Origin of the sequence: Curtobacterium sp. MCLR17_045 (assembly GCF_003234405.1) — a bacterium.
Classification (GTDB): domain Bacteria; phylum Actinomycetota; class Actinomycetes; order Actinomycetales; family Microbacteriaceae; genus Curtobacterium; species Curtobacterium flaccumfaciens.
This window is the reverse complement of record NZ_QKTB01000004.1, coordinates 115,344-172,146: the sequence shown is the minus strand read 5'-3', so window position 1 is coordinate 172,146 and position 56,803 is coordinate 115,344. Positions and strand designations below refer to the sequence as shown.

At 71.0% G+C, this 56,803-nt stretch carries 53 protein-coding genes and 1 tRNA gene (2 of these 54 only partly in view); 23 read left to right on the top strand and 31 right to left on the bottom strand.

What is annotated here, in order from left to right:
• Both DEJ05_RS05150 and DEJ05_RS05145 read right to left on the bottom strand, forming a co-directional pair.
• A protein-coding gene (locus tag DEJ05_RS05150; protein WP_111030121.1) for an undecaprenyl-diphosphate phosphatase crosses the window boundary here: on the bottom strand, nt 1-117 show its start. Its footprint begins 714 nt before the window's first position; only the first 117 of its 831 coding nucleotides appear in the window; it begins with the start codon at nt 115-117; its stop codon lies off the left edge, out of view.
• A gap of 62 nt (nt 118-179) precedes the next feature.
• Nucleotides 180-1,508: a M20/M25/M40 family metallo-hydrolase gene (locus DEJ05_RS05145; protein WP_110862779.1), complete on the bottom strand. Its 1,329-nt coding sequence runs from the start codon at nt 1,506-1,508 to the stop codon at nt 180-182.
• 161 nt (nt 1,509-1,669) lie between these two features.
• On the opposite strand from DEJ05_RS05145, the gene DEJ05_RS05140 reads away from it, so the two are divergent.
• Nucleotides 1,670-1,755 (top strand) — tRNA-Leu (locus tag DEJ05_RS05140).
• Between the two features lie 354 nt (nt 1,756-2,109).
• Here the strand turns inward: DEJ05_RS05140 and DEJ05_RS05135 are convergent.
• From DEJ05_RS05135 to DEJ05_RS05100, 8 genes are all read right to left on the bottom strand, one after another.
• Entirely contained in the window at nt 2,110-2,694 is a 585-nt protein-coding gene (locus DEJ05_RS05135; protein WP_111109912.1) for a hypothetical protein, read from the bottom strand.
• Nucleotides 2,695-2,705: 11 nt separating this feature from the next.
• On the bottom strand, nt 2,706-3,845 hold the full coding sequence (locus DEJ05_RS05130; RefSeq protein WP_111109911.1) for a zinc-dependent alcohol dehydrogenase: 1,140 nt from the start codon (nt 3,843-3,845) through the stop codon (nt 2,706-2,708).
• A 105-nt stretch (nt 3,846-3,950) separates the two neighbouring features.
• Nucleotides 3,951-5,294, bottom strand: coding sequence for an HD domain-containing protein (locus DEJ05_RS05125; protein WP_146245023.1), 1,344 nt, complete (start codon nt 5,292-5,294; stop codon nt 3,951-3,953).
• 285 nt (nt 5,295-5,579) lie between these two features.
• Complete coding sequence (locus tag DEJ05_RS05120; RefSeq protein WP_027465651.1) at nt 5,580-6,908, bottom strand: NAD(P)/FAD-dependent oxidoreductase; 1,329 nt, start codon at nt 6,906-6,908, stop codon at nt 5,580-5,582.
• Between the two features lie 32 nt (nt 6,909-6,940).
• The gene (locus DEJ05_RS05115; protein ID WP_017887301.1) at nt 6,941-7,150 is read right to left on the bottom strand and encodes a hypothetical protein; all 210 of its coding nucleotides are present in this window, start codon (nt 7,148-7,150) and stop codon (nt 6,941-6,943) included.
• A gap of 7 nt (nt 7,151-7,157) precedes the next feature.
• A complete protein-coding gene (locus DEJ05_RS05110) occupies nt 7,158-8,948 on the bottom strand; it encodes a DEAD/DEAH box helicase (protein WP_111109918.1) in 1,791 nt (596 codons plus the stop codon).
• A gap of 188 nt (nt 8,949-9,136) precedes the next feature.
• A complete protein-coding gene (gene dinB, locus DEJ05_RS05105) occupies nt 9,137-10,381 on the bottom strand; it encodes a DNA polymerase IV (RefSeq protein ID WP_111109909.1) in 1,245 nt (414 codons plus the stop codon).
• Between the two features lie 386 nt (nt 10,382-10,767).
• Nucleotides 10,768-11,931, bottom strand: a complete 1,164-nt coding sequence (locus DEJ05_RS05100) for an acyl-CoA dehydrogenase family protein (RefSeq protein WP_111109908.1) — start codon at nt 11,929-11,931, stop codon at nt 10,768-10,770.
• Nucleotides 11,932-11,954: 23 nt separating this feature from the next.
• On the opposite strand from DEJ05_RS05100, the gene DEJ05_RS05095 reads away from it, so the two are divergent.
• A complete protein-coding gene (locus DEJ05_RS05095; protein WP_071244716.1) occupies nt 11,955-12,749 on the top strand; it encodes an SGNH/GDSL hydrolase family protein in 795 nt (264 codons plus the stop codon).
• A 46-nt stretch (nt 12,750-12,795) separates the two neighbouring features.
• Here the strand turns inward: DEJ05_RS05095 and DEJ05_RS05090 are convergent, their stop codons facing one another.
• Genes DEJ05_RS05090 through DEJ05_RS05075 form a run of 4 tightly spaced genes read right to left on the bottom strand, consistent with a single transcriptional unit; the run spans nt 12,796 to nt 17,369 of the window.
• The gene (locus DEJ05_RS05090) at nt 12,796-14,130 is read right to left on the bottom strand and encodes a serine hydrolase (RefSeq protein ID WP_181440660.1); all 1,335 of its coding nucleotides are present in this window, start codon (nt 14,128-14,130) and stop codon (nt 12,796-12,798) included.
• Between the two features lie 42 nt (nt 14,131-14,172).
• Nucleotides 14,173-15,405: a D-alanyl-D-alanine carboxypeptidase family protein gene (locus tag DEJ05_RS05085; RefSeq protein ID WP_163343605.1), complete on the bottom strand. Its 1,233-nt coding sequence runs from the start codon at nt 15,403-15,405 to the stop codon at nt 14,173-14,175.
• A 25-nt stretch (nt 15,406-15,430) separates the two neighbouring features.
• On the bottom strand, nt 15,431-16,081 hold the full coding sequence (locus tag DEJ05_RS05080) for a DUF1097 domain-containing protein (RefSeq protein ID WP_111109906.1): 651 nt from the start codon (nt 16,079-16,081) through the stop codon (nt 15,431-15,433).
• Nucleotides 16,074-17,369 carry an amidohydrolase family protein gene (locus DEJ05_RS05075; protein WP_111109905.1) on the bottom strand — a complete coding sequence of 432 codons (1,296 nt, stop codon included), beginning with the start codon at nt 17,367-17,369 and terminating at the stop codon, nt 16,074-16,076. Before DEJ05_RS05075 ends, DEJ05_RS05080 begins: the two co-directional genes overlap by 8 nt.
• A gap of 147 nt (nt 17,370-17,516) precedes the next feature.
• On the opposite strand from DEJ05_RS05075, the gene DEJ05_RS05070 reads away from it, so the two are divergent.
• Genes DEJ05_RS05070 through DEJ05_RS05060 form a run of 3 tightly spaced genes read left to right on the top strand, consistent with a single transcriptional unit; the run spans nt 17,517 to nt 20,913 of the window.
• Complete coding sequence (locus DEJ05_RS05070) at nt 17,517-18,194, top strand: FadR/GntR family transcriptional regulator (RefSeq protein ID WP_111109904.1); 678 nt, start codon at nt 17,517-17,519, stop codon at nt 18,192-18,194.
• Entirely contained in the window at nt 18,191-19,318 is a 1,128-nt protein-coding gene (locus DEJ05_RS05065) for an acetamidase/formamidase family protein (protein ID WP_111109903.1), read from the top strand. Before DEJ05_RS05070 ends, DEJ05_RS05065 begins: the two co-directional genes overlap by 4 nt.
• Nucleotides 19,315-20,913, top strand: coding sequence for an AtzH-like domain-containing protein (locus tag DEJ05_RS05060; protein ID WP_111109902.1), 1,599 nt, complete (start codon nt 19,315-19,317; stop codon nt 20,911-20,913). The genes DEJ05_RS05065 and DEJ05_RS05060 overlap by 4 nt, the downstream gene beginning before the upstream one ends.
• On the opposite strand, the gene DEJ05_RS05055 is transcribed toward DEJ05_RS05060, so the two are convergent.
• Complete coding sequence (locus tag DEJ05_RS05055) at nt 20,910-21,728, bottom strand: RNA methyltransferase (protein ID WP_111024981.1); 819 nt, start codon at nt 21,726-21,728, stop codon at nt 20,910-20,912. The two genes, DEJ05_RS05060 and DEJ05_RS05055, sit on opposite strands and share 4 nt — an antisense overlap.
• A gap of 264 nt (nt 21,729-21,992) precedes the next feature.
• On the opposite strand from DEJ05_RS05055, the gene DEJ05_RS05050 reads away from it, so the two are divergent.
• The 3 genes from DEJ05_RS05050 to DEJ05_RS05040 all read left to right on the top strand — a co-directional run bounded on the left by DEJ05_RS05050 (nt 21,993) and on the right by DEJ05_RS05040 (nt 24,378).
• Entirely contained in the window at nt 21,993-22,826 is an 834-nt protein-coding gene (locus DEJ05_RS05050) for a Sir2 family NAD-dependent protein deacetylase (protein ID WP_111109917.1), read from the top strand.
• A 132-nt stretch (nt 22,827-22,958) separates the two neighbouring features.
• Nucleotides 22,959-23,597 carry a histidine phosphatase family protein gene (locus tag DEJ05_RS05045; RefSeq protein ID WP_111024980.1) on the top strand — a complete coding sequence of 213 codons (639 nt, stop codon included), beginning with the start codon at nt 22,959-22,961 and terminating at the stop codon, nt 23,595-23,597.
• 49 nt (nt 23,598-23,646) lie between these two features.
• On the top strand, nt 23,647-24,378 hold the full coding sequence (locus tag DEJ05_RS05040; protein WP_111109901.1) for a hypothetical protein: 732 nt from the start codon (nt 23,647-23,649) through the stop codon (nt 24,376-24,378).
• A 128-nt stretch (nt 24,379-24,506) separates the two neighbouring features.
• Here DEJ05_RS05040 and DEJ05_RS05035 read toward each other — a convergent pair whose 3' ends face one another.
• Both DEJ05_RS05035 and DEJ05_RS05030 read right to left on the bottom strand, forming a co-directional pair.
• Complete coding sequence (locus DEJ05_RS05035) at nt 24,507-25,577, bottom strand: glycosyltransferase family 1 protein (protein ID WP_111109916.1); 1,071 nt, start codon at nt 25,575-25,577, stop codon at nt 24,507-24,509.
• Nucleotides 25,578-25,582: 5 nt separating this feature from the next.
• Nucleotides 25,583-26,575, bottom strand: coding sequence for an alpha/beta fold hydrolase (locus DEJ05_RS05030; RefSeq protein WP_258376087.1), 993 nt, complete (start codon nt 26,573-26,575; stop codon nt 25,583-25,585).
• A gap of 113 nt (nt 26,576-26,688) precedes the next feature.
• Between DEJ05_RS05030 and treS the strand changes: the two genes are divergently transcribed.
• Both treS and DEJ05_RS05020 read left to right on the top strand, forming a co-directional pair.
• Nucleotides 26,689-28,398 carry a maltose alpha-D-glucosyltransferase gene (gene treS, locus DEJ05_RS05025; RefSeq protein WP_017887282.1) on the top strand — a complete coding sequence of 570 codons (1,710 nt, stop codon included), beginning with the start codon at nt 26,689-26,691 and terminating at the stop codon, nt 28,396-28,398.
• A gap of 35 nt (nt 28,399-28,433) precedes the next feature.
• Nucleotides 28,434-29,180 carry a 3'-5' exonuclease gene (locus DEJ05_RS05020; RefSeq protein ID WP_111223637.1) on the top strand — a complete coding sequence of 249 codons (747 nt, stop codon included), beginning with the start codon at nt 28,434-28,436 and terminating at the stop codon, nt 29,178-29,180.
• A gap of 179 nt (nt 29,181-29,359) precedes the next feature.
• On the opposite strand, the gene DEJ05_RS05015 is transcribed toward DEJ05_RS05020, so the two are convergent.
• From DEJ05_RS05015 to glgA, 3 genes are all read right to left on the bottom strand, one after another.
• Nucleotides 29,360-29,608, bottom strand: a complete 249-nt coding sequence (locus tag DEJ05_RS05015) for a type B 50S ribosomal protein L31 (protein WP_017887280.1) — start codon at nt 29,606-29,608, stop codon at nt 29,360-29,362.
• Between the two features lie 102 nt (nt 29,609-29,710).
• Nucleotides 29,711-30,493, bottom strand: a complete 783-nt coding sequence (locus DEJ05_RS05010; protein WP_111109900.1) for an ABC transporter ATP-binding protein — start codon at nt 30,491-30,493, stop codon at nt 29,711-29,713.
• A 9-nt stretch (nt 30,494-30,502) separates the two neighbouring features.
• Nucleotides 30,503-31,702, bottom strand: a complete 1,200-nt coding sequence (gene glgA, locus DEJ05_RS05005) for a glycogen synthase (protein ID WP_111109899.1) — start codon at nt 31,700-31,702, stop codon at nt 30,503-30,505.
• Nucleotides 31,703-31,749: 47 nt separating this feature from the next.
• Here glgA and DEJ05_RS05000 point away from each other — a divergent pair, with 47 nt between their 5' ends.
• Both DEJ05_RS05000 and serB read left to right on the top strand, forming a co-directional pair.
• Nucleotides 31,750-32,991 carry a glucose-1-phosphate adenylyltransferase gene (locus DEJ05_RS05000; protein WP_071403983.1) on the top strand — a complete coding sequence of 414 codons (1,242 nt, stop codon included), beginning with the start codon at nt 31,750-31,752 and terminating at the stop codon, nt 32,989-32,991.
• Between the two features lie 108 nt (nt 32,992-33,099).
• Entirely contained in the window at nt 33,100-33,738 is a 639-nt protein-coding gene (gene serB / locus DEJ05_RS04995) for a phosphoserine phosphatase SerB (protein ID WP_111103014.1), read from the top strand.
• 12 nt (nt 33,739-33,750) lie between these two features.
• On the opposite strand, the gene fabG is transcribed toward serB, so the two are convergent.
• The gene (gene fabG / locus DEJ05_RS04990; protein ID WP_027465673.1) at nt 33,751-34,464 is read right to left on the bottom strand and encodes a 3-oxoacyl-ACP reductase FabG; all 714 of its coding nucleotides are present in this window, start codon (nt 34,462-34,464) and stop codon (nt 33,751-33,753) included.
• 165 nt (nt 34,465-34,629) lie between these two features.
• On the opposite strand from fabG, the gene DEJ05_RS04985 reads away from it, so the two are divergent.
• Genes DEJ05_RS04985 through DEJ05_RS04975 form a run of 3 tightly spaced genes read left to right on the top strand, consistent with a single transcriptional unit; the run spans nt 34,630 to nt 36,340 of the window.
• Nucleotides 34,630-35,052: a DUF3099 domain-containing protein gene (locus DEJ05_RS04985; RefSeq protein ID WP_051596733.1), complete on the top strand. Its 423-nt coding sequence runs from the start codon at nt 34,630-34,632 to the stop codon at nt 35,050-35,052.
• Nucleotides 35,052-35,360, top strand: coding sequence for a hypothetical protein (locus DEJ05_RS04980; protein ID WP_372439414.1), 309 nt, complete (start codon nt 35,052-35,054; stop codon nt 35,358-35,360). The genes DEJ05_RS04985 and DEJ05_RS04980 overlap by 1 nt, the downstream gene beginning before the upstream one ends.
• Nucleotides 35,357-36,340 carry an SURF1 family protein gene (locus DEJ05_RS04975; protein WP_111109898.1) on the top strand — a complete coding sequence of 328 codons (984 nt, stop codon included), beginning with the start codon at nt 35,357-35,359 and terminating at the stop codon, nt 36,338-36,340. Before DEJ05_RS04980 ends, DEJ05_RS04975 begins: the two co-directional genes overlap by 4 nt.
• Nucleotides 36,341-37,125: 785 nt before the next feature.
• On the opposite strand, the gene DEJ05_RS04970 is transcribed toward DEJ05_RS04975, so the two are convergent.
• Nucleotides 37,126-38,724, bottom strand: coding sequence for an ABC-F family ATP-binding cassette domain-containing protein (locus DEJ05_RS04970; protein ID WP_111109897.1), 1,599 nt, complete (start codon nt 38,722-38,724; stop codon nt 37,126-37,128).
• Nucleotides 38,725-38,839: 115 nt separating this feature from the next.
• Here DEJ05_RS04970 and DEJ05_RS04965 point away from each other — a divergent pair, with 115 nt between their 5' ends.
• On the top strand, nt 38,840-39,439 hold the full coding sequence (locus tag DEJ05_RS04965) for a biotin transporter BioY (protein ID WP_111109896.1): 600 nt from the start codon (nt 38,840-38,842) through the stop codon (nt 39,437-39,439).
• A gap of 283 nt (nt 39,440-39,722) precedes the next feature.
• On the opposite strand, the gene DEJ05_RS04960 is transcribed toward DEJ05_RS04965, so the two are convergent.
• From DEJ05_RS04960 to sufB, 5 genes are read right to left on the bottom strand one after another with little or no spacing between them, the layout of a single operon-like run.
• The gene (locus DEJ05_RS04960) at nt 39,723-40,052 is read right to left on the bottom strand and encodes a metal-sulfur cluster assembly factor (protein ID WP_017887270.1); all 330 of its coding nucleotides are present in this window, start codon (nt 40,050-40,052) and stop codon (nt 39,723-39,725) included.
• Entirely contained in the window at nt 40,052-40,825 is a 774-nt protein-coding gene (gene sufC, locus DEJ05_RS04955; RefSeq protein ID WP_071403760.1) for a Fe-S cluster assembly ATPase SufC, read from the bottom strand. The genes DEJ05_RS04960 and sufC overlap by 1 nt, the downstream gene beginning before the upstream one ends.
• Nucleotides 40,826-40,882: 57 nt before the next feature.
• Nucleotides 40,883-41,209, bottom strand: a complete 327-nt coding sequence (locus DEJ05_RS04950) for a non-heme iron oxygenase ferredoxin subunit (RefSeq protein ID WP_084740352.1) — start codon at nt 41,207-41,209, stop codon at nt 40,883-40,885.
• Complete coding sequence (gene sufD / locus DEJ05_RS04945; RefSeq protein WP_111109895.1) at nt 41,209-42,534, bottom strand: Fe-S cluster assembly protein SufD; 1,326 nt, start codon at nt 42,532-42,534, stop codon at nt 41,209-41,211. The genes DEJ05_RS04950 and sufD overlap by 1 nt, the downstream gene beginning before the upstream one ends.
• On the bottom strand, nt 42,535-43,953 hold the full coding sequence (gene sufB, locus DEJ05_RS04940) for a Fe-S cluster assembly protein SufB (RefSeq protein WP_111109894.1): 1,419 nt from the start codon (nt 43,951-43,953) through the stop codon (nt 42,535-42,537).
• A 251-nt stretch (nt 43,954-44,204) separates the two neighbouring features.
• On the opposite strand from sufB, the gene DEJ05_RS04935 reads away from it, so the two are divergent.
• Nucleotides 44,205-45,179, top strand: a complete 975-nt coding sequence (locus tag DEJ05_RS04935) for a heme A synthase (RefSeq protein ID WP_111109893.1) — start codon at nt 44,205-44,207, stop codon at nt 45,177-45,179.
• A gap of 468 nt (nt 45,180-45,647) precedes the next feature.
• Here DEJ05_RS04935 and DEJ05_RS04930 read toward each other — a convergent pair whose 3' ends face one another.
• On the bottom strand, nt 45,648-46,574 hold the full coding sequence (locus DEJ05_RS04930; protein ID WP_071403755.1) for a heme o synthase: 927 nt from the start codon (nt 46,572-46,574) through the stop codon (nt 45,648-45,650).
• A 424-nt stretch (nt 46,575-46,998) separates the two neighbouring features.
• Here DEJ05_RS04930 and tkt point away from each other — a divergent pair, with 424 nt between their 5' ends.
• The 6 genes from tkt to pgl all read left to right on the top strand — a co-directional run bounded on the left by tkt (nt 46,999) and on the right by pgl (nt 55,314).
• Nucleotides 46,999-49,092 carry a transketolase gene (tkt, locus tag DEJ05_RS04925; RefSeq protein WP_111109892.1) on the top strand — a complete coding sequence of 698 codons (2,094 nt, stop codon included), beginning with the start codon at nt 46,999-47,001 and terminating at the stop codon, nt 49,090-49,092.
• 138 nt (nt 49,093-49,230) lie between these two features.
• Nucleotides 49,231-50,343 carry a transaldolase gene (gene tal, locus DEJ05_RS04920; protein WP_111109891.1) on the top strand — a complete coding sequence of 371 codons (1,113 nt, stop codon included), beginning with the start codon at nt 49,231-49,233 and terminating at the stop codon, nt 50,341-50,343.
• Nucleotides 50,343-51,941: a glucose-6-phosphate isomerase gene (locus DEJ05_RS04915; protein WP_111109890.1), complete on the top strand. Its 1,599-nt coding sequence runs from the start codon at nt 50,343-50,345 to the stop codon at nt 51,939-51,941. The genes tal and DEJ05_RS04915 overlap by 1 nt, the downstream gene beginning before the upstream one ends.
• A 22-nt stretch (nt 51,942-51,963) precedes the next feature.
• Nucleotides 51,964-53,502 carry a glucose-6-phosphate dehydrogenase gene (gene zwf / locus DEJ05_RS04910; protein ID WP_111029280.1) on the top strand — a complete coding sequence of 513 codons (1,539 nt, stop codon included), beginning with the start codon at nt 51,964-51,966 and terminating at the stop codon, nt 53,500-53,502.
• Entirely contained in the window at nt 53,499-54,443 is a 945-nt protein-coding gene (locus DEJ05_RS04905; protein WP_027465684.1) for a glucose-6-phosphate dehydrogenase assembly protein OpcA, read from the top strand. Before zwf ends, DEJ05_RS04905 begins: the two co-directional genes overlap by 4 nt.
• Nucleotides 54,444-54,543: 100 nt before the next feature.
• Complete coding sequence (gene pgl, locus DEJ05_RS04900) at nt 54,544-55,314, top strand: 6-phosphogluconolactonase (RefSeq protein ID WP_111109889.1); 771 nt, start codon at nt 54,544-54,546, stop codon at nt 55,312-55,314.
• 596 nt (nt 55,315-55,910) lie between these two features.
• Here the strand turns inward: pgl and DEJ05_RS04895 are convergent.
• The 3 genes from DEJ05_RS04895 to tpiA all read right to left on the bottom strand — a co-directional run.
• Complete coding sequence (locus DEJ05_RS04895) at nt 55,911-56,279, bottom strand: RNA polymerase-binding protein RbpA (RefSeq protein WP_110862753.1); 369 nt, start codon at nt 56,277-56,279, stop codon at nt 55,911-55,913.
• A gap of 3 nt (nt 56,280-56,282) precedes the next feature.
• A complete protein-coding gene (secG, locus tag DEJ05_RS04890) occupies nt 56,283-56,534 on the bottom strand; it encodes a preprotein translocase subunit SecG (protein ID WP_017887256.1) in 252 nt (83 codons plus the stop codon).
• Nucleotides 56,535-56,642: 108 nt separating this feature from the next.
• On the bottom strand, nt 56,643-56,803 hold the 3' end of the coding sequence (gene tpiA, locus DEJ05_RS04885; protein ID WP_111031855.1) for a triose-phosphate isomerase. Its footprint extends 619 nt past the window's final position; the window shows 161 of its 780 coding nt (coding positions 620-780); the start codon falls outside the window, past its right edge — the gene reads right to left on this strand; its stop codon occupies nt 56,643-56,645.

The window sequence follows — 56,803 nt, the reverse complement described above, 5'->3', positions numbered from 1 at the left end:
GTCCTTCGCGTCGGGCAGGAAGAGCCCCACGATGCGCAGGTGCGCGCTGGAGGACACGGGCAGGAACTCGGTGAGCCCCTGGACGAAGCCGAGGAAGATCGCCTCGAGGATGTGCATCGCACGGGCCTTTCAGGGGGAGGTCGGTCAGGGCACCGCCACGACGGCGACCATGAACAATATCAGTACGTGGCGAGCAGGTCGCCCAGCACCCGCCGACCGAACGCCAGCGAGTCGAGCGGCACCCGCTCGTCCACGCCGTGGAACATCGCGGGGAAGTCGACACCGGCCGGCAGCTGCAGCGGCACGAACCCGTACCCCGCGATGCCGAGCGTCGAGAGCGCCTTGTTGTCGGTGCCGCCGGACAGCAGGTACGGCAGGACCGGTGCGCCCGGGTCGTGCCGGCCGAGGACGTCGCGGACGGCATCGACCAGCGGGCCGCCGAAGTCCTGCTCGAGGCCGATGTCGCGGAATGACATGACCACCTCGACGTCGGGTCCGGCGAGCTCCCGCACCCGTTCGAGCACGGTCTCCTCGTCACCCGGCAGGCAGCGGATGTCGACCAGGGCCTCGGCGGTGTCCGGGATCACGTTGTGCTTGTAGCCGGCGGTCAGCACCGTCGGGTTCGACGTGGTGTGCAGCGCGGCGTGGATGAACCGCGACGCCGAGCCGGTGGCCAGGGCGACCTCGTCCGGGCCGGTGACCGTCGGGTCGACCCCGAGGAACCGCGCCACCTCGGCGACCATCGCGTCCGTCGTGGCCGAGAGCCGGACGGGCCACTCCTCGCTGCCGATCCGGGCGACCGCCGCCGCGAGCTTCGTGACGGCGTTGTCACGGATCACGTGCGAGCCGTGGGCGGCGGTGCCGCGCGCGATCAGCTTCACCCACATGAGCGCCTTCTCGCCGGTCTGCAGCAGGTAGGCGCGACGGTCACCGAGCGTGATCGAGTACCCGCCGACCTCGCTGATCGCCGCCGACGCCCCCGCGAAGACCTCGGGGTGCTGGTCGACCACGTGGTGGGACCCCAGGACTCCCCCGGCCTCTTCGTCGGCGAAGTACGCGATCACCAGGTCACGCTCCGGCGCACCGTGCTGCTCGATGACGTCAGCCAGCGACGTGAGCATCATCGCGTCCATGTTCTTCATGTCGACGGCGCCCCGACCCCACAGCGATCCGTCCTTGACCACGCCACCGAACGGGTCGACCGACCAGTTCGCCGGGTCGGCCGGCACGACGTCGAGGTGCCCGTGCACCACGAGCGCCGGCTTGTCACGGTTCCGACCGGGCACCCGCGCCACGACGCTCACCCGGTCCGGCTCCGACTCGAACAACTGCGGCTCGAGACCCAGCGCGCGGAGCTTGTCCTCGACGTAGTGGGCTGCCTCCGTCTCACCACGGGACTTCCCCTCACCCCAGTTCGTCGTGTCGATGCGGATGAGGTCGCGGGCGATCGCCGCGGTGGCCTCGAGCTCGGGCACGGACTGCGGCTCGGAGGGCTCCGGGTTCGTCATGGCTCCACGGTATCGGTCGGCACCGACCCCGTCGCCGGGACAGCGCGCGCAGGACTCGCCCGGGATGCGCGACCGTGTTCATCGCGCGTTCAGACCCGTGCTAGTGTCTTCTCTCGGCAGGAACGCCGGGTTCAACCCGGGAAACAGACACCAGACACCCTGTCCGGGTGGCGGAATTGGTAGACGCGCTAGCTTGAGGTGCTAGTGCCCGTATTAGGGCGTAGGGGTTCAAGTCCCCTCTCGGACACAGGAAATGCGTGCCCCCTGACCTTTCGGTCGGGGGGCATTTTCTGTTGCGTCTTCCCGGCGAGTGCCGCCATCGCTGCGCTCAGGGCGTCACCGCCTCTGGGGCGCCACCTCGCTGCGCTCAGGGCGACCACGTGCCACTTCGCTTCGCTCAGGACGTTCTCCGCGCAGCGTCGGTGCGCGCGGGTGGACGCGGGTGGACGCGGGACGTGCGGACTGGAGGCGCGGGGCGGGGCCGCTGCGCGCCTCCAGTCCAGGGTGTGCGCACGTCGCGGGCCGGTGCGACGTTGCGCACTCCGTGTGACGGAACAAGGTCGCACCGAGTGGGCAACGCCGCACGGGACGTCGCGCGCGGTCAGCGCGAGCGGCGCGCCCGCCGCACCACCAGCACGACGGCGCCGAGCGCCGCCAGCCATCCCCAGTTCGCGACCACCGGGTCGAGCACCTGGTGCCGCCAGTCCGACCGACTCGACCCCAGGCGCGACGCAACGGGGTGGTTCCCACGCTCCGCCGCGACACCGGTCTCGCTGATCACCCGGTCCGGCCGACCCCGGAGCGCATCGGTCACCCGGTGCGTCGCGACGTCCACGCGGTCCCCGACGACGAGCAGCATCCAGTGCGCCAGGCGCCCCTCGCTGAACCGCCGGTAGGCGTACCGCCGGACGATTCCGGCGACACCCTGCAGGGGCTGCGCGGTGCCGAACACCGGCGTCACGTGGGCGTGCTCGATCGAGCGCTCCCGGCCGCGCGCACCGTCCTGCTGCGGCGGGCGGTCCCAGTGGGCTCCGGTGGCCGAACCGGCCTCGCGCGAGAGCTTCGGAACGGACGGCCGGTCCGCCGGGTCGAGGCCGCTCCCCCACCCCGGGATGCGGGCACGGAGTTCCTCGGCCGACGGCACCCGTCGGGGTGGATCGGCGATGTACGGGGTGTGGTCGGACATGTCGGGCCTCCTCACGGCACGACGACGGTCTTGATGCAACCGTCGAGCTTGGACGAGAACAGGTGGTACCCCTCGGCGATGTGCTCGAGGGGGATGCGGTGCGTGATGATGTCGCTCGGCTTGAAGTGCCCGGCCTGGATGTGCTCGAGCAACCGCGGCCACTGGCGCTTCACGTGCGCCTGGTTCGTGTGGATGGTGACGCCCTTGTTCATCGCGTCCCCGAACTTCACCGCGCTCGGGATCGGCCCGTACGCGCCGACCGCCGAGACCGTGCCGCCCTTGCGGACACCGTCGATCGCCCAGTTGAGCGCCGTCGGGGACCCGCCCTGCAGCTTCAGCTTCGAGGCGGTGACCTGCTGGGTGAAGTTGCCGTCCGCCTCGGCTCCGACGGCGTCGATCACGCTGTCCGCACCCAGGAAGTCGGTCTGCTTCTTCATCTCGAGCACGACGTCGTCGACCTCGGCGAAGTTGATCGTCTCGGCGTGCGCGAAGCTCCGGGCCTTCTCGAGCCGGTACTCGAGCTGGTCGACGACGATCACCCGGCCGGCTCCCATGAACCACGCCGACGCCGCGGAGAACAGTCCGACCGGCCCGGCACCGAGCACCACGACGGTGTCGCCCTCGCGGATCGACGCCAGCTGCGCCCCGAAGTACCCGGTGCTCAGCGCGTCCGTCATGAGGAGGGCGTCGTCGTCGTCGAGCCAGTCCGGGATCACCTGCGGTCCGACGTCGGCGAACGGCACCCGCACGCGCTCCGCCTGCCCGCCGTCGTACCCGCCGGTGGTGTGCGAGTACCCGTAGATCCCGCCGACCGCGGTCGCGTTCGGGTTCACGTTGTGGCAGTTCGCGAAGAGTCCGCGGGTGCAGAACCAGCACGTGCCGCAGAAGATGTTGAACGGGACCATCACGCGGTCGCCGACCGACAGGGTCTCGACGGACGAGCCGATCTGCTCGACCACCCCGATGAACTCGTGGCCGAACGTGTGCCCGACCCGGGTGTCGGGCATCATGCCGTGGTACAGGTGCAGGTCTGACCCGCAGATCGCGGCCCGTTCCACCCGGACGATCGCGTCGTTCGGGTGCTCGATCCGGGGATCCGGTTTCTCCTCGACGCGGATCCGGTAGGGGCCGCGGTACGTCATGGCGCGCATGGACGCTCCTCTCGTTCGTCGCGTCAACGCTGGCGCGCGCCACGTTGGAACGGACCCAGGACCGCAGATGGCGGACAAGCGGTGGGCGTCCGCACCTCCCGTCCGTCACCGGCGTGCGTCGACCGCTCGGCGCAGCCACGCGCGGGCTCCGGCGACGTCATCGAAGACGCCGTCGTCCTGCGCCGCCGCGGACGCCACGAGGAGTTCGCGGAACACCGGCCCCGGGGTGAGTCCCGCGTCGACGAGGTCGCGGCCGGACAGCAGCCGCACGGGCCGACGCGCGACCTGGTCCCGGAGCGCGACGTCGAACCACGACCACGCCGAGGACCGGCTCGCCCCCAGACCACGCCCCTGCGAGTCGGCTTCGCACACCCGGGCCCACGACTCCATCGCGGGCAGGGAGGATCCGAGCCGTCGGAACAGCCGCCGAGCAGCGGGAACGGACGGTGGCGCGCCGTTGGACGAGTGCGGGACCATGTGCTCGCGAACGAGCGGGACGACCCGCTCGACGATGTGGCGTGGCGCGCCGAGGCGACCGAGCAGCGCTGCTGCTGCCGCAGCGCCGGACACCTCGTGGCCCAGGCTGCGGATGCGGACCGCACCTGCGTCGTCGGCGAGGACCTGCGTGCCGGAGCCGGCCTTCCCCAGGTCGTGCAGCACGGCGGCGAGCACGACGACGACCCGGTCGTCACCCCGGATCCCGTCCGCGGTGCAGGCGCGGGCGGCAGCGTCCCCCGCCGCTCCGAGGTGGACGTGCACGGGACCCTCCGGGTGCCACCGGGGGTCCTGCGGCACGTCTCGGACCGCGGCGAGCTCGGGCAGGTGTCGCTCCCAGCCGCTGTCGTGCAGCGTTCGGAGGGCAGCCGACACGTGGTCGCCGAGTGCCAGCTTGCGGATCTCGGGCCAGATCCGCCCGGTGGCGATCGACTCGAACCGCGCCGCGAGCGACCGCGCCAGACGCAGCGTCGCGGGGTGCACGGCGAAGTCGAACCGGGCGACGAGCTGTACGGCACGCAAGACCCGGAGCGGGTCCTCGCTGCAGCGTTCGGAAGCGTGCCGCAGCACGCCGATGACGGCATCGTCGATCCCACCGACCGCGTCGAGGAACACGTTCGTGCGGGGGTCCCAGGCGACGGCGTTCACCGTGAAGTCCCGACCGAGGGCGGACACCGTGACCGGATCGGGCGCCCCGGACTCCGCGGTCACTGCGACGTCGACGCGGGATCCGTCGAGCACCACCTTGAGGACCGGAAACCCCGCACCGGCCTCGACGACGATCGCGCCGGCCGCACGCAACGCTCCGACGACCACATCGGTCCTGGTGCCGTGCACCTCGACGTCGACGTCACCGGTGGTGGTCGGTCCGCGCCCGGCTTCCCGGAGCAGCACGTCGCGGACTGCTCCGCCGACCAGGGAGGGCTGCCCGATCCCGCCCAGGACCTCGAGCACCGTTCGGGCTCCGGCGTCGAGGCCGAAGGCGCGGAGCGGGTCGGCCGGTCCGGGGCACCGGTGGACGGTGCTGTCGTGACGCTCGGCGCCGCATCGCAGGCACGATCGGACGGAGGAGGAGGTGGTGGGGCGCACGTGTCGGTCGACTTCCGGGACCTCGTCGCCGTGGGCGCCGAGGGAGTCAGTATGCCGGAGAGCGGCAGGTGGGTGCGAATGCACGTGACGGACGGACGGGAGGCGCGGTGCCAGCTGGCACCGCGCCTCCCGTCCGATCTTTGGGGGCGTCTAGCTCTTCGACGCCTCGACGAAGTTGCGTCGCGGGTCAGTCTCCTTGATCAGGGAGGTCGCGTCGCGACCGGACACCGCGCCGGTGATCCAGCCGATGATGATGCGGGCCTTCCGGTTCAGGGTCGGCATCGCGTACACGTGGTACGCGCGGTGCGCGAGCCACGCGAGCAGGTTGGTCATCTTGATGCCCTTGATGTTCGCGGCACCCTTGCCGACACCGTACGACGCGACGGTGCCGATGGAGGGGTGGCGGTACTCCTCGAGCGGCTTGCCGGTGATGGTCGCGACGATGTTGTCGGCGGCGACCACGGCCTGGCGCACGGCGTTCTGCGCGTTCGGCGGGTAGAACGCCGGCTGCTTGTCGGCGGTCAGGTCGGGCACCTGCGCGACGTCACCCAGGCCCCAGACGCCCTCGACGACCTGGTGGGTGTCCTCGGCCTCGACCTGGAGCTTCGCGTTCGCGGCGAGGTGGCCCTTCGGCCCGCGCGGCAGGTCGGAGGCGTCGAGGAGCGGGTTCGGCTTGACGCCGGCGGTCCAGACGAGCAGGCCGGTGGCGAACTCGTCGCCGTCGGAGAACTTGACGACACCGCCCTCGGCGCTCGGCATGGTGGTCTTCAGGCGGACGTCGATGCCACGGGCACGGAGCGACTCGAGCGTCCACTTGGACAGCTCCGGGCCGACCTCGGGCGCGACGCGGTCGAGGGCGTCGATGAGCACCCAGCGGGGCTGCTCGCCCGCGAGCGACGGGTAGGTCTTGATGGCGGCCTGCGACACGTCGAAGAGCTCGCCGATCGCCTCGACGCCGGTGTAGCCACCGCCGACGAAGACGCTGGTCAGCAGACGGCGACGCTCGTCCTCGTCACGGGTGGCAGCGGCCTTCGCGATGTTGTCGAGGAGCTTGGCGCGCACGTAGGCGGCCTCTTCGACGCTCTTGAAGCCGACGCCGTACTCCTCGAGCCCGGGGGTCGGGAAGGTGCGGGTGACGGAACCGAGGGCGACGACGAGGTGGTCGTAGCCGAGGGTGCGGTCGTCGCCGCCGGCGGTCGCGATCGAGACGGTCTTGTCCGCCGAGGAGATCGCGGTGACCTTGCCCTGGATCACCCGGGTCTTGCGCAGTGCACGGCGCAGCTCGACGGTGACGTCCTTCGGCGCGATGTGGCCACCGGCGACCTCGGGCAGGAACGGCAGGTACGTGTAGTAGGTGTTCTGGTCCACGAGCGTGATGCGCATGGGCACCGTGGCCGCGTGCTTCTGGAGCTGCTTGACCGTGGTGTAGCCAGCGGAGCCGCCGCCGAGGACGAGGACGTGAGGGATCGAGTCTGCCATTCCTCCGGTCTACCGGACTTTGGCTTGGCGCGTCATGAGTTCCGCGGCCTGTCGCGGAGCCGCCACCACGCTGTCTCGGCCAGTTCGGGCCCCGTGAACACCCCGTGCGGGGTGCGGCGGGACTCGGTGAGCGAGAAGCGGCGCAGTCGGTAGCCGCCGCCGAAGCGGTCGATGATCGCCTCGGGTGACGCCTCGGGGTCGCGCTTGACGTACCAGGTGCGGTCGTCGACCGGCTCGATCACGCCGCGGTCACCGTCGTCCGCCGATGCGGGAGCGCAGGATGTCGATGCGCTTCTGGATCTGCTCGATGCTCGCCTGCGCCACGGCCGGGCCACCACTGATCCGTCGGAGTTCGGCGTGGATCGATCCGTGCGGCTCGTTCGAGTGCCGGGACCAGATCGACACGAGCCGGGCGAGCTCGGTGCGCTGCTCCTTGATCGTCATGTACATCGGTCGGTCGGGCTCGGGCGGCTTCGGCATGCCGTCCTTGGCCGTGCGGCCCTTGGAACGCTTCGCCTGCGTCGCCTGTCGCGCGCGCAGGAGGTCGCGCACCTGGTCGGGTTCGAGGAGCCCGGGGATGCCGATGAAGTCGAGCTCCTCGAGGGAACCGACCTCGCCGCCGGTGCCGAACTCACCGCCGTCGTAGAGGACGCGGTCGAAGGACGCCTGCGAGTCGAGTGCCTCGAACGGCTGGACCTCGAGCAGGCTCTCGGACGCGCGGTCTTCCTTGTTGGCCTCGGCGACCATCGCGTCTTCGGGGTTGTACATGCCGTCGTCGGCGTCCTTCGGGCGGTCGAGGGCGTGGTCGCGCTCGAGCTCGAGGGTGGCGGCGAGGGCCATCAGGCCGGGGACGCTCGGCAGGAAGACGCTCGCGGTCTCACCGCGGCGACGGGCACGCACGAAGCGGCCGATCACCTGGGCGAAGAACAGCGGCGTGCTCGCGCTCGTGGCGTAGACGCCGACGCAGAGCCGTGGGACGTCGACACCTTCGGACACCATGCGGACGGCGACCATCCAGCGCGAGGTGTCCTCGGCGAACGCGCTGATGCGGCTCGACCCGGCGGCTTCGTCGGACAGCACCACGGTGGGGCGCTCCCCCGTGATCTGCTGCAGGATCCGGGCGTAGGCGCGTGCCGTGGTGGTGTCGGTGGCGATGACCAGACCGCCGGCATCGGGCACACCACGACGGACCTCGGTCAGGCGCTTGTCGGCCGCGGAGAGCACGGCCGGCATCCACTCGCCCTCGGGTGACAGCGCGGTGCGCCAGGCCTGGGCCGTGATGTCCTTCGTGACCTGCTCGCCCAGGGACGCCGACACCTCGTCGCCCATCCGGGTCTTCCAGCGCATCTGTCCGGCGTAGGCCATGAACAGCACCGGGCGGACGACGCCGTCCTTCAGGGCTCGGCCGTAGCCGTAGTTGTAGTCGGAGATCGAGGTGCGGATGCCCTGTTCGTCGGGGGCGTACTGCACGAACGGGATCGGTGCGGTGTCGGACCGGAAGGGGGTCCCCGACAGCGAGAGCCGGCGGGTGGCGCCGGAGAACGCCTCTCGGATGCCGTCGCCCCACGTCAGGGCGTCGCCACCGTGGTGGACCTCGTCGAGGACGACCAGGGTGCGGCCGCCCTCGGTGATGCGCTTGTGCACCTCGGGGTTCATGCCGACCTGGGCGTAGGTGATCGCGACGCCCTGGTAGTGCCGGCCGAACATGCCGTCGCCGTTCTTGAACATCGGGTCGATCCGGATGCCCACGCGGTCAGCGGAGTCGGCCCACTGGCGCTTCAGGTGCTCGGTCGGGGCCACGACGACGATGCGGTCGACGGTGCCGCGGGCGAGGAGCTCGGTCGCCAGACGCAGCGCGAAGGTGGTCTTGCCGGCGCCGGGGGTCGCGGCCGTGAGGAAGTCGCGGGGTTCCTTCTCGAAGTACTTCGTGAGCGCTTCGATCTGCCAGGCGCGGAGCTTCGATGCCGTGCCCCAGGCGGCCCGGTCCGGGAACGCCGGCGACAGGTGCTGGACGGCCGAGTTGCCGGCCGCTTCGGCCAGGGCCGCGGCATCGGCCTCGGCACGGGCTGCGTCACCGTGCGCCTGGGTTCGGTGCGCCTGGCTGCCGTCGTGCGTCGACGACGATCCGCCTGCGCCGGACTGGTCGTCACCCGACTCCGCCCACAGCGTGGCGGGCTGCTGGTCTTCGTACTCCGCTGCGCTCACTGAACCCGATTCTACCGCCACCGTCAGTCCTGCCGAGCGTGCGGGACGCCGCCGTCAGGGGTCCGGCGGACCAGGGATGCCGGTCGCAGCACGCCGGCGCCGAAGCGTGCGGCGACCGCGTCGACCGTGGTCTCGGTGTCACGCCACGGCGCGTCGTCGTCCCACAGGGCGTTGCTCGCGGCCGCGGGCACGAGGTTCTCGCCGCGCACCCCGATCAGCCGGATCTGGTTGCCCGGTCGGTGCAGCACGTCGTACAGCTCGACGGCTTCGCGGTGCAGGCGCTTCGCGACGTCGGTGGGCTCCGCCAGCGTGCGCGACCGGGTCAGGGTGGTGAAGTCGGTGTAGCGGACCTTGAGCGCCACGGTCCGGGCCTGTACGTCGGCCTGGCGCAGGCGGACGGCGACCTTGTCGGCCAGGCGCAGGAGTTCGCGGGCGACGTCGTCGCGCTCCGTCAGGTCGCGACCGAACGTGACCTCGTGCCCGATCGACTTCTCACCGACGCCGGTGTCGACCACGCGCGGGTCGCGACCCCATGACAGGTCGTGCAGCCGCTGCCCGCCGGCCGGGCCGAGTGCCGACACCAGTGAGCCGAGCGGGGTGTTCGCCAGGTCGCCGACCGTGCGGATGCCCCGCCGTTCAAGGGTCTCCTGCGTCTTGCCGCCCACGCCCCAGAGCGCGGACACGGGCTGCGGGTGCAGGAACGCCACGGCGTCCGCGGCGGGAACCACGAGCAGGCCGTCCGGCTTCGACCGGCTGGAGGCGAGCTTCGCGACGAACTTCGTCGATGCCGCACCGACGGAGCAGTGCAGACCGGTCTCGGCGAAGACCGTGCGGCGGATCGCCTGGCCGATCTGCCACGGGGTGCCGTACAGGCGGAGGGCGCCGGCGACGTCGAGGAACGCCTCGTCGATGCCGAGGCGCTCGACCCGCGGGGTGAACCGGTCGAAGATCGCCATCACCGCGGCGGACTTCGCCCGGTACTTCTCGAAGTGCGGCTCGACGATGACGGCGTTCGGGCAGCGGCGTTTGGCGATGGCCATCGGCATCGCGGAGTTGACCCCGTAGCGACGGGCTTCGTAGGTGGCGGCGGTGACGACGGATCGGTCGGAGTCGTGTCCGACGATGACCGGCAGCCCCACGAGGTCGGGGCGGTCGAGCAGTTCGACGGAGGCGAAGAAGGCGTCCATGTCGACGTGCAGCACGGTCGCCGAGACGTCGTCCACCGGTGCGTCGGAGACGAGGCGGTTCCGTCCGTCCTGCTTGCTCACACCGAGATGATGCCAGGCGCCGCCGACATCGCCGTGCGGGGCCGGCTCACGGCCGCTCGGTGCGAGGTTCGTCCCGTCGTGCGCGGTTGCTCGCCCGCCGTCGCACCGTGCGGCCTTCGCAACTCGGTGCCGGGTTGGTTGCACGGTGCGGCGCCACAGGGCAGCACCGAGCGACCAAGCTCGCACCGGCCGACGGACCCGGCACCGTGCGCCGCCACGCCACGCCGCCGTCGCGCACACCGCACCGTGCGCCCTTCGCGACTCGGTGCCGGGTTGGTTGTACCGTGCGGCGCCACAGGGCAGCACCGAGCGAGCAAGCTCGCACCGGCCGACGGACCCGGCACCGTGCGCCGCCACGCCAACCTCGCACCGTGCGAGCGCAGCGCTCAGCCGAGCGGGCCGAGCACCGACGCGGCGATCGTCCGCGCCGCGGAGTCCCGCGACGACGGGTGGTACTGCCCCGCCCGGACGTCGCGCGCCAGCCGCGCCAGCTCGCTCGACGACCGGAACGCCGAGCCACCGACGACGCGCATGGCCTCGTCCACGACGTGCTGCGCCGTGTCCACCGCCCGGGCCTTCGTGCCGACGAGCAGCGGGAACCAGCGGGCTCCGAGGTCGTCGAGCTCGTCGACCGACCGCGCCAGCGAGTCGACCTGCAGCGTGATCGCGTCGACCGCACCGCGCAGGTCGGCGATCGCCCGGCGCACGTCCGGGTCCTGCGACCGCGGGGTGCCGTCGGCCCCGGTCCGCCCCGCCACGGCGGCCGCCGCGAGCGTGATCGCCCGCTCCGCGACGCCGGCGTACACCGAGGCGATGAGGAGCTCGAACGACGCGAAGATCCCGAACACGAGCGGGTCCTGGTTCGGTCCGACCGGCAGCGACCGGACGATGCGGTCGGCGGGGACGTGCACGCCGTGCAGCTTCGTGGTGCGGCTCTGCGTCGCGCGCATCCCGAGCGTGTCCCAGTCGTCCAGGTGCTCGACGTCGCCGTCGGACCGCAGGACGAACCCGTGCACGAGCCGTGGCTCCGGCCCGGAGGTGTCCTTGCCGAAGACGCTCATGACGTCCCACGCCGGTGCGAGGGACGTGAAGACCTTCGTGCCGGTGAACCGGTAGCCGCCGTCGCCGTCCGGCTCCGCCGTCGTCGACGAGTCGAACAGCACGGCGTCGTTGCCGGGTTCGCTCACCCCGAAGGCGAGCAGGTGGTCGTCCGCAGCGTGGTCGGTGACGGCCTGGAGGAACGACTCGCCTCGCGTACGGACGGCGCGGGCCGCCTGCACCCACACCTGGTGCATGCCGAGGCCGAGTGCCGTCGCCGGTGCGGCCTGGGCGAGGGCGCGCTGCACCCGCGCGGTGGCGCGGAGGCCGAGGCCCGCCCCGCCCTGCTCGACGGGGACGCCGATCCGCAGGTAGCCAGCGGCGCGCAGCTCGTCGAGGTCCTCGGTGCAGAACGCGTTCGCGGCGTCGTAGCCGGGGGCGCGCTCGGCGATGCGGCTGAGCAGCTCGTCCGGCACCGACCAGCCGACGGCGTCCGTGTTGGCCTTCGTCATGCCACGAGACTAGGGTCCGGGACGTGTCAGATCGTCATCCTTGGACCAGGTACGTCGCGATCGGTGACTCGTTCACCGAGGGCATCGGGGACCCCGACCCCACCGTCCCGGGCGGCAACCGCGGCTGGGCGGACCGCGTCGCCGAGGTGCTCGCACACCAGACCGACGACTTCGCCTACGCGAACCTCGCGATCCGCGGGCGGTTGCTGCAGCAGATCATCGACGAGCAGGCCGAGGCCGCCGTCGCCCTGCACCCGGACCTCATCACGGTGTCCGCCGGCGGCAACGACATCATCCGCCCCGGCTCGGACCCGGACGAGCTCGCCGAGCGCGTGGACCGGCTCGTCGCCGACCTGCGCCGCGACGGAGCCACCGTCGTGCTCTTCACCGGCCCGGACGTCGGGATGACCCCGGTGCTCGGCATGGTCCGCGGCAAGACGGCGATCTACAACGAGAACCTGCACGCCATCGCCCTGAAGCACGGCGCCCTGGTGGCGAACATGTGGGCACTCCGGGTGCTCCGGGACCCGCGGATGTGGGCTCCGGACCGGCTGCACCACTCCCCGATGGGCCACTCGACGATCGCCGCGGCGGTGCTCGACACCCTCGGCGTGCCGCACGGGCTCGAACCGTTCAACCCGGACCCGCTCGAGGCACGCCCGTGGCGCGAGGCCCGCGCCGAGGACCTCGGGTGGGCCCGGGAGTACCTGGTGCCGTGGGTGGTCCGGCGCATCAAGCACACCTCGTCCGGCGACGGGGTGTCGGCGAAGCGACCCGAGCTGCAGATCGTCACCGAGCACCCCTCCGACACCCCGTAGACGCGGCGCGGGGCCGAGGGACGAGAGGCCGCAGAGCCGCGGGCCCTCAGTCCGCTGGGCGCCGCAGCGTGAGCGGTCCGTCGTGCAGCGGCTCGGTCTGCCAGCTCGTCGTCGTCGATCCCGTGGCGGGGTCGATCCGGACGTGCGCCAGGTGCGGGGTCTCGACGAACCGCACGTCGACACGGACCGTCCCGTCGTCCGCGACGGCACCGCTCGCGGCGAGCGGGCCCTCCACGGCCCACTCCCCCTGCCCGACCGGCACCGACAGGGAGCCGCCGTCGACGTCGAGCGTGAGCCGCCACCCGTCGCCGTCGCGGGCCAGCGGACCGGCGTCGGCGAGGCCCTGCAGCGGCCCGCCGTCGACGGCGGGCAGTCCCAGGGAGGTGAGCCGGGCCTCCAGGGCGGATGCGGATGCCGCGTCGGACGCGCGGTCGACGGCGGGCAGCAGGTGCTGCCAGACCGCGTCGAGGACGGCCTGCATGTCGAGGCTCTGGCCGGTCATCGCGAGGACGACGTCCTGCTCCGGCAGGACGACGCAGAACTGGCCGTAGGCGCCGTCGCCGCGGAAGCCGTGGCGGGCCATCCAGAACTGGAAGCCGTAGCCCTGGGACCAGTCGGGGTTGGCCTCGTCCGGGTTGGCGACCTGCGTGCTGGTCGCCTGCTCGACCCAGTCGGCGTCGAGGATCCGCTCGCCGTCCCAGACGCCGCCCTGCAGGTACAGCTGGCCGAGCTTGGCGACCGCGTCGGTCGGCGCGTAGCACCCGCTGTACCCGAGCTCCGCGCCGGTGTCGTCGCGGCGCCAGGCGAGGTCGTCGATGCCGAGCGGATCGAGCAGGTGCGGGCGGAGCCACGCGACGAGGGACCCGCCCGTCACCCGCCGGACGATCTCGGCGAGCGTGTACGTGCACGGCTGGTTGTAGGCGAAGACCGTGCCGGGCTCCTCGTCCGGCGGGAGCAGCAGGAACCCGCGCACCGTGTTCGTCGGGTCGAGGGCCTGGGCACGGTCGATCGTCTCCTCGCGGTGGCCGCTCGCCATCGCGAGCAGGTGCCGGACGCGGATGCGGCGGCTGCGTTCGTCGGTGACGTCGGCATCGAGCTCCGGGAAGTACGACAGCACGGTCGCGTCGAGGTCGATCAGGCCCGCCCGGACGGCGATGCCGACCCCGACGGCGGTGAAGCTCTTGCTCAGCGAGTAGAGCAGGTGCACGCGGTCCGCGGCGTAGGGCTGCCACCAGCCCTCGGCCGCGACCTGGCCGTGCCGGAGCAGCATGATGCTGTGCGGCTCCACGTCGGGCGTGGACTCGAGGGCGTCGAGCAGGGCGGTCACGCCGCCGGGATCGATGCCGAGGGCGGCGGGGGTGGTCCGGGGGAACGTCGTCATCGTCGTCACCCGACCGACTCTACGGTCGGCGGACGACGGGCGTCACGCCCCCTGGAACGGGTTCGTCCAGCGCCACCAGACGCCGGGGTCGTCGATCGTGCGTTCGAGCACGAGCGGCACCGTGACCGGGTCGTGGTCGGAGATGCGGAACCGCACCTGCCCGACCCGCTCGCCCTTCGTGCCGAAGGTCACCTGCTCGAGCTTCGCCTTCGCGGTGACGGTGGTCTTGCCCCACACGAGCACCTCGGCGGCCTTCGTCGTGACCGCGTCGGCCTCGTCCTGCCACGGGGTCGAGAAGGTGCCGAAGGTCTGCCCCTGGTGCGTGAGCGTCACCACCTGGAAGTTGTCCGCAACGGACCGCAGCAGCCGCTGCACGTCGACGTCGAGGGAGTCGTGGTCGACACCGCCGAGCATCACCCCGACGACGGTGACGTCCTTGCCACCGCGCTCGTACGTCGCCGCGAAGAGCAGACAGGCGCCGGCCTCGTCGAGGGTGCCGGTCTTGATCCCCTCGATGCCGTCGAGCCCGAGGAGCTTGTTCGAGTTCTCGATCTCGCCGACCGTCGGGATCGTGACGTCCTGGGTACCGACGATGTCCTTCACCACCGGGTTCGCCAGCGCGAGCTGCCCGAGCTCGACCAGGTCGGTGGCGGTCGAGGTGTTGTCCGGGTCGAGGCCGGTCGGCTCGTGGATCGTGGTGTCGTCCAGGCCGTGTTCGTCGAGCCAGTCGTTCGCCGCGTGCTCGTAGGCGGCGATCGACCCGAAGGCCCAGATGGCGAGTGCGCCGGCGTAGTTGTTCGCCGACTTCATGAGCATCACCTGGAACGTCTGGTGCTCGGTGAGCTTCAGGCCGGCGGGCATCGGGGCGACCTCGCCGTTCTGCGCCGCGTACTTGGCGTACAGGCCCTCCATCTGCTTCGTGAAGCGGATGGACGGACCGGACTCCCCCGCGGCCATCGGCTTCTCGTCGAGCACCACGAGCGCCGTGACGACCTTCGTGATGCTCGCGATCGACCGGGGCTTCGTGTCGCCGCTGGTGCGCAGGCTCTCCGGGAAGTCCGTCGCTTCGACCGCCGTCGCGCCGTACCCCGGGAAGCTCAGCGCCGGGACGGTCGTCTTCGGTGCCGAGTACGTGGTGGTGCTGGCGCTCGCCGGGCCGAACGGCACGACGGCCGCGGCGACGAGGTACCCGGCCACCAGGAGCAGGACGGCGACCACCGAGATCGTGACCGGCCTCCGGACGGCGGAGCGGGGGCGGCGGACGACTCGTGACACGGGACCCGAGCGTACCGGTCCGCTCCTAGGCCGAGGCTGCGACGGGCTGGTCGGGCTGGCGTTCCGGAGCAGGAGCCGGAGTCGTTGCGCCGCCGGCGTCGGTCGCGACGACCGGGTCGGCCGAAGCGGCCGGGTCGGACGAGCCGACCGAACCGGCCGAGCCCGTCGTCTCGGCCCGGGCGAAGGTCAGGCGACGGGACAGGTAGGCGAACACCGGCCCGAGCGCGTTCATCAGCACGACCGACACCCAGGCCGCCCAGGCGTTCCCCGGGTCGAACCCGAAGCCGCCGAAGCAGGTCGCGAAGAACGAGGCGAACCCGAGGAACATCCCGGGGACGAGCCCGAACAGCTTCGTGCGACCGGTGTACATCAGGGCGCAGTTCACGACGAGGATGAGCAGCGCCAGCACGGTGTTCTGCGCAGCCTGCCCCTCGCCGAACAGCGTGCCGAACCGCTGGTCGAGCAGGACGATGACCAGGCCGAACGCCGAGCCGATCGGCATCGCGGCCCACAGGCGCGTGGCGTTCCGCAGCGTCGGCTTGCTGCCGAGCAGGAACATCCCCGCCCAGCTGATGAAGATCGCCCAGGTCGGCAGGTGCAGGGCGTTGCCCCCGATGAACGCCGTGGCACCGGCCAGGACGGAGGCGACGATCTCGTGCGGGATCCGTTCACGCATGGCTGAGTTCCTTCGATCGGTTCGTGGTGCGGCTGGTGGTGAGGCGGGTGGTCCGGGTGGTCTCGGCGACGACCCGGCCGCGCTTGACGACCAGGGCGCGGTCCGGCCGGTCGAGCAGGACGCCGTCCGGGTCGGTGGTGGAGAGCACCACGAGGTCGGCGGCGGCACCGGGCCGGATGCCGTGGGTGTCTGCGACGCCGACGACCTCCGCCGCCCCCGTGGTGGCCATGGCGAGCACCCGGCGCAGGTCGTCCGGGCCGGACAGGTGCCCGGTCTGCGCCAGGAGCAGCCCGACGTCGAGCAGGTCGGCGTTGCCGAACGGGGTGAAGGCGTTCCGGACGTTGTTCGACGCGTACGCGCTCGTGACCCCGGCGTCCCAGAGTTCGCGGACCGGCACGACCCCGCGCCGCACGTCGTGGTCGTCGGACCGGCCGCCCAGGTGCAGGTCGGTCGCGGGCAGCGGCACGACGGCGACCCCGGCAGCTGCCAGACGGTCGAACAACGCCCGGCGCTCGCCGCGGGGCAGGCTCGCGACCGAGGTCACGTGCCCGAGCGCCACCCGCCCCTGCAGCCCGCGGGCCGTCACGCGGTCGGCGATGTGCCCGGCGAGGGCGTACCGCGGGTCGGAGGTGTCGTCGGCGAAGTCGGCGTGCAGGTCGGCCGGTACCCCGAACTCCTCGGCGAGGTCGAGGACGGTCTCGACGTGCTCGTGGCACGCGGCCAGGGTGTGCTCGTTGTAGGTGCAGCCCCCGATGACGTCCGCCCCCGCGGCGAGCGCCTGACGGAGCAGCGCGAGGGTGCCCGGTGCCTTGGCGATGCCCTCCTGGGGGAACGCGACGATCTGCAGGTCGAGGGCGTCCCGGTACTCGTCGCGCAGGTCGAGCAGCACCTCGACGCCGGTGAGCCCGACGATCGGGTCGACGTCGGGGTGTGCGCGGACGAGCGTGGTGCCGTTCGTGATGGCCTGGTCGAGCAGGGTGCGGGCGCGGTCGCGGACGGTGGCGTGGGTGAAGCCGCGCTTGAGCTCCCCCGTGACGGCGATGGCGCCGGCGAGGGTGCCGTCGGGGTTCGAGCGTTCCCGGTCGAGCAGGGCCTTGTCGACGTGCAGGTGTGCCTCGATGAGCCCGGGGATGAGCACACGTCCGGCGCAGTCGACCACGCGAGCGGAACCAGCGGGAGCGGCGGCACCGGGGAGCGGGTCGGCCACGCTGACGATCACGCCGTCGGCGATGGTGACGTCGACGGATCGACCGTCGGTCAGCCGTGCGTTGGTGAGGACCAGGTCCACGTCGAACCCCTCTTCCGGTCGGTGCGGGTGGGACGTGCTCCACCATTCGCCCGCCGTGTTTCGGCTTCCGACGCCGCGTGTGACGGCCGTGTAAAAGATGGTCGTACCAATGAACCAAGCAGACCAACCGGCCCTACGGTCGAGGGCATGCACCGTGGACGGACCCTGAGCGCGGCGACCGCCGCCCACCTCGGCACGCTCGTGCTCGACGACCTGCAGCCCGGCGACAAGCTGCCGCCGGAGCGCGCCCTCGCCGAGGACCTCGCCGTGTCCCGCACGACCATCCGCGAGGCGCTGCAGGAGCTCGAGCGCCGTCGCCTGGTCTCCCGGACCCCTGGTCGTGGCACCGTCGTGCTGCCGCGGCCGGAGGAAGCGTCCGCCCTGCTCGACCACCACCGCGACGACCTGGACCACCGGGCCGAGCACGTGGCCGAGTTCCGGACCGTCGTGGAGCCGCAGGTCGCCGGACTCGCGGCGGCGCGGGCGGGCGAGGCCGACCTGCTCAGCCTGGAACGCATCCTCGCCGCCACGCACGCGGGGCTCAGCCCGGAGGAGTCGCTCGCCCAGGACGTCGCCTTCCACGTGCAGGTCGCCCGTACCTCGGGGAACCCCCTGCTCGTGTCCCTGTGCGAGCTCAGCAGCGGCTGGGTGCAGGACGTCCGTGCCCGCTCGCACAGCACCAGCGAGGGGCGCCGGTCGTCGTTCGAGTGGCACGAGCGGATCCTCGAGCGGATCCGGGAGCACGACGTCGCGGGCGCGACGCGGGCGATGGCCGACCACCTGGCCGACGTGGCCCACCTGGTCGAACGGAGGACGGAACGATGACCACCACACACCGCACCACCACACGCGAGACCACCGCCCCCGCGGTGGCGACCCTGCAGCCCGGCACCGGACCCGTCCGCGGTGACCACGCCCTGCCCGTCGACCCGGAGACCGTCCTCTGGGGCCGACTGCCGAGCGACGGTGACACCCCGGCCCTGACGATCGGCCCCGGGGAGTCGGTCACGATCGACACCGTCAGCCACGAGGGGATCCTCCCCGACCAGGGCAGCGACCCCGTGGCGTGGTTCGGCGATCACGGCGTCGCACCGGAGCACGTCCTCGCCGACGCCGTCGCGATCGCCCGCTCCGGTCACCGCGACCTCGCGTCGGACGGACCGCACGTGGTGTCCGGGCCGATCGCGGTGCGCGGTGCCCGTCCCGGTGACGTGCTGACGATGACGGTCCTCGAGACCCTGCCCCGGGTGCACTACGGCGTCGTGTCGAACCGGCACGGCCGCGGCGCCCTGCACGGTGAGTTCCCGGTCGACGGCACGACGGTGAGCGTCTTCGCCGACGTCGTCGACACCGACCAGGGCCGGCGGGGCCGTATCCCGCTCACCGCCGCCGGCGACCGCTTCGCGCACTTCCCCCTCGCCCCGTTCCTCGGGATCATGGGCGTCGCCACCCCCGGGGAGCGGCTGCACTCGGTGCCGCCCGGTCGCCACGGCGGCAACATCGACGTCAACCTGCTGCAGGCCGGGTCCCAGCTGCACCTGCCGGTGCTCGTCCCCGGCGCACTCGCCCACGTCGGCGACCCGCACTTCGCCCAGGGCGACGGCGAGGTGGCGCTCACCGCGATGGAGGCCTCGCTCCGCGCGACGATCCGCTTCGACCTGACCCCCGCAGCCGAGGCCGCCGCACGCTTCGGTGACCTGGTCTGGCCCGTCGCCGAGACACAGGAGTTCCTCGTGCCCACGGGCATGGACCCCGACCTCGACGAGGCCGTCCGGCAGTGCGTCCGGCACGCCGTCGCGATCCTCGGCGCGCGCTGGGGCATGGAACGCCACCTGGCGTACGCGTACCTGTCGGCCGCGACCGACTTCAACATCTCGCAGGTGGTGGACCTGGTCACCGGTGTCCACGCCCGCATCCGCAAGGCCGACTTCGAGGAGCCCGTCCGATGACCACGCCCCCGGCGTCGCCCGCGCCCGACGCCGTGCCCGAAGGCCTGCTCGAGGCCCTCGGCGCCTACGAGACCGCCCTGCTGGCGAACGACCTCGACGCCCTCGACGCCGCGTTCGTCGACTCCCCCGGCACGATGCGCGGCGACGACCGTGGCCTGCTCGTCGGGCACGACGCGATCAGCGCGTTCCGCGGGGCACGGGGTGGGGTCGCGACCCGGTCGCTGACGCACGTCGAGGTCCGCCCCCTGACCGAGGACCGCGCCCTCGTCGTGTCGGTGTCCCGGTTCGCCGCGGGTGGGCAGGGCCTCCAGACCCAGCTCTGGCGCCGCGACGGCGACACCGGCTGGCGCATCGAAGCAGCCCACGTCACCGCCCGCCCCAAGGCCGTCGACACCACCGTCTGGCGGGCCGTCGGCGACCCGCTCGTCGCCCCCACCGCCTCCGGACCGCTCGACGGCCTGACCGTCGCGGTCAAGGACCTCTACGCCGTCCCCGGCCAGCCGGTCGGCGCGGGCAACCCGACGTACCTGCGCGAGGCCCCCGTCGAGACCGCGCCCGCCGCAGCGGTCGCCGCGCTCCTCGCAGCCGGCGCCTCGATCCGCGGGATTGCGCGCACCGACGAGTTCGCCTACAACCTGACGGGCCGGAACGCGCACCACGGCACGCCGCCGAACAGCGCGGCTCCCACCCGACTGCCTGGAGGCTCGTCCAGCGGATCCGCATCGGCCGTCGGCCTCGGGACGGCCGAGATCGGGATCGGCACGGACACCGCGGGATCGGTCCGGGTCCCCGCCTCGTACCAGGGGCTCTGGGGCCTCCGGACGACCCACGGCACGGTGTCCCGCGAGGGGCTGCTCCCGCTCGCGCCGTCGTTCGACACCGTCGGGTGGCTCACGCGGAGCCCCGGTGTGCTGCTCGCCGCCCTCGACGCCACCGTGCCGCCGCCCGCACCGGCAGGGGCGCCCGATGCAACCGTGCTCGTCGTCCCCGAGGAACTCGTCGCACTCGTCGAACCGGCCGTCGCCCGGTCCTTCACCGCCTTCGTCGAGACACTCGACGAACCCGTCGCGACCGTCCGGCTGCGCGACCTCGGCATCCCGGTCCCCGCAGCACTGCAGGAGCAGATGCGGCTCGTCCAGGCCGCCGAGGCGCTCGCCGCCCACGGCCCCTGGATCGACGCGCACCCCGGCGCACTGAGCGCCGTCGTCGGTGGCCGGTTCCGGGCGGCACGCGCGAACGACCCCGACGCGACCGCCGACGGCGTCGCACGCCTCGACGAGGTCCGTGCGACGATCCGCCGTGCCCTCGCCGGTCGGACCCTGCTGTTCCCGACCGTGCCCGGACCCGCACCGCTGCTCGACGCGGACACCGCTGCGCTCGAGCGCGCCCGGACCGCCACGACGGCGATGACCGCGCTCGCGAGCGTCGGCGGCCTGCCCGCGGTGAGCGCACCGGCGCTGACCGTGGACGGCGCGCCCGTCGGCGTCTGCCTGGTCGGCGGCCCGGCCACCGACCGTGCCCTGGTGATCCGTGCCGGGCGCATGCTGCCGGACCAGGCCGCCCCGGGCCTCCCGACGGTCTCGGTGGTGCGCTAGGAGGCGAGCCGCCGGGCGTGGGTGACCGCCCACAGACCGACGGCGCTCGCCGCGGCCACGTTGAGCGAGTCGACGCCGTGCGCCATCGGGATCCGGACGGTCGTGTCGGCCGACGCGATCGCGGCCGGCGTCAGTCCCTGCCCCTCGGTGCCCATCACGAGCGCGACCTTCTCGGGCAGGTCCGCCACGAAGGCGTCGAGGTCGACGGACTCGTCCGTCAGTGCCATCGCGGCCAGGTGGAACCCCTGCGCGCGGAGTTCCTCGCCCGCCGCGGGCCAGTCGCCGATGCGGGTCCACGGCACCTGCAGGACCGTGCCCATGCTCACGCGGACGCTCCGGCGGTACAGCGGGTCGGCACACCGCGGGCTGACGAGCACCGCGTCGGCGCCGAGGCCGGCGACGCTGCGGAACACCGCGCCGACGTTCGTGTGGTCGACGATGTCCTCGAGCACGACGACGACCTTCGCGTCCCGCACCACGTCGGCGACACTCGGCAGCTCGGGACGCTGCATCGCGGCGATCGCACCGCGGTGCATCCGGAAGCCGGTGAGCTCCTCGAGCAGGGCGTCGGCGCCGACGAAGACCGGCCCGTCGTGCTCCGCGACCAGGGGCAGGACGCTGTCGAGCCACTTCTCCTGCACCAGGATGCTCCGCGGCACGTGTCCGGCGCGGACCGCGCGCTCGATGACCGTGTTCGACTCGGCGATGTACAGGCCGCCCTCGGGCTCCGAGACCCGGCGGAGTGCCACGTCGGTCAGACGGGCGAAGTCGTCGAGGCGGGGATCGTCGAGGGAGTCGATGCGGACGGGGTGCACGGGGCTCGTTTCGGTGTGGTGCGGGGGCGGCGCGGGTCCGGCGGGCCTGGGCCGGGGCCGGGGCCGGTGCGGGTCCGGCGGGCCGGGCCGACACGGGTCCGGGCTGCCGACGGGCTGCTCCGGGCTGCCGCCGGACGGGTCCGCCGAGGATGCGCTCCGCCTGGGAAGCGACTGGGACGGTCGGGTGTTGAGGGTACCGTGAACAGGGTGCTGGATGATGCTGCGTCGACGACCGGACCGACCACCGGGGCGGCCGCCGGGTCGGTGACCGCCGACGACCTGGACCGCGTCGTCGAGGTGCTCGCGGGCAAGCGGATCGCCGTGCTCTCCGGTGCCGGTCTGAGCACCGACTCCGGCATCCCCGACTACCGCGGTGCCGGGCGGGTGGTGCGCAAGCCGATGACGTTCCAGGAGTTCCTGGCCGACCCCGCGAAGCGCCAGCGCTACTGGGCCGGATCCCACCTGGGCTGGCGGAGCTTCGCGGCCGCCGTGCCGAACGACGGACACCGGGCGCTCGCCGCACTCGAGGACGCCGGGATCGTCGCCGGGGTCATCACGCAGAACGTCGACGGCCTGCACCTGCGCGCCGGGTCCCGCCGCGTCGTCGAGATCCACGGCTCGATGGACCGCGCCGTGTGCCTGCGGTGCGGCCAGGTGTTCTCCCGCTCCGACCTCGCCGCCACCATCGACCGGGCGAACCCCTGGATCGACGAACCGGGGTCCGTGCAGCTGCAGCCGGACGGTGACGTCGAGATCACCGACGTCGAACGGTTCGTCGTGCCCGCGTGCACCGTGTGCGGCGGCGACCTGAAGCCCGACGTCGTCTTCTTCGGCGAGTTCGTGCCGGCCGAGAAGTTCCGCGAGGCCGTGTCGATCGTCGCCGACGCCGACGCACTCCTCGTCGTCGGTTCGTCCCTCACCGTCAACTCGGGCGTGCGGCTGGTCGACCACGCTGCGCGCCGCAAGAACCCCGTGGTCATCGTGAACCGCGGCGAGACCCGCAGTGACCGGCGGGCGGCCGTGAAGCTCGACGCCGGCACCACCGAGACGCTCGTGCACCTGGCGGAGCGGCTCAGCGCGGCGGCGTCGACCGACTAGCGCGGTCGCGGTCGCCTGGGCCGACCTGCTGGTCGCGGCTTGCCTGGACCCGCGCGGGCGCTGCCGCCGGGCGGGCCTGCGCGGTCGCGGTTCCCGGACGGGCCTGCCGTTCGCGTCTGCGAAGATCGACGGGTGACGACCCTCCTGTACCTCGTCCGGCACGGCGAGACCGACTGGAACGCGCAGCGCCGCATCCAGGGCTCGACCGACATCCCGCTCAACGACACCGGACGACGGCAGGCCGCCGAGGCCGCCGAGCTCCTGACCCGCCGGCCGTTCGACGCGGTGGTCGCCTCCCCGCTGTCCCGTGCGGCCGAGACGGGCGCGATCATCGCCGACCGCCTGGGCCTCGACGCACCGACGACGTACCCGGGCCTGGCCGAGCGCTCCTACGGCGAAGCCGAGGGCCTGACCGACGACGAGGTGTCGGCACGGTACCCGCACGACGACATCCCCGGTCGGGAGTCCCGCTCCGCGCTGCTCGCCCGCGTCACCGAGACGCTCGGTGAGATCGCGGTCCGGTTCGACGCCGGCGTCGTCGTGGTCGCGACCCACGGCGCGGTGATCCGCAGTGTCGTGAACGCCGCAGCCCCCGGCACCGCCGATCGCCGCAACACCCCGATCCGCAACGGGTCCATCCACTCGTTCCGGTGGGACCCCGAGCGCTTCCACGCCGAACTCGTCCGGTTCGACGACCCGATCGACGACGTGTCCGACGCCACCGGAGGGTCCGCGTTCGAGTACCAGAACCCCTTGGAGCGCCGGGGCTGACCGGGGACTAGGCTCCGACGCACCCGCACACCGGGGTGAGGGGAGCCACATGTCCGACGACGGAACCAGCCGACACGGGCAGCACGCCCTCGACCAGCAGGCCGACGACCTCGACCGGGTGTTCGGTCCCGAGACGGCGAGCGTCCCCACCCGCACCCGGGCCCGCACCTGGTTCATCATCGGCGGCAGCACCCTCGCGGTGGTCGCGGTCATCGCCGTGGTGCTCGGCTCGATCATCGGGAGCGTCCAGAACGGCATCGGCGGGGTCTTCCCACGGCCGGACGTGGCGCTCGACCGGTTCGACACGCGCGTGCGCGCGCTGCCCGGCGTCACCGACGTGCGGCACCATGCCCCGTCGAAGACGGCGTTCGCGAGCTACGACGCCATCGCCTCGGTCCGGGCGGACCCGGCGCTCGACCCCGCTGCCCGGCGTGACCTGGTCGCCGCCATCAGCCGCGCAGCCGACGAGTCCGGCGGCAACGGTGTCCGCGTCGTCGTGGTCGCCGACCTCGGCAACCTGGAGATCGGCGTCACCGGTGCCGGCGAGGTCGCGGCGAAGCGCCTGGCGCTGGCGGACACGCTCGACCACATCGGCGGTGTGACGGAGGTCCGTTGCTCGTGGGAGCGGGGCGGCGACCCGTCCGACGCCGCACGCGACCAGTCGATCGTCGTGCGGACCCCGGGTCGGGGCGCCGCGGTGCCGCCGATCGTGTCGCGGGTCACCGAGGAGACGCAGAAGGTGTTCCCCGGGGCGGACGTGCGGGTCATCGCGCCGGAGTGACGGTGTGGTGGTCGCGGAGTCGTCGAGCGTCCGACGTGGAACGACACGGTCGACGTCGCACGACATCGACATCGTCGTTCCGCATCGTCACGAACCGCGAGCCCGCGCGCCCGCACCCGCACCAGCCCTCAGCCCCGCCGGTCCCCCACGGCCCGCTCGACGGCCCGGACGACCTGCTCCGCCGAGTCCTGCCACCGGAACCGACCGGCACGCTGAATCGACTGCCGCGAGGCCTCGTCCCACCGTTCCTCGACCCGCCGGACGGCCGCGGCAAGGGCGGACGGCGACGCCGGGTCGAAGTACTCCGCCGCCGAGCCGCCGATCTCCCGGAAGATCGGGATGTCGCTGACGACGACCGGGGTCCCGACGCCCATCGCCTCGACGAGCGGGATGCCGAACCCCTCGTCGTACGACGCGGTCGCCAGCGCGGTGGCCGAACGGAGCACGGACAGGTACTCCTCGTCGGTGGCGCCGTCGTGGAACACGATCGTCCCCGTGGGAGCCAGCGCCTCGAGCCGTGCACGGTCGGCGTCGGACACCCGCGACATGCAGTGCAGCGTCCAGTCCGCCCCCAGGAGCGGCAGCGCCGCCGCCAGGGTCTCGACGTTCTTGTACGGCATGAACGAGCCCATGTAGACGAGCGAGCGTCCACGTGGCGCTCCGGCCACCCGCGGTGTCGCCGGGTCGGCCGCGTTGTAGGCGACCGTCACGGGTCGCTTCGTCAGCCGGTGCTCGGCGATCAGCCCGGCGGTCGTCTCGGACACCGTCACCACCCCGTCGGCGCCGTTCAGCAGGAACCGCTGCGGCGCCCAGGACAGGTGGAACGCCCGCCAGCCGAGCCGCAGCGGCCACGAGAACTCCCGCGGGGGCGTGCGGTTGCGGTAGTAGATCAGGTCGTGCAGCGTCAGGACGAGCGCGTACCGGCGCCCCCGTGACCCCATCGTCTGCATGGGCGAGAACACCGCGTCGAGCCCGAGCCGGTTGACGCGCCGGGCGACGAGCGGCTCCCCCGCGTCCGTCGGCGCGGGCAGCAGCTCCCACGGCAGGTCCCTCGGCAGCGACTCGAGCTGGCGCTCGTCGCTGACGAGCAGCACGTAGTCGTGCCGGTCCGGCAGGTGCGCGACGACCCCGGCGGTGAACCGGCTGATGCCGTCGTGCCGACCGATCCGCACGTACCGGCAGTCGATGCCGATGCGCAGGCGCGTCACGACGCGTCCGCCGTCCGGGAGGCCCGCCCCGCCCCCGACGGTCGGCTGTCCGTCGCGGCCGCGCCGCGTCCAGTGCGTCCATGGCGTCCCGCACGCCCGGTCGTGTCCGCCATCCGGCGGAGCACGGCCGCCGCGGCCGGAGCCGGCGTCTCGTAGTGCACCAGGTGGCCGACCCCCGGGATCACGACGAGCTCGGCGTCACGCAGCCGCTCGGCGAGTGCGCGCTGTTCGGGGACGGCGGTGATGTCGTCGTGCTCGGCCGCGACGAGCAGCACGGGCACGTGGATGCGGTCGGCGTACTCGGAGACGTCGTGGGTGACCGAGGTGCGGAACGCCTCGAGCACGCTCGTGCGGTTCGCGAAGGCCGAGAAGTACCGGTCGTGCTGGTCGTGCACCCATCGACGGACGGCGGGGTCGTGCGACTTCAGCATCGCGATGCTCATCGCCCGGACGATCGCGCCGTTCCGCAGGATCCCGAGCCCGATCGGCTTCGGCAGGACCGCGCCGGCGCGGTAGTACCCGATCGCGATCGCGGTCCCGACGGCACGCGGTCCCTGCAGTGCCGGGGCCGCGATGGGGTTGACGAGGACGAGCAGCCGGGTGTCGAGCCCGGCGGCGACGGTGGCCGACACCACGATCGATCCGAACGAGTGCCCGAGCACGACCGTGTCGCGGCCGAGCCCGAGCGCGGCGTGGAACCCGGTCAGCCAGGCCACGTACGCGTCGATGTCCGACACCGGCAGCGGGTCGGACACGCCGAAGCCGGGCAGGTCCGGCACGATCACACGGACACCTTCGAGGTGCGCGGCGATGGTCTCGAGCCCGTGGTGGTCCCCGCGGAACCCGTGCACGGCGAGCACGGTGCGATCCGAGTCCTCGGGCCCGTAGACCCAGTAGTGCGTGGTCCGGCCGTCGACCTGGACGGCCCGGTGCACGACCGGGGTGGCGGCCATCAACGACTGGTACGGGGAGAGCACGGGCGGTTGCATCCGCGCCAGTCTAGGGAGCGAACCGCACGAAACCCCGGACACCCGCAGCATCTCGCGCCTATCGTGTCCGGGGCGGGCCGTCGACCGGTCCGTCGATGACGACGAGGAGCACGGTGACCTTCACAGCCCCGATCCAGCTGCCCGGCCTGACGCTCGACCCGCAGTGGTACAAGCGCTCGGTCTTCTACGAGTGCATGATCCGGTCGTTCGTCGACTCCAACGGAGACGGCATCGGCGACATCCAGGGCGTGATCGGCAAGCTCGACTACCTGCAGTGGCTCGGCGTGGACGCCCTGTGGCTGCCGCCGTTCTTCCAGTCGCCGATGCGCGACGGCGGGTACGACATCGCCGACTACCGGGCGATCCTGCCGGAGTTCGGCACGCTCGACGACTTCCGCGAGCTCGTCACGAAGTCGCACGAGCGGAACATGCGCATCGTGATCGACATGGTGATCAACCACACCAGCGACCAGCACGAGTGGTTCCAGCAGTCCCGCGAGGACCCGGACGGCCCCTACGGCGACTTCTACGTCTGGCGGGACACCGACGAGGACTACTCGAACATCCGCATCATCTTCGTCGACACCGAGGAGTCCAACTGGACCTTCGACCCGGTCCGACGCCAGTTCTTCTTCCACCGCTTCTTCTCGCACCAGCCCGACCTGAACTTCGAGAACCCCGCGGTCATCGAGGCGATCTACGACGTCGTCCGGCACTGGCTCGACATGGGCGTCGACGGGCTCCGGCTCGACGCGATCCCGTACCTGTTCGAGTCAGAGGAGGGCAACGGCGAGGGCGAGCCGGAGACCCACGAGTTCATCAAGAAGCTCCGCGCCATGGTCGACGACGAGTACCCCGGGCGTGTGCTCCTGGCCGAGGCGAACCAGTGGCCGCGCGAGACGGCGGCGTTCTTCGGCACCGACGAGGAGCCCGAGTGCCACATGGCGTTCGACTTCCCGGTCATGCCCCGCATCTTCTACTCGCTCCGCGCCCAGCACGCCGCCGAGCTCAAGGCGATCCTGTCCGAGACCCTCGACGTGCCGGCCAGCGCGGCGTGGGGCGTCTTCCTCCGCAACCACGACGAGCTCACGCTCGAGATGGTGAGCGAGGAGTACCGGCAGGCGATGTACGGCTGGTACGGCTACGACCCGCGGATGCGCTCGAACATCGGTATCCGCCGACGCCTCGCTCCCCTGCTCGACAACTCGCGCGCCGAGCTCGAGCTCATCCACGCGCTGCTGTTCTCGCTGCCCGGTTCGCCGTTCCTGTACTACGGCGACGAGATCGGGATGGGCGACAACATCTGGCTGCCGGACCGTGACTCCTCGCGCACGCCGATGCAGTGGACGCCGGACCGCAACGCCGGCTTCTCCACCGCCGACCCGGGCAAGCTCTACCTGCCCGTCGTCCAGTCGCTCGTGTACAACTACGCGCAGGTCAACGTCGAGGCGCAGCTCGCCCAGTCGCGCTCGCTGCTGCACTGGGTCCGGAACGTCATCCACACGCGCAAGGCCCACCCGGTGTTCGGTCTCGGCTCCCTGAACGTGCAGGAGACCTCCAACGACTCGGTGCTCGCCTTCGTCCGCTCGTGGGAGGGCTCCGGGCAGCAGTTCGGGCCGTCCGCCGAGGACGTCCTGTGCGTGTTCTCGTTCGCGACGAACCCGACCTCGGTCACGATCTCCGCGCCGGAGTTCGCGGGGCGTCCGCTCTACGACCTGTTCGGCGGCAGCTCGTTCCCGTCGTTCGACGAGGACGGCACCGTCACGCTCACCATGGGCACGCAGTCGTTCTACTGGCTGCACGTCGGCGCGCCGACCCGGTAGTCGGGGGTGTCGGTGCGTCCCGTTAGCCTGACCGCGTGACGTTCCCCACAGCACAGCTCGACGCGCCCGCTCCGTCCCAGGACCTCACGGGTCGGCCCTGGTGGCATGCGCTGGGCGTCTTCGACCTCGAGACCACCGGGGTCGACGTCGAGACGGCCCGCATCGTCACCGCCCACGTCGGGCTCATCGACATGACCGGGGCCTCCATCGTCGAGGGTGCCTGGATCGCGGACCCCGGCGTCCCGATCCCCGAGGGCGCCGCCGCCGTGCACGGCTACACCACCGAACGTGCCCAGGCCGAGGGACGCCCTGCGGCCGAGGTCGTCGCCGAGATCATCGCCGCGATCGAGGCCGTGTTCGCCCGGGGCATCCCCCTGGTGATCTACAACGCCCCGTACGACCTCACCGTGCTCGACCGCGAAGCGAAGCGGCACGGGTTCGCCTCGCCCGTCATCGGCAACGTCGTCGACCCGCTGGTGATCGACAAGGCGCTCGACACCTTCCGCAAGGGCAAGCGCACGCTCGAGGCCGCGTCCGAGCTCTACGGCGTCACGCTCGACGACGCGCACGACGCCGGAGCCGACGCGATCGCTGCCGGGCGTGTCGCCCAGGCCATCGCGGGCAAGTACCCGGACGAGCTCGGCATCTCCGCCGAGGAACTCCACCGCAAGCAGGTCGGCTGGTGCGCCGAGCAGGCCACCTCGTTCCAGGACTACATGCGCAAGAAGCGCGACCCGACGTTCACCGCCGACGGCCGCTGGCCCCACCGCAACGGCGCCTGACCACGCCCTGCCCCCTCGCAAGACACCGGTGTTCACGCGCCGAACACCCGCAGACCGCGGTGTGACGCGTGAACACCGGTGTCTTGTGTCCGAGTACAGCGCCGGCCGGAAACGCCGCACAACGCGAACGGGCGGCCCTCCCGGAGGAGGACCGCCCGTGGGCGTTGCGTGGGGGCTGCTTACTTGCTGAAGCCCTTGAAGCGCTGGTTGAACTTCTCGACGCGACCGGCCGAGTCGAGGATGCGCTGCTTGCCCGTGTAGAACGGGTGCGAAGCGGACGAGATCTCGACGTCGATGACCGGGTAGGTCGCACCGTCGAGCTCGATGGTCTTGTCGCTGTTCGCGGTCGAACGCGTCAGGAACGTCTCACCGGAGGCCAGGTCGCGGAAGACGATGGCGCGGTACTCGGGGTGGGTGTCGGTCTTCATGGAGATTCCTCGATAGCGGTGATGGGATTGCGCGAACTGCGCGGGAAGTCGTCGGCTTGCGCCAGCCGTCCACGATACCAGAGAGACGGCGGGATCGCAGCGCTACGCGGCGCGTGCCGTGTAGCGACCGGCGTCCTTGGTGACCGAGAGGTCGATGCCGAACGCCTCGGTCAGGATCTGGTCCGTCAGGACCTCGTCGATGGGGCCGGCGGCCTGTACGTGGCCGTCGGCGAGGACGAGCGCGTGGGTGAAGCCGGCCGGGATCTCCTCGACGTGGTGGGTCACGATGACGATGGCCGGCGAGTCGGCGCTCTGGGCGTAGCCGCCGAGGGTGCGGACGAGGCTCTCCCGGGCACCGAGGTCGAGCGACGCGGCCGGTTCGTCGAGGAACAGGATCTCCGGGTCGGTCATGACGGCACGGGCGATCTGCACGCGCTTCTGCTCGCCGTCGCTCAGGTCGCCGAACGTGCGGTCGGTGAAGGACCCCAGGCCCCACTCCTCGAGCACGCGCTGCGCGCGACGGACGTCGAGCTCCTCGTACTCCTCGTTCCAGCGGCCCGTGACCGAGTACGCCGCGGTGAGCACGACGTCGATGACCTTCTCGGTCACCGGGATGCGACGGGCCAGCGCGGTCGACGCGAAGCCGATGCGCGGGCGGAGCTCGAACAGGTCGGCACCGCCGAGTTCGGTCCCGAGCACCTCGACGTCACCCGAGGTCGGGAACGTCTGGGCACCGGCGACCTGGAGCAGCGTCGTCTTGCCGGCGCCGTTCGCGCCGAGCACGACCCAGCGTTCGTCGTCCTGCACCTCCCACGAGATCGCGTCGAGGATGGTGGCCCCGTTGCGGACCACGGAGACGTCTGACAAGCGCACGACCGAGGGCATGCGACCAGCCTACGGGTTCTGGCCGAGCACCCGGTCGTAGACCTGCCGTGTCCTGGTGGCGATCGCGTCCCAGGTGAACTCGGTCTCGACACGGAGCCGTCCGGCGCGTCCCATGAGCTTCGCCAGCCCCTCGTCGGCGAGCACCTCGGTGAGGGTCGCGGCGAGGTCGGCCACGAAGCGGTCGGGGTCGGTCGGGGTGCCCGTGCCGTCCTGCACCTGGTCGATCGGGACAATTCGGCCGGTGAGCCCGTCGGCGACGACCTCGGGGATGCCCCCGGTGCCGGTGCCGACGACCGGGATGCCGCACGCCATCGCCTCGAGGTTCACGATGCCGAGCGGCTCGTAGACCGACGGGCAGACGAACACGGTGCCCGAGGACAGCACGTTCACGATCTCCTCGTGCGCGAGCATCCGGTCGATCCAGACGACGCCTTCACGTTCCGCGCGGAGGCCCTCGACGAGCTCGGTGACCTCGGCCAGGATCTCGGGGGTGTCCGGCGCGCCGGCACACAGCACGATCTGCACGTCCGACGGCAGCGACGCCACGGCACGGAGCAGGTACGGCAGGCCCTTCTGGCGGGTGATGCGTCCGACGAACACGACGCTCGGGCGAGTCGGGTCGATGCCGAGGGCGCGCACGGCGTCCTCGTCGACGGTCGGCTTCCACGCGTCGATGTCGATGCCGTTGTAGACGACGTGGACCTTCGCGGGGTCGATCGACGGGTACGAACGCAGGATGTCCGCACGCATGGCCTTCGAGACCGCGATGACGCCGTCGGCGTGTTCGAACGCCTCGCGCTCCATCCAGCTGGACAGGCGGTAGCCGCCGCCGAGCTGCTCGGCCTTCCACGGGCGGAGCGGCTCGAGGCTGTGGGCGGTCACGATGTGGGGGATGCCGTAGGTCAGCTGCGCGATCCGGCCCGCGGAGTTCGCGTACCAGGTGTGCGAGTGCACGAGGTCGGCACCATCGACGTCGGCCGCGATGGCCACGTCGGTCCCGAGGGCCTGCAGCGCGCCGTTCGCCTGGCCGAGGCCGTCCGGGGTCCGGTAGCCCCACACGTCGGGTTCGTCACGGAAGGCCCCGAAGGCCCGGACACGGACTTCCGTGTCCGTCCCCGACCGCAACGCGGCGGTGAGTTCGGACACGTGGACACCCGCTCCGCCGTAGACCTCCGGCGGATACTCCCTGGTCAGCAGATCGACTCGCACTGGTTCAACGTAACCGGTTCCCAGTGCTGACGCCTACTGTGAGCGGCATGGCACCAAAGAAGGTCTTCGGCATCGTGCTCGCCGGCGGCGAGGGCAAACGACTCATGCCGCTCACGGCCGATCGCGCGAAGCCCGCCGTCCCGTTCGGCGGCAACTTCCGTCTCATCGACTTCGCACTGTCGAACCTGGTCAACTCCGGTCTGCAGAAGATCGTCGTCCTGACCCAGTACAAGTCGCACAGTCTCGACCGGCACGTCGCGGAGACGTGGCGCATGGAGGGGCTGCTCGGCTCCTACGTCGCGTCCGTCCCCGCGCAGCAGCGGCTCGGCAAGCGCTGGTTCGCCGGCTCGGCCGACGCGATCCTGCAGTCGCTCAACCTGCTGCGCGACGAACGCCCCGACATCGTGGTCGTCGTCGGTGCGGACCACGTGTACCGGATGGACTTCCACCAGATGGTCGAGGCGCACATCGCGTCCGGCCGCAGTGCCACGGTGGCGGCGATCCGTCAGCCGATCGGGCTCGCCGACCAGTTTGGCGTGATCCAGGTGGCCGACGATGACCCTACGAAGATCGAGGCGTTCCTCGAGAAGCCGAAGGACGCGATCGGTCTCGCCGACTCCCCCGGCGAGATCCTGGCCTCGATGGGCAACTACGTCTTCAACGCGGACGCCCTCGTCGACGCGGTCCTGCGCGACGGCCAGCTCGAGACGTCCGCGCACGACATGGGCGGCGACATCGTCCCCGACTTCGTCAACCGCGGCGACGCCGGCGTGTACGACCTGCAGCGCAACGAGGTCCCCGGTTCCACCGACCGCGACAAGTACTACTGGCGCGACGTGGGCACCATCGACTCGTTCTTCGACGCCCACATGGACCTCATCGCCCCGGTCCCGGTCTTCAACCTGTACAACCAGGACTGGCCGATCTTCAACCAGCAGACGAACCTGCCGCCGGCGAAGTTCGTCCGCGACGCGAACGGCAACACCGGGTCCACGGTGGACTCGCTCGTGTCGCTCGGCTGCCTGGTGTCGGGTGCGCAGGTCGAGCGCAGCATGATCGGGCCCTGGTGCTCGATCGACTCCGGCGCGAAGGTCCTCGACTCGATCGTCTTCGAGCGCGCCACCATCGGCGCCGGCGCGGTCGTCAACCGCGCCATCCTCGACAAGGACGTCGTCATCGCACCGGGCGCGCAGGTCGGCGTCGACCGCGAGGCCGACGAGGCACGCGGCTTCACCGTCACCGAATCCGGCATCACCGTGGTCGGCAAGGGCGTCCGCGTCGACGCGTAGACACGACGAACAGGCAAGCACCCGGGGCGCAGCCCCGGACGGACGGCCTGGAGGCACGGCTCGCGTCACGGACGCGGCCGTGCCTCCGTCAGTCGGTACCGTTGGTGCGTGCCCCGCTTCCTCGTCGTCCTCGATGCCGATTCCACGCTCCTCGAGGACGAGGTGATCGAACTGCTCGCCGACAGCGCCGGGACCCGGCCACAGGTGGCGGCGATCACGGAGCGCGCCATGCGCGGGGAACTCGACTTCGCCGAGAGCCTCCGGGAGCGTGTCGCGACCCTTGCGGGCCTCCAGGCAGACGTCTTCGTCCGTGCACAGCAGTCGGTCCGTGTGACGCGGGGCGCCGACCAGCTCGTCCGTGGGGTGCACGCCGCAGGCGGCACCGTCGGCGTGGTGTCCGGCGGGTTCCACGAAGTGCTCGACCCGTTCGCCGAGCAGCTGGGCCTCGACCACTGCCGGGCGAACCGCCTCGAGGTCACCGACGGCGTGCTCACCGGCCGCGTGCTCGGCGACGTCGTCGACGCGCACGCCAAGGCCGTCGCGCTCCGCGAGTGGGCGGACGCCGACGGGGTCGACCCGGCACGGACCATCGCCATCGGCGACGGCGCGAACGACCTCGAGATGATGCGCGTCGCCGCGCTCTCGGTGGCGTTCGACGCGAAGCCGCGCGTGCGGGACCAGGCGGACGTCGCGGTCGTCGACCGCGACCTGTCCGCCGTGCTCGCGACGCTCGGTCTGCGCGGCTGATCAGTCCGAGGGCTAGTGGCCCATCCCGAGGCCGCCGTCGACGGGGATGATCGCACCGGAGACGTACCCGGCGCCGTCGCTCGCCAGGAACAGCGTGGCGTCGGCGACGTCGTCGACCGTGCCGTAGCGGGCGGCCGGGATCGCCTTCTTGAACTCGGCCTGCAGCTCGTCGGAGAGCGCGGCGGTCATGTCCGTCTGGATGAAGCCCGGCGCCACGACGTTGGCGGTGATGCCGCGCGAGCCGAGCTCACGCGTGATCGACCGGGCCATGCCGACCAGGGCGGCCTTCGAGGACGCGTAGTTGACCTGGCCGATCTGGCCGTAGGCGCCCACGACGCTGGACATCAGCACGATGCGGCCGAACTTGGCCTTCATCATGCCCTTCGTGGCGCGCTTGACGACGCGGAAGGTGCCCGTGAGGTTCGTGTCGACCACGCTGGTGAAGTCGTCCTCGGACATGCGGAGGAGCAGCTGGTCGTTCGTGATGCCGGCGTTCGCGACGAGGACCTCGATCGGACCGAGCTCGGCCTCGACCTGCGTGAACGCGGCGTCGACGGAGGCCGTGTCGGTGATGTCGGCCTGCACCGTCAGCGCGCCCTCGGGACCCCCCTGACCGCTGCGCGACGTCACGGCGACCCGGTGGCCGGCGGCGACGAACCGCTCGGCCAGGGCGTGGCCGATGCCGCGGTTGCCGCCGGTGATGAGGACGGTACGGGGGGTGCTCATGGTCGCTCCGTTCGGTGGGATCTGCTCGGCACGCGGTGCCGGGTACCCGGCGGACACGCCCGGACGAGCGTACCGGAGCGGACCACCCCGCCGGTTCGCGCGCGGCGCACCCACGATCGGTCCGGCGGGATTAGGCTTGACCACGGGTAGACGGAGACCATCTGTATGAAGAGCACGCACACGAGCATCACGTCGCTGCCGGACACACCGGAGCAGGACCGGGCGCACCGCCTGTCCCGCTACGTCTGGCAGATGGCCATCCGAGTGGTCCTCTTCATCTCCGCCGTGCTCGTGTACTCGATCTGGCACTCGTGGCTCGCGGTCATCCCGATCGTCCTCGCCGCGGTGATCCCCTGGGTCGCCGTCGTCATCGCGAACGCCGGCAGCCGGACCGAGAGCGACATGATCTCCCCCGCCGGGTCCATCGAGCTCTACGACGCCGTCGACCCGCGCCTCCGCGAACAGCAGGAGGACGCCCGGGCCCAGGCCTACCGCGACGAGCAGGACCGCCTCCGCCAGCAGGCGCAGCACGCGCAGGACGAGTGGCAGCGCAACGGCGACCGATCGAAGATGTGGGGACCCCGCTGATGGGTGCGACGTTCGACCTGCAGACCGAGCCGGGATCCACCCCGGTGTGCTCGCGAGCTGGTTGCACCTCGACGGCCGGGTGGCGCGTGAACTGGCGCAACCCCCGGATCCACGCGATCGACCGCGTAAAGATCTGGGCCGCCTGCGAAGAACACCGCGACTTCCTCGCCGACTACCTGCGGTCCCGCTCGTTCCCGGTGCGCGTCACCGGCATGCACGAGGACGTCGACCACCTCGACGACGAGCGCGAGGCGACCGCGGCGCCGAAGAACGACGTCGGGGTGCGCTCCACCGGCACCTCGCGATGACCGACGGCTTCGACCCGCAGTCCCGGTACGGCCGCAAGCACGCCGCCAAGCTGCAGCGCGCCGCGGCGGAGTCCCGCTCGACCGACGACGCCAGGTCGGGCTCGTCCGGTCGGGACCCCGACGAACCGTTCGTCGGCTGGCGCTTCGTCCGGAGCCGCCGCTGGCTCGGCTACTTCGCGATCGCCGTCGCCTTCGCGATCGTGTGCGCACTGTTCGGCATGTGGCAGTGGGACCGCCGCAACGAGGCCGTCCGGCAGAACGAGCAGGTCGCGCAGAACTACGACCACACCCCCGTCCCCCTCGACCGGGCGCTACCGAAGGCCTCGAGCTGGCAGGACGAGCAGGAGTGGCTCCGGGTCTCCGTGACCGGCCGCTACGACGTCGACTCGCAGCTGCTCGTGCGCAACCGCGTGCACAACGGGCAGCCCGGGTTCGAGGTCCTGACGCCCCTGGTCACGTCCGAGGGCCGCGCCTTCATCGTCGACCGCGGGTGGGTGCCGACCGGCAACGCCCAGGACGCCCCCGACCACGTGCCCGCTCCCCCGTCCGGTGAGGTCACCGCGATCATCCGCCTGCAGCAGAGCGAACCGCGCATCCCCGGCCGATCCGACCCGAAGGACACCGACCAGGTGCAGTCGGTGACCCTGGCCGACGTGGCGAACAAGGTCGACGACCCGATCTGGACCGGTGCGTACGGGCAGCTCGCCTCCGAGTCCCCCGCCCCGACCGAGGCACGCCCGCTCGGCTGGGAGCGTCCGAACGCCGACACCGGGCTGCACCTCAGCTACTTCATCCAGTGGTTCCTGTTCGCCGCCGGCGGCTTCGGGTTCCTGGCGTACGTGATGGTGCAGGAGTACCGGAACCTCAACCAGGACGACCCCGAGGAGCGCGAACGCGCCCTCGAGCGCGAACGCCGCAAGAACGCGAAGCCGAAGACCGACGCCGAGATCGAGGACGAGCTCATCGCGTCACGTCGCTGACGCGCGGCTGAGGCGCGGCCGTGGGTGCGCGTCAGCGCACCGTGCGCACGTCGCAACCCCGTGCGCGGTTCCGCGCACCGTGCAGCGCCACAAGCGCCCACCCAGCACGCAACACCGCACCCGATGGCGAAACGGGCACCGTGCGGACGGGAGGCGCGACGCACGCCCGGCACCGCGCCTCCCGGCCGCACCGTGCGCACCCCGCAACCCCGTGCGCGCTTCCACGCACCGGGCGCACCCCGCAATCCCGTGCGCGCTTCCACTCACCGTGCAGCGCGACAAGCGGACACCCAACACGCAACGCCGCACCGGATGGCGAACGCGGCACCGTGCGCACGGGAGGCGCGACGCACGACCGGCACCGCGCCTCCAGACCGCACCGTGCCCACCCCGCAACCCCGTGCGCGCTTCCACGCACCGTGCAGCGCCACGAGCGCGCACCCAGCACGCAACCCCGCACCGGATGGCGAACGCAGCACCGTGCGGACGGGACCGCACCGTGCGCACGTCGCAACCTCGTGCGCGCTTCCGAGCACCGTGCAGGGCCACAAACGGGCACCCAGCACGCAACGCCGCACCGGATGGCGAACCGGGCACCGTGCGCACGGGAGGCGCGACGCACGACCGGCACCGCGCCTCCAGACCGCACCGTGCGCACCCCGCAACCCCGTGCGCGCTTCCGAGCACCGTGCAGCGCCACAAACGGACACCCAGCACGCATAGCCGCACCGGACCGCGAACACCGCACCGTGCGGACGGGCCTCGCCCGACCACACGCGCGGCGGCTACGCGAGCTCGATGAGCTCCGCGTAGTCCTTGTTCCAGTGGTCCTCGGTGCCGTCCGGCAGCAGCAGGACGCGCTCGGGGTTGAGCGCCTCGACCGCGCCGGCGTCGTGGGACACCAGGACGACCGCCCCCTCGAAGCCGGCCAGGGCGTTGAGGATCTCCTCGCGCGAAGCCGGGTCCAGGTTGTTCGTCGGCTCGTCGAGCAACAGGACGTTCGCGCCGGACACCACGATCATCGCGAGCGACAGACGCGTCTTCTCACCACCGGACAGGACACCGGCCTTCTTGTAGCCGTCGTCTCCGGTGAACAGGAACGAGCCGAGCACCCGACGGGCCTCGGTCTCGTTGAGGTCCGTCGACGCCGACACCATGTTCTCGATCACGGTGCGGTTGATGTCGATGTTCTCGTGCTCCTGCGCGTAGTAGCCGACGCGCAGACCGTGACCGGGCTGGATCTCGCCGGTGTCGGGCTGGTCAGCACCCGCCAGGATGCGGAGCAGCGTCGTCTTGCCCGCACCGTTGAAGCCGAGGATGACCACGCGCGAACCGCGGTCGATCGCCAGGTCGACACCCGCGAAGATCTCGAGCGACCCGTACGACTTCGACAGGCCCTCCGCCATCAGCGGGGTACGGCCGCACGGAGCCGGCGTGGGGAAGCGGATCTTCGCGACCCGGTCGACGACACGCTCGTCCTCGAGGCCGGCGAGCAGCTTGTCGGCACGCGCGACCATCTGGTGCGCGGCCGCGGCCTTCGACGCCTTGGCGCCGAACCGAGCGGCCTGGTCCTTGAGCGTGGCGGCCTTCTTCTCGGCGCCCGCGCGCTCCTTGCGGCGGCGCTCCTCGTCGGCGACGCGCTGCCGCTGGTACAGCTTCCAGCCCATGTTGTAGATGTCGATGGTCTGGCGGTTGGCGTCCAGGTAGAAGACGCGGTTCACGACCTCGTCGACGAGCTCCACGTCGTGGGAGATGATGATGACGCCACCGGGGTAGGTCTTCAGGTGCTCGCGGAGCCACACGACGGAGTCGGCGTCGAGGTGGTTGGTCGGCTCGTCGAGGATCATCGTCTCGGCGTCCGAGAACAGGATCCGGGCGAGCTCGATGCGACGGCGCTGACCACCCGATAGCGTCTTGAGCTGCTGGTCGAGGATGCGGTCCGGCAGCTTCAGGTTCGAGGCGATCGACGCCGCCTCGGCCTCGGCCGCGTAGCCACCGAGCGCGTTGAACTGGTCGTCGAGGCGGCTGTAGCGTCGCATCGCCTTCTCGGCAACGGCCGCGTCGTCGCTCGCCATGTCGAGCGTGGCGAGGCGGATGCCCTCCACGAGCTCACCGAGCCCACGGGCGTCGAGGATGCGCTTCCGCGCGGTCTCCTCCGGGTCGCCGGAGCGGGGGTCCTGCGGCAGGTAGCCGATCTCGCCGCCGCGGTCGATCGTGCCACCGTTGGGCTGCGTCTCGCCCGCGAGGGCCTTGGTCATCGTCGTCTTCCCCGCGCCGTTGCGGCCGACGAGTCCGATCTTGTCGCCCTTCTCGACACGGAAGGACACGTCTTCCATGAGGAGACGAGCTCCGACGCGGATCTCGAGTTCGTGCACGGCAAGCACAGTGGACGTCCAATCAGTTGGTGGGTTTGCACAACGGTGTGTGCGGGAGGTGCACCGCTACGCTGACGGGACCGATGGTTCCGAACGGAACCAGCAGTCCATTCTAGGAGAATCCATGACGAACGCCACCGGGTTCGCTCCCCGCGCAGTCCTCGCCGACCGTCTGCGCACGCACGGGCTGGCCACCGACGCCGCCCTCGTCGCCGGCGGAGCCCTGTTCACCGCCGCCATGGCGCAGCTCGAGGTCCCGATGTGGCCGGTCCCGATCACCGGGCAGACGCTGGCCGTCGTGCTCGTCGGCGCGACCCTCGGCGCACGTCGCGGCATGCTCTCGCTGCTCGTCTATGCCGTCGCCGGACTCGCGGGCGCCCCGTTCTTCGCCGACATGCAGGGCGGTCTGCAGGCCCTGGCCCTGCCGAGCTTCGGGTACGTCATCGGCTTCATCCCCGCCGCCGGGCTCGTCGGCTGGCTCGCCCGCCGCAACTGGGACCGCAACGTCGGTCGCGCCGCGGCCGCGATGCTGCTCGCGAGTGCCATCCCGTTCGTGACCGGCCTGCCGTACCTGGCCGTGGCGCTCGGCCAGCTCGGCGCCCCGAACGACGTCCAGTCGGTGCTCGCCGCCGGCCTGTACCCGTTCATCGTCGGTGGCATCGCCAAGGCCCTCATCGCCGCCGGCATCCTGCCGCTCGCGTGGAAGGCCGTCGGTCGCCGCTGACACCTCGCACGAGAACGGCCCCGCACCTGATCGGTGCGGGGCCGTTCTGCGTCCGGTGCGGGTGACCGGCCCGGTGGTCGGTCACGACTCCCCGCCACCCGGACGCCGAGTGGTCGCATTCCGTCGCCTGGAGCGCTGTCAGCCGACAGAACGTGACCACTCGGCGAACGCGAGCGGGTGGTCGCGACCACTCGGCGGCGTGCCCCGCGCGTGGCGTGCGCACAGACGGACGGGAGGCGCGGTGCCAGCTGGCACCGCGCCTCCCGTCCGTGGTGGGTCGCGACTAGATCGCGAACCCGAGGGCGCGCATCATCTCGCGGCCGTCGTCGGTGATCCGTTCCGGACCCCACGGCGGCATCCAGACCCAGTTGATCCGGAAGGCGTCCACGATGCCGTCGAGGGCGTTCGCGGTGTCCCCCTCGATGACGTCGGTCAGTGGGCAGCCCGCGCTGGTGAGCGTCATGCTGATGACGAGCGCGTTGGCGTCGTCGTCCCAGGCGAGGTCGTAGATCAGGCCGAGGTCGACGATGTTCACGCCGAGCTCCGGGTCCTGGACCTCCTTCAGGCCCTCGACGACCTCGTCGAACTTGTCGGGAGCGAGTGCGGCGATCATCAGGCCTGCGCCTCGGCGGCGGCGACCTGAACGTAGCGGTCGTAGCCCTCGTTCTCGAGGCGGTCGGCGAGCTCGGGGCCGCCCTGCTCCGCGATCTTGCCGGCGACGAACACGTGCACGAAGTCCGGCTTGATGTAGCGGAGGATGCGCGTGTAGTGCGTGATGAGCAGCACACCGAGGCCGGTCGCGGCCTTGGCGCGGTTGACGCCCTCGGAGACGATCTTCAGCGCGTCGACGTCGAGGCCGGAGTCGGTCTCGTCGAGGACCGCGAACTTCGGCTTGAGGAGCTCGAGCTGCATGATCTCGTGGCGCTTCTTCTCGCCACCGGAGAAGCCCTCGTTGACGTTGCGCTCGGCGAACGACGAGTCCATCTTCAGGTCGGCCATCGACTGGCGGAGTTCCTTGATCCATCCACGGAGCGCCGGAGCCTCACCGTCGATCGCCGTCTTGGCGGTGCGGAGGAAGTTCGACACCGTGACGCCGGGGATCTCGACCGGGTACTGCATCGCCAGGAACATGCCGGCACGGGCACGCTCGTCGACGCTCATCGCGAGGACGTCCTCGCCGTCGAGGGTGATCGTGCCACCGACGACGTTGTACCGCGGGTGACCGGCGATGGTGTACGCCAGGGTGGACTTACCGGAGCCGTTCGGCCCCATGATCGCGTGGATCTCGCCCTCGTTGATGGTGAGGTCGACACCCTTCAGGATCTCCTTGGTGCCCTGGTCGGTGTCGATCGAGACCTTGAGGTCACGGATTTCCAGAGTGGACATTGCGTTCCTTCGGTTGCAGCTGTGTGCGGCGTCAGCCGCGGGAAGTGTTGGGGGTGCTCAGTCGACCGGGACGACGTCCTGCACGTCGACGTAGACGTCGCCGTCGCGGACCTCGACCCGGAAGACCGGGACTGGCTCGTAGGCCGGGAAGTTCTGCGGCTTGCCGGTGGCCAGCGAGAAGCGGGACCCGTGGGCCCAGCACTCCAGCGAGTCGCCCTCGACGAAGCCCTCGGCCAGCGAGATGTCGCCGTGCGTGCAGGTGTCGCCGATGGCGTGGACCGTGCCGGACGAGTCCTTCACGATCGCGACCGCCGTGCCGTCGACGACCACCCGCATCGGGCTGTCCACCGCGATGTCGGCTTCGGCGCAGACCTTCTCGGCCATCAGGCGGTGGCCTGCGGGGCGGCGGTCTGCGGGGCGGAAGCCTGCGCGGTGGCGGCCTGTGCGTCGCCCGCCTCGGCCGGTGCGGCGATGACCGAACGGCCCTCGGCCAGCTCCTGCTCGACCGCGGCGATGAGGCGTTCCTCGAGCTCGGGTGCACCGATCTTCTGGATGACCTCGACCAGGAAGCCGAGCACGACGAGGCGCCGGGCTTCTTCTTCCGGGACGCCGCGGGACTGCAGGTAGAACAGCTGCTCGTCGTCGAAGCGACCGGTCGCACTCGCGTGGCCGGCGCCCTCGATGTTGCCCGTCTCGATCTCGAGGTTCGGGATGCTGTCGGCACGGGTGCCGTCCGTCAGCACGAGGTTGCGGTTCTGCTCGTACGAGTCGGTGCCGTCACCGGCGCGGCCGATCAGGACGTCGCCGATCCAGACGGTGTGCGCGCCCTGGCCCTGCAGCGCGCCCTTGTAGTTGACCCGACCGCGCGTGTTGGGCGCGTCGTGGTTCACGTAGACCTGCTGCTCGATGTACTGGCCGGCGTCGGCGAAGTACACGCCGTACATCTCCGTGTCGGCGCCCTGCGCACCGAGGTGCGTCGAGGGGTTGACGCGGATGACGTCGCCGCCGAGCGAGACCACGACGTGCTTGAGGAAGGCATCGCGGCCGACCTCCGCGAAGTGGGTCGAGACGTGCACGGCGTCGTCGTCCCAGTCCTGCAGGCTGACGACGGTCAGTCGTGCGTTCTGCTGCGCGACGATCTCGATGTTCTCGCTCAGCAGGGCGCTGCCGCGGTTGTCGAGCACGACGATGCCCTGGGAGTTCGGCTCGGCCGTGATGACCGTGTGCGCGGCGCGGGGCTGCGACCCGAAGTCGGAACGGGTCACGGTGATGAACTCGTGCGCTTGGGTGGCCTTGATCGTGATCGCCAGGACCGCGTCACGGGCGGTCCAGGCTGCGGCCGACGCGCGGTCCTCGGGCAGGCCGGCGGAGCCGACGCGGGGGTCGTCGCTGCGACCCCACTCGACGTCGGCGCCCTCGGACTGGCGGGCGAGGTACGGGTAGGCGGATCCGTCGAGCGCGCCGTCCAGCAGCGGCTGGAGCTTGGCGAGCGGCGCGAACTTCCAGTTGACCTCTCGGCCGGTGACCTTCGGGAACGCCTCGACGTCGCCGGACTGGAACCGCTCGGAGCGGGTCTGGACCGGCACCTTCTTGTCGGGGGCGTCCCAGCCGCCGTCGGAGTGGGCTCCGGCGCCGTGCTGGGTGCCGCCCTGCGCTGCGGCAGCGGGCTCGATCGGCTGGTCGATGTGGGGAGGGGTGGTGCTGGACATCTAGCCGACGGATCCTTCCATGCTCATCTCGATGAGCTTGTTGAGTTCGAGTGCGTACTCCATCGGGAGCTCGCGGGCGATCGGCTCGATGAAGCCACGGACGATCATCGCCATCGCCTCGTCCTCGGCCATGCCGCGGGACATGAGGTAGAAGAGCTGCTCCTCGCTGACACGCGAGACCGTGGCCTCGTGTCCCAGCTGCACGTCGTCGACACGGATGTCGATCGCCGGGTAGGTGTCGCTCCGGCTGATCGTGTCGACCAGCAGGGCGTCGCAGCGCACGGTGTTGGCGGCGTGGTGCGCGGCCGGGTCGACCCGGACCTCACCGCGGTAGCCCGCACGACCGCCACCACGGGCGATCGACTTCGAGACGATCGAGGACGTCGTGTACGGCGCCATGTGGATCATCTTCGCGCCGGCGTCCTGGTGCTGACCGGGGCCGGCGAAGGCGACGGAGAGCGTCTCGCCCTTGGCGTGCTCTCCGGCGAGGTAGATCGACGGGTACTTCATCGTGACCTTGGACCCGATGTTGCCGTCGATCCACTCCATCGTCGCGCCCTCGTGTGCGATCGCACGCTTGGTGACGAGGTTGTAGACGTTGTTCGACCAGTTCTGGATCGTCGTGTACCGAACGCGGGCGTTCTTCTTCACGATGATCTCGACGACCGCCGAGTGCAGCGAGTCGGACTTGTAGATCGGGGCGGTGCAGCCCTCGATGTAGTGGACGTACGAGTCCTCGTCCGCGATGATCAGCGTCCGCTCGAACTGGCCCATGTTCTCGGTGTTGATCCGGAAGTAGGCCTGCAGCGGGATCTCGACGTGGACGCCCTTCGGGACGTAGACGAACGAGCCACCGGACCAGACGGCCGTGTTCAGCGCGGCGAACTTGTTGTCGCCGGCCGGGATCACGGTGCCGAAGTACTCCTCGAACAGCTCCGGGTGCTCACGGAGCGCCGTGTCGGTGTCCATGAAGATGACACCCTGCTGCTCCAGGTCCTCGCGGATCTGGTGGTAGACGACCTCGGACTCGTACTGCGCGGCGACACCGGCGACGAGGCGCTGGCGCTCGGCCTCGGGGATGCCGAGCTTCTCGTAGGTCGCACGGATGTCCTCGGGAAGGTCTTCCCACGACTGTGCCTGCTTCTCCGTGGAGCGCACGAAGTACTTGATGTTGTCGAAGTCGATGCCCGTCAGGTCGGCACCCCACGTCGGCATCGGCTTGCGGCCGAAGAGCGACAGCCCCTTGAGGCGGTTCTTCAGCATCCACTCGGGCTCGTCCTTGAGGTTCGAGATGTCGGTGACGACCTCTTCCGAGATCCCACGACGGGCGGAGGACCCTGCCGAGTCGGAGTCGGACCAGCCGAACTCGTATTGGCCGAGCCCTTCGAGATCGGGACGGTCGATGAGCACGTCGGACATGGTCTCCTCGTTTCCTTCTTGCGGGACAGCGTTACAGGTGTGAACCCGTGGCGTCTGGACGCCATTCCACCGCGGACCGCTGACATGCGGACCGGGTGCTGCTCCCTCGCAACGACAATGGTTCCACGCAGTCCGTGGGTTGATCGGCGATCTCGGCCCATTCGGAGCCGGCGCCTGCCTAGACTTGACTGCTGCTGAACCCTCGAATCCTACAGGTTCACTGCACGGAACAACAGGAAGGCACCACCCTCGTGACACGCGTCGGATCCCCCGTCGAGCAGGATCTCCGGACCGGACGGTGGTGGTCGCTCCCCCGCGTGGTCGACCGTCGCGTGGTCGCACTGGCTTGGGCGTCCTTCGTGGTCGAGGTCGTGCTGATCGGCACCGGAGGCCTGGTACGCCTCACCGCCTCGGGCCTCGGATGCCCCACCTGGCCCAAGTGCACGGCGGATTCGCTCGTCTCCACGCCGGAGATGGGCATCCACGGCATCATCGAGTTCGGCAACCGTCTGCTCACCTTCGTGCTCGTGATCGTGGCCGTCGCGATGTTCCTCGCGGTCGTCCGGATGCTCCGCACGCGCCCCGAACTCTTCTGGCTCGCGTTCGCTCAGGGCGTCGCGATCCCCGTGCAGGCCGTCATCGGCGGCATGAGCGTGTGGACGAACCTGAACCCCTTCGTGGTCGGGCTGCACTTCGTCGTCTCCGCCGCCCTCACCTCGGTGACCGCTGCGCTGGTCTACCGCACGACGCACGGCCCGCGCACCGCCCAGCGCCTCGTCCCGCGCTGGTACACGGGTGTCGTCCGCGGCACCGTCGCCGCCGTCGTCGTGACCGTGCTCGTCGGCATCCTGACCACCGGCAGCGGCCCGCACGCCGGAGCCGACGCCGCCGTCGACGGTGGGCGTCTGCACCGCACCGGGTTCGACCCCGCGGTCATGGAGCATGTGCACGCCTGGCCCGCGTACGCCCTCTTCGCCCTGACCCTGGTGCTCGTCATCGGAGCCGTCCGCCTGGGCCGCCCGAGCAAGTGGCCGCTGCTGCTGCTCGTCGTCGAGTTCCTGCAGATCGCTGTCGGCCTCACGCAGGCACGCACGGGTCTGCCCGTCGGGCTCGTCGGCACGCACATGGTGCTCGCCGGGTTGCTCGTCGGAGCGGTGACCGCCGTGGTGCTGTCGACGCGGGCCTCGGCCGGCCGAGACGCCCTCCGGGAACCCATCGACGCCTGACGCCCGGGCGCGTCGCGCGCTCGACACCCGTTCTCCGACACCCCACGAGTCGTTCGACTCGTGGGGTGTCGCGTTCGTGGTGGGCCTGAACGGGTGGGCTCGGACGTCGCACGACATCGACTTCGTCGCTCGACATCCGCACCACGCGCGGTCCGCAGCGACGCGCGTCCGCCCCGCGGCCGACGGCGGTCGCGCCGGACGGGAGGCCCGTGGCGGGCCCGCACCGCGCCTCCAGGCCGCCTCGTGGCCGACGCAGGACGCCGGTGTCCTTGCCGGTACGCCGCCGAACGCGCGAGACGCCGCCGGGTTCGGCGGCGTCTCGGCGGGGTGGCGGCGTCGTGCAGACACGACGGCGTCAACAGGACACGACGGCGTCAACAGGACACGACGGTGTCGACTGGACACGACGGCGTCACCTGGACACGACGGCGTCGTGCGGACCGAGCGCGCGGGCGCCCGCTCGACCGCCTAGAAGGTGAAGACCTGCGGCAGCAGCGGGTCGATGCCCACGGCGATGAAGAGCAGCGTCAGGTACGTGATCGAGCTGTGGAAGACCCGCATCGGCTGCACGTGCTCGACGTGCTGGATGGCCCGCGAGTACAGGCGGTGCGACTCGACGACGAACCAGATGCCGCCGGCCAGCGCGACGACCGTGTAGAGCGGCCCCATGTGCCCGACCGGGATGAGCAGGAGCGAGCAGACGAGCGTCGCCCACGCGTAGAGCACGACCTGCAGGCCGACGACGGTGCGGCCACGGACCACGGCGAGCATCGGCACGTCGGCCGCGTCGTAGTCGTCGCGGTACTTCATCGACAGCGGCCAGTAGTGCGGCGGCGTCCACAGGAAGATCACCATGAACAGGATGACCGGGGTCCAGGTCAGCGACCCGGTGACGCCCGCCCAGCCGATGAGCACGGGCATGCAGCCGGCCGAGCCGCCCCAGACGATGTTCTGCGGGGTGCGGCGCTTGAGCCACAGCGTGTAGACGAACACGTAGATGAGGATGGCGATGACGCTCAGCGCCGCGGCGAGCCAGTTCACCAGGAACCCGAGCACCGCGGTCGACAGGATGCCGAGCACCCACGAGAACACGAGGGCCTCGCGGTCGGACAGCTCGCCGGTGACGAGCGGGCGGGTGCTGGTCCGCTTCATCAGGCGGTCGATGTCGCGGTCGATGTAGCAGTTGAAGGCCGACGCCGAACCGGCCGACATCGCTCCGCCGAGCATCGTCCAGAAGACGAGCCACAGGTCGGGGACGCCGCGTTCGGCGAGGAACATCGTCGGCGCCGTGGTGACGAGCAGCAGCTCCATCACGCGCGGCTTCGTCAACGAGACGTACGCACGGACCTTGCGGGACAGCGGCGATCGGGGTCGATCGGTGTCGGGCCGGGTCACGGTGGCAGTCGGCAAGAGAACCTCAGTCTGTTCGCATCAGCTCGCACACTCGGTGGACGACTGCGACGGCGTCCGGGCATGCGCTGACCCGGAATGTCCACGGGTCCCGATCAGTTTACGGGATGGAAGCGCCGCGACGGTGCCCCGCTCCGACATCCCGGCGTGATCCGGACGCGCTCGACACGCCCGGATCGACCGTCGACGGCCACCCCGGTGTGAACATCGGGGGTCACCTGAACCCCTTCTGAGTACCGGGTCACTATGCTGGACACGCCCTCCCGCAGTGCGCGCCCCGATGACGTCGGCCGCGATGAGCCGGTCGGCCGCCGCTAGACGGCGACACGACTCGGCCCCGGGATGGCCACATGTCCGTGCGATGGCACGAGCCCTCGCACATGTCGCATCAAGAAGGGTCAACATCCAAGTGGCTGAATTCACCTGGGACGCCATCGACCGGAAGGCCGTCGACACGGCCCGCGTTCTCGCCGCCGACTCGGTCGAGGCCGCCGGCAACGGTCACCCCGGCACCGCGATGAGCCTCGCTCCGCTCGCCCACCTGCTCTTCCAGAAGGTGATGCGTCGCGACCCGAGCGACTCCACCTGGATCGGCCGCGACCGCTTCATCCTCTCCGCCGGTCACGCCTCGATCCTCCAGTACGTGCAGTTCTACCTGCACGGCTACGGGCTCGAGATCGACGACCTGCAGCACCTGCGCAAGTGGGGCTCGAAGACCCCGGGTCACCCGGAGTACGGCCACACCGACGGTGTCGAGATCACCACGGGCCCGCTCGGCCAGGGCCTCGCGTCCTCGGTTGGCTTCGCCTACGCCCAGCGCTTCGAGCGCGGCCTGTTCGACCCGGAGACCCCGGCCGGCCAGTCGCCGTTCGACCACTACACCTACGTGATCGCCGGCGACGGTGACATGCAGGAAGGCGTGACGAACGAGTCCGGCTCGCTCGCCGGCCGTCAGCAGCTCGGCAACCTGATCGCGTTCTACGACTCGAACCAGATCTCGATCGAGGACAACACCGACATCGCGTTCTCGGAGAGCGTCGCCGACCGCTACGAGGCGCTCGGCTGGCACGTCCAGATCGTCGACTGGAAGAAGACCGGCGAGTACTCCGAGGACGTCGAGGAGCTCCACGCCGCGATCGAGGCCGCCAAGCAGGTCACCGACAAGCCGTCGCTCATCGTCCTCAAGACGATCATCGGCTGGCCGTCGCCGACCAAGCAGAACTCGGGCAAGATCCACGGTTCGGCGCTCGGCGCCGACGAGATCAAGGGTCTCAAGGAGATCCTCGGCTTCGACACCGACAAGACCTTCGAGGTCGCCCCCGAGGTCCTCGAGTACACCCGCGGCGTCGTCGCCAAGGGCCAGGCCGAGCACGCCGAGTGGCAGAAGTCCTTCGACGCGTGGGCCGCGGCCAACGCCGACAAGAAGGCGCTGTTCGACCGTGTCCAGTCGAAGGAGCTCCCGGAGGGCCTCGAAGCAGCGCTCCCGGTCTTCCCGACCGACAAGGCCGTCTCGACCCGTGCCGCTTCCGGCAAGGTCATCAACGCCATCGCGCCGCTGATGCCCGAGTTCTGGGGCGGTTCGGCCGACCTCGCCGAGTCGAACCTCACCACGATCGAGGGCGCCAAGTCCTTCGGTCCGGCCGAGGCCTCGACGTCGACGTGGAGCACCGACCCGTACGGCCGCGTGCTGCACTTCGGCATCCGCGAGCACGCCATGGGCTCGATCCTCAACGGCATCGTCCTGCACGGGAACACCCGCCCCTTCGGTGGCACGTTCCTCATCTTCAGCGACTACATGCGTCCGGCGGTCCGTCTCGCCGCGCTCATGCAGGCGCCGGCGATCTACGTCTGGACCCACGACTCCATCGCCCTCGGCGAGGACGGCCCGACGCACCAGCCGATCGAGCAGGTCTCGTCGCTCCGTGCGATCCCCGGTCTCGACGTCGTCCGCCCGGCCGACGCCAACGAGGTCGCGTACGCGTGGCTCGAGATGCTCAAGCACACCGACCGCCCGGCCGGCATCGCGCTGAGCCGTCAGAACCTCCCCGTGTTCGAGCGTGGCGAGGGTGACGCGTCCGGCGAGGTCTTCGCTTCGGCGAAGAACGTCGCCAAGGGTGCGTACATCCTGGCCGAGGCGCCCAACGGCACCCCGGACGTCATCCTCATCGCGACCGGTTCCGAGGTCCAGATCGCGGTCGATGCTCGCGAGCAGCTCAAGGCCGAGGGCATCAACGCCCGCGTCGTGAGCGCGCCGTCGATCGAGTGGTTCCGCGCCCAGTCCGAGAACTACCAGGACCAGGTGCTCCCGAAGAACGTCACCGCTCGCGTGTCGGTCGAGGCCGGCATCGCCATGAGCTGGCGCGACATCGTCGGCGACAAGGGCCGCAGCGTCTCGATCGAGCACTTCGGTGCCTCGGCCGACTACCAGACGCTCTTCAAGGAGTTCGGCTTCACGACGGAGCACGTCGTGGCCGCCGCGAAGGAATCGATCGCAGCTTCCTGACCTGCAAGGGCCGGGTCCGGTTTCCGGATCCGGCCCTTCTTCCGGGAGGCCCGGCTCGGTTCCGCCACGGGCCTCCCGTCCCCGAAACCCCGACTCACGGTCCTCACGGACCCGTCGATGAAAGAAGAAGAGAAACACATGGCTGAGAACACCCCCACCGCCGCCCTCTCCGCGGTCGGCGTGAGCATCTGGCTCGACGACCTCTCCCGCGAGCTCCTCGAGACCGGCAAGCTCACCGAGCTCATCGAGCAGAAGAACGTCGTCGGCGTGACGACGAACCCGACGATCTTCGCGTCGGCCCTCGCCAAGGGCGAGCGCTACGACTCGCAGGTCAAGGAGCTCGCCGCTGCGGGCACCGACGTCACCGACGCGATCTTCGCGATCACCACGCAGGACGTCGCGAACGCTTCCGACGTCTTCAAGCCGATCTACGACGAGACCAAGGGCTTCGACGGCCGCGTCTCGATCGAGGTCGAGCCGGGCCTCGCGCACGACACCGCCAAGACCATCGAGCAGGCCAAGTTCCTGTTCGAGAAGGTCGGCAAGGAGAACGTCCTCATCAAGATCCCGGCGACGCTCGAGGGTCTCGAGGCGATCACCGAGGTCATCGGCGCCGGCATCTCCGTCAACGTCACCCTGATCTTCTCGCTCGAGCGCTACCGCGCCGTCATCGACGCGTACCTCGGTGGGCTCGAGAAGGCCAAGGCCGCCGGCCACGACCTCTCCAAGATCCACTCGGTCGCGTCCTTCTTCGTGTCGCGCGTCGACTCCGAGATCGACAAGCGCCTGGACGCCGTCGGCACCGACGAGGCCAAGGCCCTCAAGTCGAAGGCCGGCATCGCCAACGCGCAGCTCGCCTACCAGGTCTGGACCGAGGCGTTCGCCTCCGAGCGTGCCCTCGGCCTGCTCGAGTCCGGCGCCAACACGCAGCGTCCGCTCTGGGCCTCGACCGGTGTCAAGGACCCGTCGCTCCCCGACACGCTCTACGTGACCGAGCTCGCCGCCCCCAACACCGTCAACACGATGCCGGGCAAGACGCTCGACGCCACGTTCAACCACGGTGAGATCCACGGCGACGCCATCGCCGGCACGTTCGACCAGGCGCAGCAGGTCCTCGACCAGCTCGCCGCGCAGGGCGTCGACTACGACGAGGTCGTCGCACTGCTCGAGAAGGAGGGCGTGGACAAGTTCAACGTCTCCTGGGGCGAGCTCGTCGACACCGTCAAGGCAGCGCTCGAGGGCGCCAAGTAGTGACGGTTTCCATCGCAGCCAGCGGCGACGCCGCGCGGGCCATCGAACAGGTGGTCCCGCGGCTCGTCGCTGACCTGGTGGCCTCGGGCATCACCGCCCAGGACGCCGATCTGTGGGGAACCACCGCCGAGGCCGAGGCGTCGAAGCGCCTCGGCTGGGTGGAGGCCGTCTCGGTCTCCCGCCCGCTCGTCGCCGAGGTGACCGCGCTGCGCGAGTCGCTCCGTGCCGAAGGGGTCGACCACGTCGTCCTCGCCGGCATGGGCGGCTCGTCCCTCGCACCCGAGGTCATCACGCGCACCGCCGGCGTGCCCCTCACGGTCCTCGACTCGACCGACCCCGCACAGGTCCGCGCGGCCGTGACGACCGACCTCGAGCGCACCGTGCTCGTGGTCTCGTCGAAGTCCGGCTCGACGCTCGAGACCGATTCGCAGCGCCGTGTCTACGAGCAGGCCTTCCGCGACGCCGGCATCGACCCGGCCCGCCGCATCGTCGTCGTCACCGACCCGGGCTCCGCGCTCGAGGCCGCGGCGATCGACGCCGGCTACCGCGTCTTCACCGCCGACCCCGCGGTCGGCGGCCGCTACTCCGCGCTCACCGCCTTCGGCCTCGTGCCGTCCGGGCTCGCGGGAGCGGACATCGCCGAGCTCCTCGACGAGGCCGACGCGATCTCCGCGCTGCTCTCGGTCGACCTGGACGAGAACCCCGGGCTCGTGCTCGGTGCGGTCCTCGCGGGCACCGAGCCGCTGCGCGACAAGATCGCCATCGTGCCCGACGGCACGCACATCGTCGGTTTCGGCGACTGGGTCGAACAGCTGATCGCGGAGTCGACCGGCAAGGACGGCCGCGGCCTGCTGCCCGTCGTGCTGCACGCGGACTCCCCCGAGGTCACCGCCGGCCTGCCCGACGTCCAGGTCATCCGCCTGGTCGGTTCGCGCGAGGACGAGCGTCACGTGGCCGAGGGCGAGGTCGAGATCACCGGCACGCTCGGTGGCCAGATCCTCGTCTGGGAGTACGCCGTCGCGGTCGCCGGTCGCCTGCTCGGCATCAACCCGTTCGACCAGCCCGACGTCGAGGCCGCGAAGGTCGCGACCCGCGCGCTCCTCGACGACCGCCCCGCGCCGGCGGAGCCGGCGTTCTCCGAGGACGGCATCGCCGTGCACGCGACGCCCGGACTCGCGGTCGGTGCGACGCTCTCGGAAGCCGTGTCGGGCCTCCTGTCCGCACTCGACCCGACCGGCTACGTGTCGGTGCAGGCGTACGTCGACCGCACCACGAACAGCGGCCTCGAGTCGCTGCGCGACGCGATCGCGGCGCGCACGGAGCGCCCCGTCACCTTCGGGTACGGCCCCCGGTTCCTGCACTCGACCGGCCAGTACCACAAGGGCGGCCCCGCCACGGGAGTGTTCCTGCAGATCGTGGCCGACGAAGCGGACGACCTGGCGATCCCGGGTCGGCCGTTCACGTTCGGGCAGCTCCTCCGGGCCCAGGCCGCCGGCGACGCGAGTGTCCTCGCCGAGCACGGCCGGCCGGTCCTCACCCTCACCACGTCGGACGTCCACGCCGCCACCGCGGCGATCGCGTCCGCCGTCTCCCACTGACTCGTAAGGAGTTCACCGACTCATGTCACCGGTGGCAATCACCCCGGAGCGCAACCCGCTCCGGCTGCCGACGGATCGTCGACTGAACCGGATCGCGGGACCGAGCACGCTCATCATCTTCGGCGTGACGGGCGACCTGTCACGCAAGAAGCTGATGCCCGCGGTCTACGACCTGGCCAACCGGGGGCTCCTGCCCCCGGGATTCGCGCTCGTCGGGTTCGCTCGTCGCGACTGGGAGGACCAAGACTTCTCCCAGCTCGTCCACGACGCCGTCAAGGAGCACTCGCGCACCCCGTTCGACGAGGACGTCTGGCGTCAGCTCGAACAGGGCATCCGATTCGTCCAGGGCTCGTTCGACGACCCCGAGGCGTTCCGCGAGCTCAAGCGCACCGTCGACGACCTCGACGCAGAGCGCGGGACGCTGGGCAACCACGCGTTCTACCTGTCCATCCCGCCGAAGATGTTCCCGGTCGTCACCGAGCAGCTGAAGCTGTCCGGGCTGACCGAGAAGCGCGAGGGCTCCTGGAGCCGCGTGGTCGTCGAGAAGCCGTTCGGTTCCGACCTCCGCACCGCGCGCGAGCTCAACGCGATCGTCGAGAGCGTCTTCGCGCCCGACGACGTGTTCCGCATCGACCACTACCTCGGCAAGGAGACCGTCCAGAACCTGCTGACGCTCCGGTTCGCGAACCAGATGTACGAACCCATCTGGAACTCGAACTACGTCGACCACGTGCAGATCACGATGGCCGAGGACATCGGCGTCGCCGGGCGTGCCGCGTACTACGACGGCATCGGTGCGGCGCGCGACGTCATCCAGAACCACCTGCTGCAGCTCCTCGCGCTCACCGCGATGGAGGAACCCGTCTCGTTCAAGGCCGCCGACCTGCGTGCCGAGAAGGAGAAGGTGCTCTCCGCCGTCCGTCTGCCCGAGGACCTGTCGACCGCCACCGCCCGCGGGCAGTACGACGGCGGCTGGCAGGGCGGTGAGAAGGTGCTCGGCTTCCTCGAAGAGGCCGGGATGAACCCCGAGTCCGGCACCGAGACCTACGCGGCGATCAAGCTCGACATCGCCACGCGTCGCTGGCAGGGCGTCCCGTTCTACCTGCGCGCCGGCAAGCGTCTGGGCCGTCGTGTGACCGAGATCGCGATCGTGTTCAAGCGCGTCCCCGAGGACGTCTACGGCAACACGCAGTCCCCGCTCGGTCAGAACGCGCTCGTCATCCGTGTCCAGCCGGACGAGGGCGTCACGCTCCGCTTCGGCTCGAAGGTCCCCGGCGTCGGCACCCAGGTGCGTGACGTGACGATGGACTTCGGCTACGGCCACGCGTTCACCGAAGCATCCCCCGAGGCGTACGAGCGACTCATCCTCGACGTGCTCCTCGGTGACCCGCCGCTGTTCCCGCGGCACCAGGAGGTCGAGCTGTCCTGGAAGATCCTCGACCCCATCGAGGAGTTCTGGGCCACGCAGGGCCAGCCCGAGCAGTACCGTCCCGGCACGTGGGGTCCGGCATCCGCCGACGCCCTGCTCGCCCGCGACGGTCGGACCTGGAGGCGTCCGTGAAGATCGACATGCCCGACACCACGGTGTCGAAAATCCAGAAGAAGCTCGTCCGCATCCGCGAGGAGGGCGGCGCCGTCGCCCTCGGCCGTGTGCTGACCCTCATCATCTCGACGGCCCTCGGCCACGAGGAAGAGGCGATCGAGGCGGCCAACGAGGCGTCCCGCGAGCACCCGATGCGCGTCATCATCGTCTCGAAGAACAGCGGTGACACGAAGTCCCCCGGTCGCCTCGACGCGCAGATCCGCGTCGGCAGCGACGCGGGTGCGAGCGAGGTCATCGTTCTCCGGGCGTACGGCGAGACCGCGACCGACGAGGAGAGCCTGGTCACCGGCCTCCTGCTGCCGGACGCGCCCGTCGTCGCATGGTGGCCGCAGACCGCTCCCGAGCAGCCCGCGGCGTCGGCCCTCGGCCGCATCGCGCAGCGACGGATCACCGACGCGGCCGCCCAGAAGGACCCCAACGGCGCGATCGAGGCGCTCGGTGCGTCCTACGTACCGGGCGACACCGACTTCGCGTGGACCCGTCTGACCCTGTGGCGGAACCAGCTCGCCGCGGCGCTCGACCAGCCGCCGTACGAGCCGATCACCGCCGTTGAGGTCTCGGGAGCGTCCGACAGCCCGTCGACGATCCTCCTCGCCGCCTGGCTGCAGCTGCAGCTCCAGGTGCCGGTGTCCGTCGTCACGTCGCCGCGCGCGACGGGGTCGAGCGGCATCCACGGCGTGAAGCTCGTGCGCGAGTCCGGCACCATCGAGCTCGAGCGTTCCCTGGTGGACGTCGCGACGCTCTCGATGCCCGGGCAGCCGACGCACGACCTGTCGCTGCCACGCCGCAACCTGCGCGACTGCCTGGCCGAGGAACTCCGTAGACTCGACCCGGACGTCCTCTTCGGAGACGTCGTCAAGCACGGGGTGCCCCAGCTGCGCGAGACCATCGCCCGCTGATCAACACCCCACACGGTCGGGCCGCCTGTCTGGTGCAGGCGGCCCGACCGGACCGAAGGCGGTCGGACGACCGGTCGGCCGCCACGAACACGGGAGTCACGTGACCAACGAACGGCGGGTGCTCGTGCACCCGGACAAGCAGGCCCTCGGCGCTTCGGTCGCCGCACGCTTCATCACCAAGATCATCGACGTGCTCGACGAGCAGGAGCGTGCCGACATCGCGATCAGCGGTGGCTCGGTGTCCTCCCTCGTCCTCGCCGCGATCGGCCAGTCGCCGGCGCGCGAGAGCGTCGACTGGTCGAAGGTGCACGTCTGGTGGGTCGACGAGCGCTGGGTCCCGTCGGACGACGCCGACCGCAACACGATCGGCACGCAGACCGACTTCTTCGACCACGTCGACATCCCCGCGTCGAACGTCCACCCGATGCCGGCGTCGGACGGCGGGCTCGACATCGAGGCCGCCGCGACCCAGTACGAGCGCGAGCTGCAGGACGCCGCACCCGAGGGCGCCGTCGCTCCGCGCTTCGACATCACGCTGCTCGGCGTCGGTCCCGACGGGCACACCGCCTCGCTCTTCCCGGAGTTCCCGCAACTCACGGTCACCGACCGTGCCGTCGTGTCGGTCGACGACTCCCCCAAGCCGCCGCCGCAGCGTCTGACCGTCACCTTCCCGGTGATCAACGCCTCGCAGCGCGTCTGGGTGATCCTCTCCGGTGCCGAGAAGGCTTCGGTCCTCGGGTTGGCCCTCGCGGGTGCGTCGATCGAGGACGTCCCCGTCGGTGGCGTGCAGGGTCGCAAGCGCACCGTCTTCTTCGTGGACCAGGACGCCGCACGCGACGTCCCCGAGAACCTGATCGCGTCGACGTACTAGACGCGCGCTCCTGACGGACGGGAGGCCCGGTGCCAGCTGGCACCGGGCCTCCCGTCCGTCTGTGGTCGCGCCCACTGCGCGCCGCGCCCGAGCGCCTGCGTCGAGGGGGCACGAACTGTCGGCCGCGGGCGCCGCAGGCAACAGAACGTGCCACCACGACGCACCGGACGCGGCGTGTCGTGACCACTCGGCGAACCGCCGCTCCGCGCGGCGCCTCGGCGCCGAGCGACGCCGAGTGGTCGTGACACCCCGCCGGAACGACGCCGAGTGGTCAGGAACTGTCGGCCGCGGGCGCCGCAGGCGACAGTTCGTGCCACCACCGCGCTCCGCACGCGGCGTGTCGTGACCCCTCGGGCGCCCGGCACTCCGCGCGGCACCCGGACGCGGCTCCTCAGCGCCGAGCGGTCACGACTCCCCGCCGGGCTCCGCCGAGCGGTCACGAACTGTCGGCCGCGGGCGCCGCAGGCGACGTTCCGCGCCACCACCGCGCACCGCACGCGGCGTGTCGTGACCACTCGGCGACCGAGCCACCCGTGCACCGCACGCACGAAGGCCCCCGCACCATCGGTGCAGGGGCCTTCGGCAGCGTGTGTGCGCTAGCTCTTCTTCGCCGCGGTGCCGCGACGCTCTCGGAGCTGCTGGAGCGCGTCCTCGAGGAGCTGCGCTGCCTCTTCCTCGGTGCGGCGTTCCTTCACGTACGCGAGGTGGGTCTTGTAGGGCTCCGTCTTGGAGACCACGGGAGGGTTCTCCTTGTCGCGCCCAGCCGGCAGACCACTCGACGGCGAGTCCACCGTCTCGGGGATCTCTTCATCGGGCAGGTTCGCGGCGAAGTACCGCACGACCTCGTTGCCGAGGGCGTCCCAGTACGAGATCGCCACGCGCTCTGCCTGGACCCCGCGGTCCTGTTCGCCCATCGGTCCCGCGCCGACGCGAGACCCTCGGATTGCACTGCCTCCGCTTGCCATGGATCAGACCCCCGCCGTGAACTTGTTGATGAGACCGAGCACGATGATCGAGACGATCCAGACCAGACCGAGGATCACCGTGATGCGGTTGAGGTTGCGCTCGGCCACGCCGGACGCACCGAGGTTGCTCGTGACCCCACCGCCGAACATGTCGGAGAGGCCACCACCGCGGCCCTTGTGCAGCAGGATGAGGAGCGTGAGCAGGAGGCTCGTGATTGCGAGCAGGACCTGCAGCACGACGGAGAGTATCGCCACGACGTACCTTTCGTGTCAGTCAGCCGTACCAGTGTACCGGCCGCGCGGAGCACGGCCGGTACCTGGACGGGAGTGGTGCGGACGACTGCCCTCGACGACGCCTGTGGACTACAGCCCGACGTGCTGACGGAACCGGGCGATGGCCGCGAACTCCTGCACGTCGAGCGAAGCGCCACCGACGAGCGCGCCGTCGATGTCGGGCTCGCGGAGGAACCCCGCGATGTTGCCCGACTTGACCGAGCCGCCGTAGAGCACTCGGGTGTCGGCAG

What these genes read in the sequence shown, in the direction of transcription:
- DEJ05_RS05145 (WP_110862779.1), bottom strand. Translation starts at nt 1,508, where the DNA reads ATGACGAACCCGGAGCCCTCCGAGCCGCAGTCCGTGCCCGAGCTCGAG.
- DEJ05_RS05135 (WP_111109912.1), bottom strand. Translation starts at nt 2,694, where the DNA reads ATGTCCGACCACACCCCGTACATCGCCGATCCACCCCGACGGGTGCCG.
- DEJ05_RS05130 (WP_111109911.1), bottom strand. Translation starts at nt 3,845, where the DNA reads ATGCGCGCCATGACGTACCGCGGCCCCTACCGGATCCGCGTCGAGGAG.
- DEJ05_RS05120 (WP_027465651.1), bottom strand. Translation starts at nt 6,908, where the DNA reads ATGGCAGACTCGATCCCTCACGTCCTCGTCCTCGGCGGCGGCTCCGCT.
- DEJ05_RS05100 (WP_111109908.1), bottom strand. Translation starts at nt 11,931, where the DNA reads ATGACGAAGGCCAACACGGACGCCGTCGGCTGGTCGGTGCCGGACGAG.
- DEJ05_RS05090 (WP_181440660.1), bottom strand. Translation starts at nt 14,130, where the DNA reads ATGACGACGTTCCCCCGGACCACCCCCGCCGCCCTCGGCATCGATCCC.
- DEJ05_RS05080 (WP_111109906.1), bottom strand. Translation starts at nt 16,081, where the DNA reads ATGCGTGAACGGATCCCGCACGAGATCGTCGCCTCCGTCCTGGCCGGT.
- DEJ05_RS05070 (WP_111109904.1), top strand. Translation starts at nt 17,517, where the DNA reads ATGCACCGTGGACGGACCCTGAGCGCGGCGACCGCCGCCCACCTCGGC.
- DEJ05_RS05065 (WP_111109903.1), top strand. Translation starts at nt 18,191, where the DNA reads ATGACCACCACACACCGCACCACCACACGCGAGACCACCGCCCCCGCG.
- DEJ05_RS05060 (WP_111109902.1), top strand. Translation starts at nt 19,315, where the DNA reads ATGACCACGCCCCCGGCGTCGCCCGCGCCCGACGCCGTGCCCGAAGGC.
- DEJ05_RS05040 (WP_111109901.1), top strand. Translation starts at nt 23,647, where the DNA reads ATGTCCGACGACGGAACCAGCCGACACGGGCAGCACGCCCTCGACCAG.
- DEJ05_RS05030 (WP_258376087.1), bottom strand. Translation starts at nt 26,575, where the DNA reads ATGCAACCGCCCGTGCTCTCCCCGTACCAGTCGTTGATGGCCGCCACC.
- DEJ05_RS05015 (WP_017887280.1), bottom strand. Translation starts at nt 29,608, where the DNA reads ATGAAGACCGACACCCACCCCGAGTACCGCGCCATCGTCTTCCGCGAC.
- DEJ05_RS05010 (WP_111109900.1), bottom strand. Translation starts at nt 30,493, where the DNA reads ATGCCCTCGGTCGTGCGCTTGTCAGACGTCTCCGTGGTCCGCAACGGG.
- DEJ05_RS05000 (WP_071403983.1), top strand. Translation starts at nt 31,750, where the DNA reads ATGGCACCAAAGAAGGTCTTCGGCATCGTGCTCGCCGGCGGCGAGGGC.
- fabG (WP_027465673.1), bottom strand. Translation starts at nt 34,464, where the DNA reads ATGAGCACCCCCCGTACCGTCCTCATCACCGGCGGCAACCGCGGCATC.
- DEJ05_RS04985 (WP_051596733.1), top strand. Translation starts at nt 34,630, where the DNA reads ATGAAGAGCACGCACACGAGCATCACGTCGCTGCCGGACACACCGGAG.
- DEJ05_RS04980 (WP_372439414.1), top strand. Translation starts at nt 35,052, where the DNA reads ATGGGTGCGACGTTCGACCTGCAGACCGAGCCGGGATCCACCCCGGTG.
- DEJ05_RS04975 (WP_111109898.1), top strand. Translation starts at nt 35,357, where the DNA reads ATGACCGACGGCTTCGACCCGCAGTCCCGGTACGGCCGCAAGCACGCC.
- DEJ05_RS04965 (WP_111109896.1), top strand. Translation starts at nt 38,840, where the DNA reads ATGACGAACGCCACCGGGTTCGCTCCCCGCGCAGTCCTCGCCGACCGT.
- DEJ05_RS04960 (WP_017887270.1), bottom strand. Translation starts at nt 40,052, where the DNA reads ATGATCGCCGCACTCGCTCCCGACAAGTTCGACGAGGTCGTCGAGGGC.
- sufC (WP_071403760.1), bottom strand. Translation starts at nt 40,825, where the DNA reads ATGTCCACTCTGGAAATCCGTGACCTCAAGGTCTCGATCGACACCGAC.
- DEJ05_RS04950 (WP_084740352.1), bottom strand. Translation starts at nt 41,209, where the DNA reads ATGGCCGAGAAGGTCTGCGCCGAAGCCGACATCGCGGTGGACAGCCCG.
- sufD (WP_111109895.1), bottom strand. Translation starts at nt 42,534, where the DNA reads ATGTCCAGCACCACCCCTCCCCACATCGACCAGCCGATCGAGCCCGCT.
- sufB (WP_111109894.1), bottom strand. Translation starts at nt 43,953, where the DNA reads ATGTCCGACGTGCTCATCGACCGTCCCGATCTCGAAGGGCTCGGCCAA.
- tal (WP_111109891.1), top strand. Translation starts at nt 49,231, where the DNA reads ATGGCTGAGAACACCCCCACCGCCGCCCTCTCCGCGGTCGGCGTGAGC.
- zwf (WP_111029280.1), top strand. Translation starts at nt 51,964, where the DNA reads ATGTCACCGGTGGCAATCACCCCGGAGCGCAACCCGCTCCGGCTGCCG.
- DEJ05_RS04895 (WP_110862753.1), bottom strand. Translation starts at nt 56,279, where the DNA reads ATGGCAAGCGGAGGCAGTGCAATCCGAGGGTCTCGCGTCGGCGCGGGA.